We start from the raw sequence: 56810 nt of genomic DNA, 5'->3' as shown, positions 1-56810 counted from the left end.
GACTCCTACAGTTGGGCGCGCCGTGACGGACGCGTCGACTGGCCAGAACCGCTCCCACTGGTGCGCAGGAAGGTAGCGCCAAGTGGCTTTGCTGCACAGGGGAGTTGCCGACCTTTCCGCAAGGGGCTCGGTCGAATCTTTTCGACTCTTCGAGCACCTTGACGGCTCACAGGGTCGTCATCACTATGGGAGCGCTCCCACTGGTTCAAGCCTTGACTTCTCCCCCACGCCGCAAGGAGGAACCAGCACATGGATCCCTGACGCGGGCGCAGAGCCGCCGTACGGCGGTTGTGGACCGTCGTGGCGAAGGCGCTGCTGGACGGCATGTGGGACCACTACCAGGACGGTCTACATGGGTTCGTACGCGGAGCTATTCGAATCGCCACAGCCCCGCGAAGGCTCCGCGTACGGCGACGGGCGGCCCCCATCCGCACAGGGGGGGCCGCCCTGTCCTCGCTCGTCCCCCTCAAGGTGTTGTCGGCCCTCGCCGTTGTCCCGCCGCGGCCTTCCGGAACGCGCGCAGCGCGAACACCGGGTCGGGGCGGGGGCGGTCCTGGTCCGGGAGGCGGGACAGGCGCGCGGCGAACTCCTCGGTGCGCGGCTCGCCCGGTGGCAGCTGGGTGAACCAGCCACGGCGCAGGTCGGCGACGGTGGCGCGGGGGCTGCGGCCCTGGCCGACGCCGGGGAACACGGTCTCGCCGGCCGGCCGGAGCCCGTGCCGGGCGGCGTGCGCGGTGACGGTGGCGGCGGCGTCCCGCGCCGGGCGGCGCGGACGGGCGGCGAGCACGGCGTCGATGTCGCTGCCGACGTCGTGCGCCGCGGCCTTGTCGACGGTGGTGACGTAGATGCCGCCGGGTCGCAGCACCCGGGCGCACTCGGCGACGATCGCGCGGACGTCCTCGGCGTCCTGAAGCAGATGCAGCAGCCAGATGCTGGTGACGGCGTGGAAGGTGCCGGTGCGGAACGGCAGCCGGCGGCTGTCGGCCCGTACGATCGCGCCCGGTAGCCGCGCGCCAGCCCTGCGCACCATGGCGGCGGTGAGGTCGGCGCCCGTCACCCGCAGCGCGGGGCGCCCGGCGGCCAGCCGGCGGGTGACGATACCCGTGCCGCAGGCCACGTCGAGGAGACGGCCCGGCCCCTCGGGGATCAGACCGAGCACCGCCTCCGTGGCCGCCGCGGCGCGGGCCTCGCCGCCGCGGGACGCGTCATAGGCGTCGGCTTCCTTGTCGTAGTCGAGCACGCCCCTCAGTGTGCGTGGTGACCCGGGGAGAGGTCCTCCACCCTGCGGGCGAGCGCGAAGTCGTTCGCGGTGAGTGCGCCGCCCGCGCTGTGTGTGTGGACGCTGAGGGAGACGGTGTTGTAGCCGAGGGTGAGGTCGGAGTGGTGGTCCAGTTCGTCCTGGACGGCGGCGATGTGCATGACCAGCGCCGCCGCCGCGACATGCGAGCCGAGGCGGTAGGAGCGGGTGAGCCGGCCGGCGTCGTCGACCGACCAGCCGGGCAGCTCGGCGAGCCGGTCCTCGATCTCCTTCTGCGACAGCGGTTCGACGGCCATGGCCGGGTCTCCCTTCGAGTCGGCGGGAACACGGGTACGGGTTCAGCCTGCCACGCCGGCCGTGTCCCCACTCCACCGCAAGGCCGACCACACCGGCCGTGTCCGCACCCCACCGCAAGGCCGACCACACCGGCCGTGTCCGCACCCCACCCCGAGGCCGAACACCCCACCCGTACGCCCACTCCACCCCGAGGCCGACCACCCCACCCGTACGCCCACTCCACCCCGAAGCCGACCGCGCCGGCCGTGTCCGCACCCCACCGCGAGGCCGAACAGCCCACCCGTACGCCCACTCCACCCCGAAGCCGAACAGCCCACCCGTACGCCCACTGCATCCCGAGGCCGACCACACCACCCGTACGCCCACTCCACCGCCATGCCCGGCGCCGCGTCAGCCGTGTGCGCACTCCGCCGCGAGGTCGTCGGCGAGCGCGGCGATCCGGTCGCGGCCCTCCACCCGGGCGACCCAGGCATGCGGCAGGCCGGTGTCGCCGTGCAGCGCGCCGAGCAGGTTGCCGCAGATCGAGCCGGTGGAGTCGCTGTCGCCCGAGTGGTTGACGGCCAGCAGCAGGGCCTGCTCGGCGGCGGGCTCGGCGAGCGCGCAGTAGACGCCGATGGCAAGGGCCTCCTCGGCGACCCAGCCCGCGCCGAGGGACTCCACCTTCTCGGCCGCCGGCGTCCCGTCGGCCGCGAGGTCCAGGGCGGCGCGCAGGGCGGCGGCGGTCTCCGTGTGGCCGCGGTGCCGCTCCAGCAGCCGCAGGGTGCGCAGTACGGCGCCCTCCAGGGACTCCCCGGCGACCAGGTGCGCCACGATCGCGGCGAGCGCGCCGGCCGCGTAGTAGCCGGTCGGGTGGCCGTGGGTGATCTGGGCGCCGCGCGCGGCCATGGCGAAGGCCTCCTCGGCGGGGCTCACCAGGCCGAAGGGGGCCGAGCGCATGACCGTGCCGCAGCCCTTGGAGTCGGGGTTGACCTCGCCCGGCGTGCCGTCCAGCGGGAGCGCGGGGTCGGGCGCGTACATCTGGGCCACGCCGGACAGGCAGGCGTTGCCGGGGGCGCGGCGGGCATAGAGCCAGGCCTCGGTGACCAGTCCGCCGGACGGTGCGCCGGGCTGCGGTGCGGACTGTTCGGGGCCGGGCTTCGACTGGGTCTGCAGCCAGCGCTCGTACGCCTGCCGCAGCAGCAGGGGCCAGGCGCCGCCGATGCCCTTCTCGCGCTGCCGTGCGTGCGCCTGGATCAGGGCCTCCACGGTGAACAGGGTCATCTGGGTGTCGTCGCTGATCAGGCCGACCGCGCCGTGGGCGCCGGTTACGAAACCGGTTACGCTGCGTGCTCCGTGGCCGGCGCGGATCCGGTCCAGGGAGGCGAACTCCACCGGGTAACCGAGGGCGTCACCGACCGCGCCGCCGAGGAGACACAGCCGCGGACCCTGGCCCGGTGGACGGCCGCGGCCTGAAGGGACGCCTGGGGGGACGAGGCCCGCCACGGCTTGGACCACGGCTCGTTCATGCGCACCGGAAGCAACTCCTCGGCTGCGGTTCCTCGACTACGGTCGGGCGTATGGCCATTGTCGCTTCCGGTCCCTCCGCGTCCGCCACCGCCTCCACCGCCGACAAGGGCGTCGGCCCGCTGCTGCGCGCCTGGCGGGAGCGGCGCCGGATCTCCCAGCTGGAGCTGGCGCTGCGCGCCGACTCCTCGGCCCGGCACATCAGCTTCATCGAGACCGGGCGGTCCCGGCCGAGCGAGGAGATGGTGCTGCGGCTCGCCGGGCATCTGGACGTGCCGGTGCGCGAGCGCAACGCGCTGCTGCTGGCGGCCGGTTACGCCCCGCACTATCCGGAGACCCCGCTGGACGACCCGGCGCTGGACGCGCTGCGTGACGGCATGGAACGCCTCATCCAGGGCTATGAGCCCTGTCCGGCGCTGGTGGTCGACGCCGGTTACACGGTCGTGGCCGCGAACCGGGGCGTCATGATGCTGCTGGACGGCGTGCCGGAGACACTGCTGTCGCAGCCGAACGCGATGCGGCTGACCCTGCATCCGCAGGGCCTTGCACCCCGCATCCGCAATCTGCGGGCGTGGCGCGGGCATCTGCTGGCGCAGATGGAGCGGCAGATCGCCCTGCAGCGCTCGGACCGGCTCCGGGCCCTGTACGAGGAGGTGGCCGCCTACCCGGTGCCGGAGGAGACTCCGGGTGACGAACCGGCCGAGTCCCCCGCGTACTTCGCGCTGCCGCTGCTCATCGAGCACGACGGCCGGATCCTGTCGTTCGTGTCGTCGATCTCCACCTTCAACACGCCGATGGACGTGACGGTCGCCGAACTCGCCATCGAGACGTTCCTGCCGGCGGACCCGGCGACCGCCAAGTACCTGCACACGCTTGCCGTTTGACCGCTTCCGTCGGCCGGATCCCCTCGGACTCGTGTGCGAGAGAGGATCACATGGCAGACTGCCCGCGTACTTCGGCGCGTAGGGGAGGGCGTGGCGTGAGTGAGCGGCGGGCTGCGCCGACCGTGGGCCAGGTGGTGCTCGGTAAACGGTTGCAGGAACTGCGCGAGGCGTCGGGCCTCGGCCGGGAGGAGGCCGCCAGGGTCCTCAGGGTGGCGTCGGCGACCGTACGCCGGATGGAGATGGCCGAGGTCGCGCTGAAGATCCCCTACGTGCAGGTGCTGCTGGACACCTACGGGGTGCCCGAGGAGGAGGCCGCCGCGTTCGTGCGGCTGGCCGAGGAGGCGAACCAGCCGGGCTGGTGGCAGCGGTTCCACGACGTGCTCCCGGACTGGTTCAGCCTGTACGTCAGCCTGGAGGGCGCCGCCCGGATCATCCGTTCCTACGAGCCGCACTTCATACCCGGTCTGCTGCAGACCGAGGACTACGCGCGGGCGGTGCTGGAGGCCGGGACGATCGGGCAGACCTCGCCCGAGAGCGTGGAACGGCATGTGTCGCTGCGCATGGAACGGCAGCGGCTGCTGGAGCGCGACGACCCGCCCCACCTGTGGGTGATCATGGACGAGACGGTGCTGCGGCGCCCGGTGAGCACGCGCGGCGCCGTCATGCGCGAGCAGCTGGACCGGCTGCTGGAGTACGCCGAGCGGGACCGGGTCACGCTGCAGGTCGCCGAGTTCGCGGCGGGCCCGCATCCGGGGACGTACGCGCCGTTCACGCTGTTCCGGTTCGCCGAGCCGGAGTTGCCGGACATGGTGTTCACCGAGTACCTGACCGGCGCGCTCTACCTGGACTCCCGCCCCGAGGTGGCCGCGCATCTGGAGGTGCTGGACCACATGACGGCCCGCGCCACGTCGGTGCAGCGCACCCGGACCCTGCTGCGGGAGTTCCGCACGACCTTGTGACGCCACGTCCGGACCGAGCCCTGGGGGAACAGCCGTATGACCGCACGCGATGCCACGCCCATGCCGATCGACACCAGCCGTCCGCACCCCGCCCGGGTGTACGACTGGTGGCTGGGCGGCAAGGACAACTACCCGGTGGACGAGGAGTTGGCCCGGAGGATCCTCGCCGTGGACGGCACGGTGGTGCGCGGGGCGCGGGCCAACCGCCGGTTCATGCACCGGGCCGTGCGTACGGCGGCGGAGGCCGGGGTACGGCAGTTCCTCGACATCGGAACCGGTATCCCGACCGAGCCCAATCTGCACCAGGTGGCCCAGGGCGTGGCCCCGGAGTCCAGGGTGGTGTACGCGGACAACGACCCGATCGTGCTCCGGCACGCCGAGGCCTTGCTGCAGAGTTCCGCCGAGGGCGGCACGGACTACATCCACGCCGACGTCCGCGATCCCGGCACCATCCTGCGGCTCGCGGGCGAGTGCCTGGACTTCGGCCGCCCGGTCGCGCTGTCCCTGGTGGCGCTCACCCACTATCTGGGTGACCAGGACGACGATGTGTTCGGACTGGTCGAGCGGTACGTCGACGAGCTCGCCCCCGGCAGTTTCCTGATCCTCTCCCAGGTCACCCAGGATCTCAGCCCCGAGGGGGTGGCCGCGGCGGCCGAGCTGTTCCGTCGCAGCGGTACGCCGTTCCACCCCCGCACGCTCCCCGAGTTCTCCCGCTTCTTCGACGGTCTGGAGCTGCTCGGTCCCGGCGTCATCCCGGTGTACGGCTGGCGCCCGGAACCGGTGGACGTGGCGGCGCAGGCGGAGGGGGTCGTGCCGGTGTACGCGGGGGTGGCGGTCAAACGCTGACCCGTACGGGTCCGGTTCCGGCCGTGTCGTCACCGCGCCCTGAATTCACGGCTGTTCGGCCCGGGGCGGCGGTCGGGAACGGCTGGGGCGGCCGCGTACTCCGGTAGCATCGGTCGCCGCGAGCGAACGGCGCCATCGATGAGCACGGCGGGGGAATGCCGACATGGTGAGACGGTACGTGGTCGCACCGGGAGGGCGACGGGGCACCTACGCGGACATCGCATCCGCGCTGCGGGCGGCCGACGGGCGGCGGGGTCCGGCGCGGGTGGAGATCGAGCCCGGACACTACCCGGAGCGCCTGACCGTGCGGGGCGAGGTCGAGCTGGCCGCGCACGGTGAACCCGGCTCCGTGGTGGTGAACCCGGCCGGGGGCAGCGTGCTGGACGCCGCGGGGTCGGTGGTGGTGCGCGGACTGGAGCTGGTCGGGCGGGACGCGGACGTCGTCGACCTGCACGCGGGCACGCTCGTACTGGACCGGGTGGCGGTCCGGGCGCACGGCGGGGTCTGTCTGCACGCCCGGCGGGGCACGGCGGCCACGCTGACGGACAGTGAGTTCCGTTACGGACGCGTGCTGTTCTCCGGGGCGGCGGGGAGCGTGGAGCGGTGCCGGTTCACCGACGCCGCCGACAACGCCGTCGCGGTGATCGAGGGCGGCCGCATCGCCCTGCGCGACAGCCGGTTCACCGGCAGCCGGATCCACGGGGTGCGGGTCAGCGACGCCCGGGCCGAGCTGACGGGGTGCGAGCTGACCGGTACCGGGCAGGCGGCCGTGTGCGCGGACACGCGGGCGGAGATGACCGTCACGGACTGCGTGATCAGCGCCGTACAGGCCGAGGGGGTGCTGTACACCGGGCAGTCCCGGGGTCTGATGCGGGGCTGCCGGGTGAGCGACGCCGAACACGGGGTCGCGGCGACGACCGGCAGCGATCCCGTCGTCCGTGACTGTGTGTTCGCCGACTGCCGGGACACGGGCATCAACGTCCCGGACGAAGGCCGGGGGACGTTCGAGAACTGCGAGGTGGTCGACGCCCGGACCGTGTCGGTGCTCGTCACGCGGGGCGGGGCGCCCACGGTCGCCGGCTGCCGGATCGTGGGCGGCCACGTCGGTGTCGCGGTCGTCGACAAGGGCCGTGGCCGCTTCAGCCGGATCGACGCCCGGAACCTGAGAAGCGTCGCGCTGCGGGTACGGGAGGACGCCAAGGCGGTGTTCGAGGACGTGCGGGTCGAGCGCTGCGCGGCGGGCCTGGAGACGCTGGGCCCCGCCGACACCACCGCGGAGCTGACCGGTGGGCGGTTCGACGACTGCGAACTGGGGTCGGTGAGTTCGGGCGGCATGTCACGGGTCACGGTCAGGGGGGTCACCGCACGGCGCGGGCTCGTGGGCTTCTCCGCCATCGAGGAGTCCCAGCTGTACCTGGACGACTGCGAGGTCGCCGAGATGAGCATGGGGGTGCTCGCCATCGGCAGCTCGATGCTGGTCGCCCGGAACCTGTCCGTCACCGGGCCGGACGGCCCCGGCCTCGGCTGCACGGGCTCGGCGTTCGTGGACGTGGCCGGGAGCCGGTTCGCCCACTGCGGATACGCGGCCGTGTCGGCGCAGGAGATGAGCACGGGCCGCTTGGTGGACTGTTCAGTGACGGGCGCGCCGGGCAGCATGGCCGTACAGCACAACGGCCGCGTCGAGGTCGTCTCGCTCGACTCCTCGCTGCGGGTCGCCAAGCAGTTCTCCGAGCCGGCCGCTCCCCCGCCGCCGCCCGTCGTCAACACCTACGTCACCTACAACGCCCCGGTCTTCATGAAGGCCGTCACCAACTCCCAGATCGCCTTCGGCAATTCCCACGTCATCCAGCGGATGACCACACAGGACGGAGCCGGCTCATGACCGACCCGCAGCAGCAGGGCGCCCCCGGCGGTCCGGTGTTCCTCGGACCCGTCTCGGGCAACCAGATCGCCTGGGGAAACCAGACCGTCACCCAGTACCAGCGGAACGACACCGCGCCCGCACCCGGTTTCGAGGCGCTCGCGCAGCTCGTGGGCGACCTGCTGCTGCAGCTGCCGCAGGCGGGCCTCGCGGAGCAGGACCAGGTGGACGCCGAGGCCGCGGCCGAGGAGGTGCTCGCGGAGATCACCGGGCCCGAGGCACCCGAGCCGGGCCGGCTGCGGCGGGCGCTGAACGGCCTCAAGGGGGCCCTGGCCCCGGTCGCCACAGGTGCCGCGGCCGGAGTGGAGGCGGGCGCACAGGAGTGGGCACACGAGGCGATCAGAAACCTGACCACACTCATTTGAAGGCTCCCCTCCCTGAAGGGAGGGGATTCGTCACCCTCCAGGGCTGAGCGGGGATTTACGGCTCAGGCCGCCACCGGAGCCAGCGGCTCAGGTGGTCTGACGCCCTCGACACCGTCCGGGTTCCAACCTGCCCGGACCAGCATCACGCGGGCGGAGTTCTTGTCCCTGGGGGACACGGCTCCACACACGGTGCAGGCATACGTTCTCATCGACAGAGGTAGTGCGTGCTTGGTTCTCGCTCCGCACTTGGCACAGTCCATCGTGGTGTGCGCCGGGTGCACGAGACGGACGTCCCGCCCGTGCTTGCGGCCCATCTCGCACAGGGCACGCTTGGTCGCGGCGATGGCGGCATCGGCCGCCTTGCGGGCCATGGTGGTCTTCGCCAGGAACTTCGGCCTAAAGTCCTCCACCGCAACCCCGTCATGGCCGCGCATCACGGACTTGGCCCACTTGCGGCCGGTGTCCTCCCGCTGCCTCGCGATCTTCTTGTGCAGCTTCGCCGCCTGCGCCTGCGCGGCCCGGTAGCCCGCGGATGCGGGCTGTCCCTTCGAAGGCCGGCGCCGGGCCATCATCCGCTGGTACCTCGCCAGCCGCTGCGCGGCCCGCTTGCCGTGCTCGGCATGGGGCAGATCGTAGGCGTCGTCGGTGGTGGTGGCAGTCTCCTTCACACCCCAGTCCACGCCCAGGACGCGGCCGGTCTCAGAGAGCGGCTCAACCTGAGCCGGGACGACGAAGGACCCATACCAGTGGCCCAGGCTGTCCTGGTACACCCGCACACTCGACGGGTCGGCGGGCAGGTCCCGCGACCACACCACCGTCAGCACGATCTGGCCCGCAAGGTGCAGGCGGCCGTCCTTGAGGCGGAAACCGCGCTTCGTGTAGTTGAGGCTGCACCGCGCCTCCCGCTTCTTCTTGAAGCGGGGCATCTGGGCCCGGCGGTGCATCGGCAACCGGTCCTTGATGTCCTTCAGCGCTTTGGCACGGGACTTGGCAAAGTCCCGAATCACCTGCTGCTGCGGCACGCTCGCGCCCTCAGCCAGCCATGGCGTCACCCCGCGTGCCTCGGTCAGCATCTTGTCCAACTGCCCCGGACCACAGGTCACCTTCTCACCCGTCGCCCGGTTCTTCGCGTGCACCTGCTGGGACTTCGCGACGCACTCATTCCAGATCCACCGGCAGCGCGCCCACTCCGCCTCAAGTGCGCGCCGCGCGGCAGCCGACAGGCGCACACGGAAGGTGTACCGGGCATGCCCGGTGTCCTTCGTGGTCGCCTCTGCCGTCATGCATCCGAACCTACCTGAGAGGACTGACAGTTGAGAGTTCTTGATCATTGCGGGCGACATCACCGCCGTGCGGGGTGGACGCCGGATCGCCCTGACGGCGACCCGGCTATCCCTGCCCTGCTCCGCAGGAGTCCGATTCCTCCCCGGCCTGAAGGCCAGGGCATCCTCGGAGGAACCCGGTGAACCCCGCGATGCCCCCCGCGGGCCTACGTCAGCCCCGGGCCCGCGCGGACCGGTACGAGCGCCGGGCGGTCCCTGCCGGGCCGGCCGAGATCCGGACACTCCCTGCCGGGCCGGTCGAGCTCCGGACACTCCCTGCCAGCCGGCGTGAGCCCGAGCGCCCCGCGCGGACCGACGTGAGCTCCGGACACTCCCTGCCAGGCCGACGCGAGCCCCGGGCGTCCCGCGCGGACCGACGCCAGCCCCGGCCGCCCGGCGCGGACCGGCATGAACTCCGGACGGGCACCCCCGCGCGGACCGGCATGGGCCCCGGGCACTTCCTGCCAGGCCGGCGTGAGCCCCGGGCGCCCAGCGAGGACCGGCACGAGCCCCGGCCGCCACGCGCGGACCGGCATGAACTCCGGACACTCCCTGCCAGGCCGACGCGAGCCCCGGGCGCCCCGCGCGGACCGACGCCAGCCCCGGCCGCCCGGCGCGGACCGGCATGAACTCCGGACGGGCACCCCGCGCGGACCGGCATGGGCCCCGGGCACTCCCTGCCAGGCCGGCGTGAGCCCCGGGTGCTGCCTGACGGGCCGGCCGAGCTCCGGTCGGTTCTCGCGCCGGTGTGGGCCCCGGGCGCCTCTGCCCGGTATGAGGCTCGGTTGCCCTCACAGCAGTTGTGAGTCGCACACTCCCCTGTACCCGCCGTGAACCACAGGCTCCCCCGCAGCCGAGGTGAGCCCAGGTGGCCCTGCGCCTGCATGAGCCCGGGCCCCTCTGATCCCGGCATGAGCCCCGGGCACCCCGCGTGGACCGGCATGAGCGCCGGACACTCCCTGCCGGGCCGGCGTGAGCCCCGGGCGGTGTCAGGCGGCTCCGTCCTTGCTGCCTGGTTCGTCGTCGACGATCTCCGCGTCGACCACGCCGTCCGCGTCGGCCGTGCTCTCGCCGCTCGTGCTCTCCTGCGCGGACTGGCCGTCGGCCGAGGCGGACGCGTACATGGCCTGGCCCATCTTCTGGCTGACGGTGGCGAGTTTCTCCACGCCGGTGCGCAGGGCGGTGGTGTCGGCGTTCTGTTCCAGCAGCGTCTTCAGTTCCGCCGCGGCCGTCTCGACCTCGCCACGCGTGTCGGCGGGGACGCGGTCGTGGTTGTCGCGGATGAACTTCTCGGTCTGGTAGACGAGTTGCTCGGCCTGGTTGCGGGTCTCGGCGGCCTCACGGCGCTTGCGGTCCTCCTCGGCGTACTGTTCGGCGTCCCGCATCATGCGGTCGATGTCGTCCTTGGGAAGCGCCGAACCGCCCGTCACCGTCATCTTCTGCTCGCGTCCCGTCGCCAGGTCCTTCGCCGAGACGTGCATGATCCCGTTGGCGTCGATGTCGAAGGCCACCTCGATCTGCGGGACGCCGCGCGGCGCGGGCGGCAGCCCGGTGAGGTCGAAGACGCCGAGCTTCTTGTTGTACGCCGCGATCTCCCGTTCGCCCTGATAGACCTGGATGCCGACCGAGGGCTGGTTGTCGGTGGCGGTGGTGAAGATCTCCGAACGGCGCGTAGGGATCGTGGTGTTGCGTTCGATCAGCTTGGTCATGATGCCGCCCTTGGTCTCGATGCCGAGGGACAGCGGGGTGACGTCCAGGAGGAGGACGTCCTTGACGTCGCCGCGCAGGACACCGGCCTGGAGCGCGGCGCCCACGGCGACCACCTCGTCGGGGTTGACGCCCTTGTGCGGGTCCTTGCCGGTGAGGTCGCGGACCAGGTCGGTGACGGCGGGCATCCGGGTGGAGCCGCCGACGAGGATGACGTGGTCGATCGCGGACAGCTGGATCCCGGCGTCCTGGACGGCCTGGTGGAAGGGCTTCTTGCAGCGGTCGAGCAAGTCGGCGGTCAGCTCCTGGAACTGAGCGCGCGTCAGTTTCTCCTCCAGGTGCAGCGGGCCCTCGGCGGAGGCGGTGATGTAGGGCAGGTTGATCGAGGTCTCCGAGGACGACGACAGCTCGATCTTGGCCTTCTCGGCGGCCTCGCGCAGCCGCTGCACCGCCATCTTGTCGGCGCCGAGGTCGATGCCGTAGCTCCCCTTGAACCGCTTCACCAGGTGCTCGACGATCCGCTGGTCCCAGTCGTCGCCGCCGAGGTGGGTGTCGCCGTTGGTGGCCTTCACCTCGATGACGCCGTCGCCGATCTCCAGCAGGGACACGTCGAAGGTGCCGCCGCCGAGGTCGAACACCAGGACCGTCTGTTCGTCGGCCCGGTCCAGGCCGTAGGCGAGGGCGGCGGCGGTCGGCTCGTTGATGATCCTGAGCACCTTCAGGCCCGCGATCTCGCCGGCCTCCTTGGTGGCCTGCCGCTGGGAGTCGTCGAAGTACGCCGGCACGGTGATCACCGCGTCCGTGACGTCCTCGCCGAGGTAGGCCTCCGCATCCCGCTTCAGTTTCTGCAGCACCCGCGCGGACAGCTCCTGCGCGCGCAGCCGGGTGCCGTCGATGGAACCCTGCTCAGGAAAACGCCAGGAAGCGTCTCCCATGTGCCGTTTCACCGAGCGGGCGGTGCGCTCGACGTTGGTCACGGCCTGCCGTTTGGCGACCTCGCCGACCAGCACCTCCCCGTTCTTCGCGAACGCCACCACGGACGGTGTGGTGCGCGCACCCTCCGCGTTGCTGACGACCGTGGGCTCGCCGCCCTCCAGGACGGCCACCACCGAGTTCGTCGTCCCGAGATCGATCCCGACCGCACGTGCCATGGTCCGTCCCCTTCCGCCCGGGCGCCTGCCGCACTCCCAGCACAGGACGTGCCCGCGACGCTGTCAATGCCCGGGTACCCGGACACGGCGATGCCGCGTCCCCGGAACGGGGGCGCGGCATCGAGGGCCGTACGAGCGTCAGGCCAGCTCGGCCGTCAGGGTGATGGTCGTACCGGCCAGGGCCTGGCTGACCGGGCAGTTCTTCTTGGCGTCCTCGGCGGCCGAGGCGAAGCCCTCCGCGTCCAGACCGGGCACCTCGCCGCGCACGGTGAGGTGGATGCCGGTGATGCCCTCACCCGGCTGGAAGGTCACGTCGGCCTTGGTCTGCAGCCGGGTGGGCGGGGTGCCGGCGCCGGCCAGACCGTGCGAGAGGGCCATGGAGAAGCAGCTGGAGTGGGCGGCGGCGATCAGCTCCTCCGGGCTGGTCTTGCCGTTGGCCTGCTCGGCGCGCGACGCCCACGACACTGGCTGCTCGCCGATGCCGGAGGAGTCGAACGTGACGACGCCGTGCCCCTGGAGCAGGTTGCCTTCCCAGAGCGTGTGCGCGGTGCGCGTGGTGGCCACGATGGTTCCTTTCGCGTCGGGTCCCGTGACGTGAGATCCCGTTACGGGGGTTTTCCGTGCTCCTATCCGATCACATCCGGGCTCATCGCACTCTGAAGACCGGCCCACGCGGCGTGAACGGGAGGTGACTTCCCTGCGGGATCGGACAAGCGTGTTCCCGGCGCACCCGCAGCACGTCGCACCAGCCGTCGGTGATCACCAGCACCGGTGCGGCGGGCGGGAAGTCCTCGGCCCGGTGCGGCAGGTCGATGCCGGGCTGCAGGACCGTACCGCCGCGCCCGTGCACCCGGACCCGGCCCGCGATCTCGGTGACCGGGAGGTAGCCGGCGTCGTGCGGGGCGGCGTCGCAGAACACCACGCGGGCGGCCGGGACGTCACGGGCCTCGGCGTAGGAGGCGATCGCGCCGAGCGCCTTGCCGAGCAGGGTCCGGCTCATCGAGCCGGAGGTGTCGAGGACCGCCCCGAAGGTGCAGCGGGCGATCTCCTCCGGGGGGAACCAGCGGCCCGCACGCGGGATGTCCGGGGTGGAGGCCTGACGGCGGGCGGGGCGGGCGAAGGATCGTACGGGCTCCGGGCGGGGCACGAACTCGTCGAACCAGCGGGCGAGCTGCGCGTCCCAGGGCAGCGGCGGATGGCTGAGCGCGCGGATCTCCTGGACGAGGCCGCCGGGCAGGAAGCCGCGCTCCTGCGCCTGGTGCAGATCCAGGCCGCGGCTGAGGCCGCGCCGGTAGAACCCGTCCAGGTCGACGCCTTGGGGAAGCGGTAATCGTCCACGCGCGGCCCGTAGCGCTCGGCCCACTCGGCCGTGACCAGGCCGGACAGCCACGTTGGAGCCGCGACCGCCAACACCTCCAGGGCCGCTCGCAGCGTCTCACCGACGAACTCCATCCGGTTCAGCGTCCGCACCGCCGCCAGCACATGCGTGGAATCGGTCCGCTGCCGGCCGCCCGCCTTCAGCAATCCCAGCCCCCGCAGGCGTTCCAAGAGCAGCTCCAGCGTCTTCTGCTCCAACCCATGCTCGATCAGGCGGGCCCGGAACAAGCTCAGAACACAGGGATCGAACCCGGGATCATCCAGCTCAAGGCCGAGGAGGAACTTCCAGTCCATGCGGGCCCGCACCTGATCAGCAGCCTGCCGGTCGGTCAGCCCCTCCGCGTACTGCATCACCGACACCAGGGCCAGCGCCCCGGGCGAGACGGCAGGACACCCCAGCCGGGGAAACGCCTCGGCAAACGCCTCATCCTCAAACAACGGCCCCAGCTCCTCCCGGATCCGCACCGCGAGCGTCCCCTTGGGGAACGCTGCGCGTACCACCCGGATCGTCTCCGGCGGGCAGAACACCGACCACCCGTCGCGGATCTGCGGCACGCCGATCAGTTCCTCGGGGGCGAGCTGCGTACCGAGCAGGCTCACGCACTCCAGGCCGAGCGAGTCGGCGAACTCCCGCACCAGGGACGACTTTCCGATGCCGGGGGCGTCCCAGCGGAACACGGGCCGGACGGTGGCGAGGCCGAGGAGGAGTTCGGGGACGCGGACGGGAGTGACGGTGACGGCGGCCTGCAACGCTGGGCCTCCTTGCGGGGGTTCGAGGGACGGTCGGGAACGACTCGAACAGTGTGGGCGTACGGCGGTGCGGGCGCAGCCGGATTTCAGGCGGCCCGCTCGTCCTCGGTGCCGTCCGTGCCGTCGGTACCGGAGTCGCTGGTACCGGAGTCGCCGGTCAGCGGGACCTGGGGCCCGTTCAGCTCGCCCAGCCAGCGGCGCAGCACCTGATGCACCTGCTCGGCGCCGGTCAGTTCCTCCTCGCCGTCGACCGGTGCGGACAACTCCAGCGGCGAGAGCAGGAACGGGTGGGACTGGGCTCCGCCGAGACCGCCGTGGGAGCCGATCTGCTCCTCGAACGCGAGGACCTCGCCGTCGGCGGGGTCGAGGGCGGAGTTCACCATGATGTCGGCGGTGTGCGGGAACGAGTGGGTACGGCGGACCGCGCCGGCGGCGCCGGGACCGAACCGGGCCAGCGGTCCGGGCTGCTCGTCGAGCCTGTCCAGTGGGATTTCGGCGCCGTAGGCACCCAGCACCACACCGCCGTACTCCGCGCTGCGCACCAGCAGGAAGCCGATGCCGGGGTGGTTGGCGAGGGTGGTGAGCAAGGCGGGGTGGCGGGCGTCGATCTCCTCCTTGGTCATGCGATGGCGCACGTCGGGGAAGGAGACCAGGCCGAGGTTGCCGGAGGCCAGCACGATCGGCTCGGAGCCGGGGGTGGGGCGGTGCGGCTTGCTCTTCTCCTCCACGGGCCGGCGCAGCGCCGCGCGTACGGCGGCCCGGGCCTCGGCACCGCTGTGCGTGCGTTCTGCCCGGCGCGGCACATGCAGCCCACAGCCGGCCCGGACCAGATCGCCGAGGGTGAGGCCGTAGCGGGAGCGGAAGGTCTCGCCGGGGCTCTGCCCGTGGTCGGACAGGACGACGATGCGGTACGGACGGGGCGCGTGCTCGGCGACCCGCTGGAGGAGGGCGAGGGAGCGGTCGAGGCGCTGCAGGACCTTCTCGGCGTCCCGGCTGCACGGACCGGAGTGGTGGGCGACCTCGTCGTAGGCGACGAGATCGGCGTAGACGGCGGTGCGCCCGGCGAGCATGTCGCCCATCACCGCCGCGACGACGACGTCCCGTTCGACGACGGTGGCGAAGGCGCGGATGAGCGGGTAGAGACCGCCGCGGCTCACCCGGGGGCGCTGCCCGCGCATGCGCGCGCGGGTGGACTGGCCGATCTCGCGGACCACCTCGGCGACGAAGGACAGGGCGGTACGGACGGCGTTTGCGGGGTCGGAGAAGTAGGCGAAGTAACCGGCGCGGGAACGGTTCTCCCGGCCTCGGCGGCGGGCCGCGATGGACAGCACGAGGGCCTGTTCACCGGCGCCGCCGCTGAAGAGGTTGCCGCGGCTGGCACCGTCCACGGTGAGCAGTCCACCGTCGCCTGTATGCAGTATGGCGCGGCGCTGCAGCTCGGCGGCACTCGTCGGTCGATTGCACACCATCACCTCCCCGCGGTCCTTCTCGTACCAGCGGAAGGCCGGCACGTCGAAGGTGCTGCCGTGGAGGATGCCGAGCTGACTGGCACCGGTCTGGCTGGACCAGTCGGTGCGCCAAGGGGTGAGGCGGTGGGTCGGGCGGGCCGGACAGTTCGGCTGCGGCGCGTCGACGGTCGCCTGTATACCGTCCGCCTGCCGCACGTCGACGGTCGCTTGCATACCGTCCGTCTGCTGCGTGTCGACGGTCGACTGCATACCGTCGCCGCTGCGCCGTAGGCCGTCGCAACACGGCCGCATACCGTCGCCGGTCGACCGCATATCGCCGCCGGCTCGCCGCAGACCGTCGCCAGCGGACCGCACGCCGTCGCCGTCCGCGGTCGATCGCATACCGTCGCCCGTCCCCAGCCAGCCCGCGACCGTCGGCATCAGCCCGTTGCGGACCGCGTCGTCGAGGACGTCGTGGCCGACGCCGTCGAGCTGGACGAAGACCAGGCCGGGGGTGGTGGGGCAGGGCGGGTCGGATCTGCGGCGGCGGGCGGCGAGGCGGTGCAGGCGGCGCCGGTAGGTCTCGTCGTCGCGTACGGCGAGGGCCGCGCCGGTGGCCGAGGCGACGGCGGACATCACCGCGGCCACGATCACGGCGGTCTCGGGGGCCGCCTCACCCCGGCCGGAGGGGTTGATGCGCAGGGCGAGCAGCAGCAGGGACCCGTTGAGGAAGAAGACCAGCAGGCCGAGCACGAGGGCCGGTACGAGCAGCAGGAGCCGGACCAGGAGCGGCCACACCACGGCCGACAGCACACCGAAGGCGCCGGCGCCGCAGGCGGCGGTCACTGCGATACGGGTGGCGCTGTCGCCGTCGGCGGACTGGAGCTGGAAGTCGGGCAGGAGTGCGGCGAGGACCAGCATGGTGAGGGTGGACACCGCCCATACGGCGACGCTCCGACCGATCTGACTGGCGACCCGCCGCCACCGCACGCCTCGCACTCCTCGCCCCCCCACGTCCCGCCCCGCTCGACGCCCGGGCCTCGCTCCACCTTGTCACACGGGTCCACCGCACGTGGCCCGCCCCAGAGCCGAGCTGATCGCGTTGTCAGTCCCCTCTGTCATCCTCCCGGCATGCTCTACGAAGCCTTGGTGGCGGAGTCCCGGAGGAACGACCCGCTCGACGACGTGAGGTCCGCCGCACTCGGCCGTGTCCGCTGGCTCGTCGGCCTGCTGGAGCGTCAGCGGGCCGAGTTTCGGCTGGCCATGGGGCACGAGCACCGGCGGTCGAGAGGGGCGAGCACGGCGGTCCAGGCGGAGATCGACGGCCGGCTCGCGGCCTGCGAGGACGAGGAGGGCAGGGCCGCGGTCCTGTGCCTGATGCTGGCCACCCGGTTCGACGGGACCGGCTTCTGGTCGTACGACACCGAGATCGAGGCCCTGATCTCGCGGGTGCGCGGCTGGACACCGGACGAGGTAGGCGTGCTGCTGCTCCGCGCCGCCGAGTACGACAGGGGCTACCGGTTCGCCGACGCGCTGGACACGGCACTGACCGCCGCCGGGCAACTCGACGCTGACGGCTGCCGTGCGCTCGCCCCGTGGCTGCGGCACGCCCACGCGGAACTCCAGGACTCCCGCGTCGAGGCGCGCCTGCGCGGACCGCTCGCCAGGCGGCTGCGGGAACTGCTCGCGAGCGCGGACGAGGCGCACGTCCCCGAGGGGCTGATTCCCGCCTACGCCCCCTGGGCCGCCGCCCTGCGCGAGCGCGCGAGCACCGCGCCGCCCCGCGAACTCGCCGACTTCGTACGGCACTTGGCGAGCCTGTCCGGACCGCGTCCGACCCAGCGCTGGCGACGCACCTGCCTCACCCTCGTGGACGCGGTGTCCGGGCGGGACATGGTGCAACAGGTCCTGCGCGCGCTTGCCGAGGGCGATCCGGTGTGCAGCAGGGGAAGCGGCCCCCACGCCGGCTGGCTATCCGGCGGCTACCACTACCACTACGTCGTCCACCAGAACGACGGGGACCTGGCACGCGGCCTCGTCTGGGCGGCCGCGCTGGCCGCCGGCCCGGCATCGGTGCCGTACCTCCACGCGCTCGCCCTGCGCACCGGCGGCCCGGCAAGGGACGTGACCGAGGACCCCAAGCTCGCGGGCGCCACGATCAACGCCCTGGCCGAGGTCGATGATCCGGCCGCCCTGGAGGCACTGTGGCGGCTGCGCTCCCGGATCCGGCACCGGGCCCTGCGCAAGCAGCTGGACACCGCCCTGGCGACCGCCGCCGCGCGGCAGGGCATCACCGCGGGGCAGCTCGTCGAGCGCAGCGTGCCCGCCCATGGCCTGGCCCCGGACGGCTTGCTGGAACGGGAGCTGGGCGGATACCGGGCGCGGGTGGCGATCGAGGACGCGCAGACGGTACGGCTGACCTTCACAGGACCCGAGGGACGCACGTCCCGTACCGCCCCGGCGCCGGTGAAGGCCGGATTCCCCGACGAACTCGCGGAGTTGAAGGCCCTGGCCAAGGCGGTGCGGGGCACGTTGTCGGGTGAGCGGGCGCGCGTGGAGGCGCTGATGTCGGCGGGGCGCACGTGGCCGTACGACGAATGGTGCCGCCACTACCGCGACCACCCGGTGACCGGCGTCGTCGTCCGGGGGTTGATCTGGGAGTTCCAGGGAGCGGACGGCGCGTGGCGCGCGGCGGCGCCGGCGGCCGGACCCTCCGGTGCGCCCCGGCGCGTCCGGCTGTGGCATCCGGTGCGGGCGTCGGTGGACGAGGTCGGTACGTGGCGGGCCCGGATCCTCGCGGAGAGCCTGCGGCAGCCGTTCAAACAGGCTTTCCGCGAGATATACCGGCTCACCGCGGCGGAGGAGCGGACCGGCGTCTACTCCAACCGGTTCGCCGCCCACATCGTCCACTACCCGCGCCTGTACGCCCTGTTCAAGCAGCGCGGCTGGCAGGCCAACTTCCTCGGACGCTATGACGGCGGCTACGACGGTCTGGCCCGGGCCGAGTTCGGCGACGGCGAGTGGCGGGCCTGCTTCCATCACGAACCCGCCGAGGAGGACGACCGCGACTACGCGCCGCTGTACGCCGCGACCGACCAGGTCCGCTTCGAGCGGCGGGACGGGCGGCGCTGGCGGGAGGTCCGGCTGGAGGAGGTGCCGCCGCTGGTGTTCAGCGAGGCCATGCGGGACGTGGACCTGTTCGTCGGGGTGACCTCGATCGCCGCCGACCCCGACTGGACGGACCGGGGCGAGGACCGCCATGCCGCGTACTGGCGGACGACCACCTTCGGCGAGCTCACCGCGAGCGCACAGGTCCGCCGCGACGCCCTGGCACGGATCCTGCCGCGGCTGAGGATCGCCGACCGCTGCACGCTCGACGGCCGCTTCCTGGTCGTCCGCGGCGATCTGCGCACCTACCGGATCCACCTGGGCTCGGCCAACATCCTGATGGAACCGGACGACAGCTACCTGTGCGTCGTCCCGGCACGCAGCCAGGGCAGCGGCACGGTGTTCCTGCCGTTCGAGGACGACCGGCTCTCGCTGATCCTGAGCAAGGCCTTCCTGCTCGCCGCCGACACGAAGATCACCGACGAGACCATCCTCATGCAGATCAAGAGGGGTGCCTGATGGCCACCGTGACGTTCCGGGACGAGACGGCGACGGGCAGGCCGGTCGCCGTGTGGGAGGTCACCGGGCTGCCGGAGCGGATGACCGTACGGGAGCTGATCAGACTCCGGGTCCGGGAGGAGGTCGCCCGGCACAACGCCCGGCCCGGAGACCGGTTCAACGGCCTGGTACGCCCCGCCGACGCCGAGACGGAGCGGGGCGGCCGCCGGCTGCGCGAGCCCCGCCGCATCGACGCGGAGCGTCAGGCCGAGATCGCCGAGCGCGCCTTCCTGGCCAACGGGTTCTTCGTGCTGGCCGGCGACCGCCAGGTCGAGGATCTGGACGACGTCGTGGATCTCACCGCCGATCCCGACCTGGTGTTCATCAAGCTCGTCGCCCTCGTCGGCGGCTGAAGGAAGCTACGCAGGGCGCAGCACACAGGGTGCAGGGCCTATCGGCCGTCGTAGCCGGCCGTCGGCATGGACAGCCGGCGGTGGACGCGGGCCTTCATCTGGGCGTCGTACGACGGCTCGGCCCGTCCGACGGTTTCCACGCGCACGCCCCGGCGCGCGCACTCGGCGGTGAACGCCTCGACCGAGGAGAGAGCGCGCCGGAGCACGCGCAGGCTGGGCGCGACGAAGACGTCCACTCCCGGCCGGACGCCGTCCCACAGCGCACCGTGGTCGAAGCGGAGTCCGCCGACGAGGAGTTCCCGGGCGATGACGTACCCGCGTTCGGCGGCCCAGCGGGCGCACATGGCGTGCTGGCTGCGGGAGTCGACGAGGAAGGGGTCCGCGTCCAGTTCCTCCAGCGGGGTCAGGCTGGCGATCGCGATGACCCGCACCGGCGCGGGCGCGGGCGTGTCGGAGGTACCCCGCAGCTGTCCCATGGCGTCCCCCTCACCTCCGGGTTTCGCCGCCGACCCTACTCCTGCCCGTAGGCTTCGGGGAGTCGCGTGAAGGAGGCGAAGAGGGTGCCGGTGGAGATCACCTGGTGGGGTCACGCCACCTGCACGGTGCGGGACGCGAACATACGGGTGCTCACCGATCCCCTGTTCGCCCGCCGGCTGGCGCATCTGCGGCGGCGCCGGGGTGCCGTGCCGCCGGCCGCGGCCCGTCACGCGGACGTGGTGCTCGTCTCCCATCTGCACGCCGACCATCTGCATCTGCCCTCGCTGGCGGAGCTCGCCCCGGGCACGCGCCTGCTCGTGCCTCGGGGCGCACCCCGGGCGGTGCCCGGTCTGCGCCGGCTGCACCGACTGCGGGTGACGGAGGTGATGCCCGGGGACGAGGTGCGGATCGACGATCTGCTGGTGCGGGTGGTGCCGGCCCGGCACGACGGGCGGCGGCTGCCGGTGGGCCCGCACCGCTCGCCCGCGCTCGGCTATGTCGTGGAGGGCGCGGCACGGACGTACTTCGCCGGGGACACCGGGCTGTTCGACGCCATGGCCGAGCAGGTAGGGCCGGTGGACGTGGCGCTGCTGCCGGTGGGCGGCTGGGGGCCGTATCTCGGTGAGGGGCATCTGGACCCGGGGCGGGCGGCGCGGGCGCTGGCGCGGCTGGCACCCCGGGCGGCCGTGCCGGTGCACTACGGCACGTACTGGCCGATCGGGATGGACGCCGTGCGCCCGCACGAATTCCACGCGCCGGGGGACGAGTTCGTGCGGCTGGCGGCCGTGGCGGCGCCGGAGGTGGCGGTGCACAAGCTGGGGCACGGCGAGACTGTGCGGCTGGAGGTCGCGCGGTGACGTGGCTCGCCGATGCGTCGAGAGCCGTGACGACCGAGTCGACGCAGCAGGCGGTGGGCTATCCGTCGTTGTTCCTGCTGGTGCTGATCGGGGCGCTGCTGCCGGTGGTGCCGACGGGCGCGCTGGTGAGTTCGGCGGCGGTGGTGGCCTTTCACCAGACGGCGCCGTTCGCGCTGGCGTTGGTGTTCCTGACGGCGTCGCCGGCCGCGTTCCTGGGGGACGCGGCGCTGTACTGGCTGGGGCGGCGCGGGATGCGGTCGCGGAACGGGTCGCGGTGGCTGGAGGCGATACGGAGCCGGGCGCCGGAGGAACGACTCGCGCAGGCGCGGGGGAAGCTGTCCGAACATGGAGTTGCCGTACTGGTGTTGTCTCGGCTGGTGCCTGCCGGTCGTATTCCGGTGATGTTGGCTTGTCTGATGGCGGAGTGGCCGCTCAGGCGGTTCGCTCGGGGGAATCTGCCCGCGTGTCTGGCCTGGGCGGCCACCTATCAAGCCGTCGGCGTTCTGGGGGGTTCGTTGTTCCGGGAGCCGTGGGAGGGGGTTGTGGTGGCGGTGGGGCTGACCGTGGTTATCAGTGCTGTGCCGAGTGTGGTGCGGCGGTTCCGGTAGCGCCGCCGGGGTTTCGGCGCACTTCGGGCGCAGTTCCCCGCGCCCCTGAAGGGGCGCCTCAGTCGAGCACCTTCGAAGCGCCGATCGGGAGATCCCACAGGTCCTCTCGCTCCAACCCCGCCTTCTCCCAAGCGACTCGCACCCTCGTGAGCGGTTCCAGGACCGGCTCTGCCGAGAGGATGAAGGTGCCCCAGTGCATGGGGGCCATGCGGCGCGCGCCCAGATCCAGGGTGGCCTGTACGGCCTCCTCGGGATCGCAGTGGACGTCGCGGAGCCACCAACGGGGGTCGTAGGCGCCGATGGGCATGAGGGCGAGGTCGATGCCCGGGTAGCGGCGGCCGATGCGGGAGAACCAGTGGCCGTAGCCGGTGTCGCCGGCGAAGTAGAGGCGCTGTCCGTCAGCGTCGGTGAGCACCCAGCCGCCCCAGAGGCTGTGACAGGTGTCGGTGAGGGTGCGCTTGGACCAGTGGTGAGCGGGGACGAAGTCGAAGCGGACGCCGCCGAATTCCGCGCCCTCCCACCAGTCCAGCTCGGTGACGCAGGTGAAGCGGCGCCGGCGGAACCAGCGGCCGAGGCCGGCCGGAGCGAACACGGGAGTGTCCCGCGGGAGTTGGTGCAGGGTGGGGGCGTCGAGGTGGTCGTAGTGGTTGTGGCTGATGACGACGGCGTCGACGCGAGGCAGGGTGTCCCAGGGGACGCCGACGGGGGTGATACGGGCCGGGGTGCCGAGGATGCGGCGGGACCAGACGGGGTCGGTGAGCACGGTCAGGCCGCCGATCCGCACGATCCAGCTGGCGTGTCCGGCCCAGGTGACGGCGAGGGTGCGGGTGCCGACGCGGGGCAGCGGGGCGGGGGCGCAGGGGAGCCGGGGGACGTCCGCGAGACCGTCGGCTCCGGGCCGTACGGCGCCTTCGCGGGCAAAGCGGGCGAGGGCCTTGAGGCCGGGCAGGGGGGCGGTGAGCCGGTCGTGGAAGGTGCGGGGCCACACACGGTGTTCACCGAGGGGGCGCGGCTCGGCCAGCGGGGGAAACGGGGGTGCCAGGGGGGTCGGGGTGCCGGTGGAGCGGGTCGGTGCCGTGGGTGCGGTCGGTGCGGTCGGTCCCGCCGTCATGGCCGTCGTGGTCGTCGCGGGCTTCGTGGCCGTCGCGGTCGTCGCCGTCGTCGTGGTCGATCCGGGCTCGTGGGTCTCGGGCTCATGCGTCTGCTGCGTCATCGAGGAGGCTCCCATCGCTGAGCGTCGTCGCGGAGATCGTCGAGGACCGACGTCAAGAGGATCAACGCGCGTTGCACATGTGGCAGTTCCAACGGCGCGGGTGAGGTGAGGCATTCCGCGCGTTCCTCGTCGGTGCCGCCCAGCAGGGAGCCGGTGTCGAGTCGTACACGCAGCGCCCCGAGGTCGTCGCCGAAGCGGTGACCGCCGGGTGCGGGCATGCCGAGGCGGGCGGTGAGGAGGTCCTCCAACTCCTGGGCGTCGCCGACGCCCTGTTCGGCGAGGGGTTCGCGCAGCGGGCCGAGGTCGGCGTACAGGTGACGGCCGGCCTGCGGGGGGCGGGCGAAACCGCCGGCGGCGACGACGGCGGCGTGCGCAGCCGCGGCTACGCGCGCATGCAGTCGTACGGCGGCCTCGCGGCGCTCGGTGACGGGCGGGGGCTCGTCGAGGGCGTAGCCGGCCGCGGCGGCGACGGGTGCGGCGATGCGGGCGCCGAGCCCGGTGAGGATGTCCAGCACGCGCGCGTGCAGCTGCCGGCCGGGGCCGGTGTCCGGGAAGCGGGCAACAGCAGCAGGCCAGCCGGCCGGCAGCAGGGATCCGGCGAGATCGGTGACGACGGTGACCCGGTCGGGCCGCATCTCGGCGGGGCTGAGCAGCACGGTGTCGTGGGGCTGGTGCAGGGTGTCGCGCCAGGTCTCGTCGCTGACCAGGTGCAGTCCTTCGGCGGTCGCGGCCTCGACGGTCTCGTGCAGCAGTTCCGGCGGGGCGACGGTGGCGGTGGGGTCGTCGGCCACGGACAGCACGAGCAGCCGCGGGTCGCCGCCCTCGGTGCGCACCCGGCGGACGGTCTCCAGCAGGGCGTAGGGGTCGGGGACGCCACCGCCCTCGGCGGGAGTGGGCACGTGAAAGGCGGGCCTGCCGAGCACCCGGGCGTACGGCGCCCACCAGGCGGCACAGGGGCGCGGGACCAGGACATCGGCGCCGTCGCCGGCGAGTGCGGCGGTGAGGGCGAGCAGCAGCGCTGGGGCGCCGGGGCCGGCGGCCACCTGGTCGGGGACGGTGGGCAGTCCGCGCCGGGTCCAGTAGCCGCAGGCCGCTTCGAGGAGGGCGGGGGTGCCGCCGACGGGATGGGCGTCGGCGCGGCTCGCCGCCGCGGCGAGTACGGCGGTGAGTTCGGGGAGCACGGGAAGGCCGTCGCCGGGCAGGGGCGGGCCGTATCGGACGGGCCCGTGGCCCTCGGGGTCCGTCCGCCGCATGTCCGCCTCCGCGCGGTCCTGGTGCCGTGTGCCGCCGGTCCGGGCCGGCCGGGCGGCCGGGACGGGCGGACTGTCTCGTCGTGGGCTGGTGTGGATGGTGGGTTGCGGGTGCGTGGTGTGGAAGGAGGTTGTTGCGGCTTGTCGTGGCGGTCGGTCTCGTCCGTCGCCCGTGCTGTCCGTCGGTGCGAGGGCGGCTTCCGGGTGTTCTCGGGAGGGCGTGTACCCGTCGGGCGGCGGTCCATGGGGGGTGACGGGGCATCGCCCGGTCACACGTCCGTGGACCGGCCTCCCGCGGCGCGCCGGAGGCCGTAGAGCCGGTAGCCGGCTCCGCCGCAGGCCGCGGCGATGAGGGCGGCGCCTGAGGCGAGGGCCGGGACCGAGTCGGTGAAGCTGCCTCCCGCGCCGGCCTCGACGCCGTTCTGCACGGTGGGCGGGGCGCAGCCGTCGGTGTCGTGGGACTGCCGGTCGTCGGGGGCGCCGCAGGCGTGACCGGCGAGGCACGGCTCGTCGTGGGCCTGTGTGCACCGGTGGCCGTCGTCGGTGCAGGGCCCTGCGCCGGGGCAGTCGCGGCCGCCACCGGAGCACTGTCCGACCTCGCGGCACGGCGTCGTCCGGTCGGGGCACGCCTCCCCCGGCTTGCACCCGGCACCCGCCCCACTCGGACACACCTCCCCCGGCTTGCACCCGGCACCCGCCCCACTCGGACACGCCTCCCCCGGCTTGCACCCCGCACCCGCCCCACTCGGACACGCCTCCCCCGGCTTGCACCCCGCACCCGCCGCACTCGGGCACGCCTCCCCCGGCTTGCACCCCGCACCGCCCGAGCCCGGGCAGGACTCCGGGCTGTGGCAGCCGGTGGCGTCCTGGCAGGGCTCACCGGGTCGGCACGCGGCTGTGGGAGCGATGGGGGCTGTGGGAGCGATGGGGGCGGTGGGAGCGACAGGAGCGACGGGGGCGGTGGGGGCGACGGGAGCAAGGGGGGCGGTGGGAGCGACGGGGGCGGCGTAGGAGTCGCCGCACTGCTGCGGTGCGGCGCACGGGTCGGGGACGACCGTCACAGCGGCGGTGCGGGTCGGGAACGGGATGCCGGGATCCGGATCGGCGGCGGAGGCCGCGGGCCCGGCCAGGGCGAGCGCGGCACCGGCGAGAAAGGCGACGGACAGGGCACGGGCGGTGCGGCGCATGGGACGGGCTCCTCGGCGGGCACGGCGGATCGGTCGGCGGTCGTGGTGCGCCGGACGCCGGTACGGCAGGACGTCGGCCCCGGTACGGCGGTGGTGCGGGAGCGCTGTCCCTACGGCGTCACGGCTACGGGGCACGCGGCGTGCCCTCGCTGCCATGACAGCCCGCAAGGCGCCGCGGCGCGCGCGGCCGGACCCCATTCGCGGGACAGCCACGCCCGGCCGGGTGACAAACAGCGGTGCCGGTTACGGCACACCACGCCCCACCACCCGCGCCGCGCCCCACACCGCCACCCGCCTGACCACCCGTTCCCCCACCCCACCCCCACGCCACCCACCCAAGGCTCACGCCTCCCCGCTTCAGGGAGGTTTTCCGTCCTCGGTGCAGGTGACTCGGTATGTGCTGACCGGATCGTCCGCTCCGTACCCCACCGGGGAGGTCCCTTCATGAGCACCAAGGTCTCCGACCACATCCTCGAGCGCCTGCGGGCCTGGGGTGTGGACCAGGTCTTCGGTTATCCGGGCGACGGCATCAACGGCCTGCTCGCCGCGTGGGGCCGGGCCGAGGACCAGCCGCGGTTCATCCAGTCCCGGCACGAGGAGATGTCCGCGTTCGAGGCGGTCGGATACGCGAAGTTCAGCGGCCGCATCGGGGTGTGCGCGGCGACGTCGGGACCGGGCGCCATCCATCTGCTCAACGGCCTGTACGACGCCAAGCTCGACCATGTGCCGGTGCTGGCGATCGTCGGCCAGACCAACCGGACCGCGATGGGCGGTTCCTACCAGCAGGAAGTCGATCTGCACACGCTGTACAAGGACGTCGCCTCGGACTTCGTGGAGACGGTGACGGTGCCCGAGCAGCTGCCGAACGTGCTGGACCGCGCGGTCCGCACCGCGTACGCCCGGCGCACCTGCACCGCTCTGATCATCCCCGCCGATGTTCAGGAACTGGACTACTCGCCGCCGACGCACGAGTTCAAGATGGTGCCCTCCAGCCTCGGCATGAGCGACGTCACCATGACCCCCACGGACGATGCCCTGCGCCGGGCGGCGGACGTGCTGAACGAGGGCGACAAGGTGGCGATCCTGGTGGGCCAGGGCGCGGCCGGTGCGGTCGCGGAGGTGCAGGAGATCGCCGAGCTGCTCGGCGCGGGCGTGGCGAAGGCGCTGCTCGGCAAGGACGTCCTCAGTGACGAACTGCCCTACGTCACCGGACCGATCGGGCTGCTGGGAAGCCGGCCGTCGTACGAGCTGATGCGGGACTGCGACACGCTGCTGACGATCGGGTCGTCGTTCCCGTACACCCAGTTCATGCCGGACTTCGGCAAGGCGCGGGGCGTGCAGATCGACATCGACCCGCACATGATCGGGATGCGCTTCCCCTACGAGGTGAACCTCGTCGGCGACGCGAAGGCGACGCTGCGCCGGCTGATCCCGCTGCTGGCCGGCGACCGGGGCGGGCGCGAATGGCACGACACGGTGTGCGCGAACGTACGGCGCTGGCACGAGACGATGGAGCGGCGGGCCGGTCTGTCGGCCGATCCGATCAATCCCGAGTACGTGGCCCGGGCGCTGGATCCGCTGCTGCCGGAGAACGCGATCCTGACCTCCGACTCCGGTTCGGTCGCCAACTGGTACGCGCGGCACATCACGATGCGTCCGGGCATGCGCGGTTCGCTGTCCGGGACGCTGGCGACGATGGGTCCGGGTGTGCCGTACGCGATCGGCGCGAAGTTCGCGCACCCGGACCGGCCGGTGTTCGCGCTGGTCGGCGATGGTGCGATGCAGATGAACGGCCTGGCGGAGATGATCACTGCGGCGAAGTACCGGGACCGCTGGTCGGATCCGCGGCTGGTGGTGGGCGTGTGGAACAACCAGGACCTGAACCAGGTGACCTGGGAGATGCGCGCCATGGAAGGTGCGCCGTCCTTCCTCCCGTCCCAGCAGATCCCTGACGTGCAGTACGCGGCGTTCGCCCGCTCGCTGGGGCTGACCGGCGTCCGGGTGGAGAAGCCGGAGGACGTGGAGGCGGGGTGGCGGGCGGCGCTGGAGGCCGACGGACCGTGCGTGATCGAGTTCCTCACCGATCCCGCCGTACCGCCGATCCCGCCGCACGCGACCTGGGAGCAGATGGAGTCGACAGCGGCGTCGATCCTGAAGGGTGATGCCGACCGAGGGTCGGTGCTCAAGCAGGGCTTCAAGGCGAAGGTGCAGGAGTTCCTGCCCGGCAGGGACAAGGGCTAGCCCCCTGTGGAGGTTGACATGCAGCGAGGCAGTGACCGGCTGAACGTCCACCGGGACGACGAGATGAAACACGAGCTGAAGGGTCTGCTGCGGTCCGGCCACCCGACTCGGGTGGAGGAGTGGCACGATCCGGAGCCGGCCGCGGACGACGACCCGGAGGTGTGGAGCGGGCCCGTGGGCGGCCTCGGCTCCCCGGCGTCGCTGGAGCGGGTGCGGTCGGAGCTGACCCGCACCCTGAACCGCGGCTCCTTCCCGGCGACCGCCCGTGACCTGGCCCGGATGCTGCGCCGGCAGAACGCGCCGGCCGCAGTGGTCGACGCGGTGGCCGGGCTTCCCCACTCGGCGCGCTACGAGAACGTGCAGCAGCTGGCCGAGGCGCTGGCGGGCGGCGCATGAGGCGGGGCCCGGCGACCGATGTGGTGCGGGGTGCCGGCGAGGAGAACACGGAAGGAGAGTGAGGCGTCATGCGCATCGCGTTTCTCGCGGCGCCCCAGGGTGTGGAGCAGGTCGAGCTGACCGAGCCGTGGAAGGCGGCCTCCGACGCCGGGCACCAGCCGGTGCTGGTGTCCACGAAGCCGGGGAAGATCCAGGCGTTCGACCATCTGGACAAGGCGGACACGTTCGACGTGGACGAGGTGGTGGGCGAGTCGTCGGCGGGGTCGTTCGGGGGTCTCGTACTGCCCGGTGGGGTGGCCAATCCGGACTTTCTGCGGATGGACGACAAGGCCGTGGCGTTCGTGAAGGACTTCTTCGACCAGGGCCGCCCGGTCGCCGCGATCTGCCACGCGCCGTGGACGCTGGTGGAGGCGGACGTCGTACGGGGCCGGGTGCTGACGTCCTGGCCGAGTCTGCGGACGGACATCCGCAACGCGGGCGGTACCTGGGTGGACGAGCAGGTCAAGATCTGTGACCACGGCTCCAACCAGCTGGTGACCAGCCGCAAGCCGGACGATCTGAAGGCGTTCTGCGACGCGTTCCTGCACGTGTTCGCAGGCGAGGTCGGCTGAGCCGGCGCCCGACCGTGAGGCGCCCGACCGTGAGGGCCGGCCCCGTACGGGTCGGCCCTTCCGTGTGCCGGCCCCTGGGTCGGCACACGGCCGCTCAGGTGCCGGACGCCTCCGGAGTCGCCGCCTCGCCGCACGTGCGTTCCCGGGCGCCCTCACGGGTGCGGCCCGCACTGACCAGACGGCGCGGGTTGCGGCGCAGATACTCGCCCTCCAGCTGCGCCATGCGCTCGTTGTGGGTCCGCAGCGCGTCGTTCGAGCCGTACAGGAGGGTGTCGTGGCGCGTGCGGTGGATCGTCTCCAGCTCCTTCATGAGCTGCTGGTCGTCCAGTCGGCTGGGGTCGACTCCGGTCATGTGGTGCCCCGCTCGTCGTGTCCGTGTCCTTCGGTCCCGGTCCGGGTACCCGCCCGGCAGGCACTGCCCCGAGGAGTTTCGGGGAGGAATCCATGCCGCTCGCGTTCCTGAATCCACTGTACGAACATCCGGGATCCTGGGCCTCCGCATACATCGACACCTCCTTGCACACGGAGGACCAGCAGCAGCGGCGTCATCCGAGCGCGGAAGCGATCACCCGGGAACTGGCCCGGCAGGGGGCGGACGAGCCCACCTGCCGGGCAGTGCACGACGCCCTGGAGGCGCTGCGGCACGCGCCCGAGCCCTACGGCCGGGCCGTGTTCGCCCAGGACGGCGAGGTGGTCCTGGAGGTGCCGCTGACGCGGGGCCCCAGGACGGCGAGGCGTACTGGGGTGCGCTGCCGCATGTGACGCCGCTGCTGGACCTCGCCGGTGAGGACCCGCTGTCGCTGGTGGCCCACATCGACCGGACCGGAGCCCGCATCGAACGCCTCCGACTGGTCCGAGCGGCACTTCCAGCCGAAGGTGGAGGATCACCTGGGAGCACAATGCGCGTGAGGTCGCCCGAGCGCCGGCCGCGTGCCAGGAGGAGACCGGCGCCGACCTGCTGATCCTGTGCGGGGGACGACCGCGAGCGCAGGTCGGTGCGCGAGCAGCTGCCCAAGGCCCTGCAGGACCGCGCTGTGGAGACGTCCCGCGGCAAGGACAGCGAGCTGCTGCCGCGGGAAGTGGAGGAGATACGCGCCGAGCACGTACGGCAGCGGATCCTGGCGGAGGTGGACCGGTTCTGCTCGGCACGGACGCCGGACGAGGAGAAGCGGGCGGCGGCCGTCGAGGGGTGCCGCAGCTGATCGAGGCGGCGCGCGAGCACCGGCTGGCCGAGCTGCTGATCCGCCCCGGCGCGCCCGGCACACACCGCGAGGTGTGGATCGGCGAGGACCCGGACCAGCTGGCGGCCCGCCGTACGGAGCTGAAGAACATCGGCGAACGGCAGGCGTGGCCCTCCGGGGCCGACGACGCGCTGGTACGGGCGGCCGTGGTGACGAACGCACCGGTGGTGTCCCTGACCCCGGTCCTCCAGGACACCGGCGAGGAGATCGCGTCGGGCGGCCTGGGGGCACTGCTGCGCTGGAGGTGACCCGGAAGGGACGCGGGCTGTGTCGATATGCGGCTCCGCCGCGTGGGCGCGACCAGCCACGACGAACCAGCACACGCAGGACGACCCGCCCCCCGACGGCGAGACGCGATCATCCGCCTCCCTAGCGGACGCGCTCCACACGGCGCTCGTCCCACACCGGTTCCGGTGTCTCCCGGACGCGTCCGTCGGCGCCGAAGACCAGGTAGCGGTCGAAGGAGCGGGCGAACCAGCGGTCGTGGGTGACCGCGAGGACCGTGCCCTCGAAGGCCTCCAGGCCCTCCTGCAGGGCCTCGGCCGACTCCAGGTCGAGGTTGTCGGTCGGCTCGTCCAGCAGCAGCGCGGTCGCGCCCGCCAGCTCCAGCAGCAGGATCTGGAAGCGGGCCTGCTGGCCGCCGGAGAGCCGGTCGAAGGCCTGCTCGGCCTGCTGGGTCAGCTCGTAGCGGCGCAGCCGAGACATGGCGGCGCCGCGGTCCTGGGAGTGCTCCTTCCACAGGATGTCGAGGAGGGTACGGCCTTCCAGTTCGGGGTGCGCGTGGGTCTGCGCGAAGTGGCCGGGGACGACGCGTGCGCCGAGCTTCCACGCCCCGGTGTGGGCGACGTCCTCGCCGGCGAGCAGGCGCAGGAAGTGCGACTTGCCCGAGCCGTTGGAGCCGAGGACGGCGACCCGTTCGCCGTAGAAGACCTCCAGGTCGAACGGCCGCATGAGGCCGGTGAGTTCAAGTCCCTTGCAGGTGACGGCCCGCACGCCGGTGCGGCCGCCCTTCAGGCGCATGGTGATGTCCTGCTCGCGCGGCGGCTCCGGCGGCGGGCCGGCCTCCTCGAACTTGCGCAGGCGGGTCTGGGCGGCCGCGTACCGGGAGGCCATCTCGTGGCTGACGGCGGCGGCCTGACGGAGGTTCAGCACCAGCTTCTTCAACTGGGCGTGCTTCTCGTCCCAGCGGCGGCGCAACTCCTCGAAACGGGCGAAGCGTTCGCGGCGGGCCTGGTGGTAGGTGGCGAAGCCGCCGCCGTGCACCCAGGCGTCGGCGCCGGCCGGGCCCGGCTCCACGGAGACGATCTTCTCGGCGGCGCGGGCGAGGAGTTCGCGGTCGTGGGAGACGAACAGGACCGTCTTGCGGGTCTCCCGCAGCTGTTCCTCCAGCCAGCGCTTGCCGGGTACGTCGAGGTAGTTGTCCGGCTCGTCCAGCAGCAGCACCTCGTCGGTGCCGCGCAGCAGCGCCTCCAGCACGAGGCGTTTCTGCTCGCCGCCGGAGAGGGTGCGCAGCCGGCGCCACTGGGCACGCTCGTAGGGCATGCCGAGGGCAGCGGTGGTGCACATGTCCCACAGGGTCTCGGCCTCGTAGCCGCGCGCCTCGGCCCAGTCGGCGAGGGCCTGCGCGTAGGCCAGCTGGGCGGCCTCGTCGTCGACGGTCATGATGGTGTGCTCGGCCTCGTCGACCGCCTTGGCCGCTTCGCGGATGCGGGGCGGGGCGACGGACACGAGCAGGTCGCGTACGGTCGTCTCGTCCCGTACGGAGCCCACGAACTGGCGCATCACGCCGAGGCCGCCGCTGACGGTGACGGTGCCGCCGTGCGGCTTCAGCTCGCCGGAGACCAGCCGGAGCAGGGTCGTCTTGCCGGCGCCGTTCGGGCCGACCAGGGCGACGGCGGCGCCTTCCCCGACCCGGAAGGACACGTCCCCGAGCAGGGTCCTCCCGTCGGGGAGGTGGTACTCGAGGTGCGCGGCTTCCAGATGTCCCATGGGGAGGCATTCTGCGGGGCGTCCGGCGACGACGGCAAACGCTTATCGGACGAGGCCACTGAGCCGGCCGGCCGGGAACACCGCGAGCTTGCCGGACGGAGCGAGTGCGCGCCGGCGGGACGGGCACACCGTGTGCTTGCCGGACAGGGAGACCGCGCGCCGGCGGGACGGGGCCGTGCGGCTGGCGAACGGGCGTACCGCGCGCCTGCCGGACGGGCACACCGTGTGGCCATCGGAGGGGGACGCCGCGCGGCCGGGGCGCCACGCCCATGTCCCGCGCCGCGGGACTCCGCCACGTGCGCCGCTCCCGGGCGCGCGCGGCTGCCCGCATCCACCCTTTCCGGACGGCTCCTCACCGCCCCCTACCCCGCCATGTCCGAACCGCTCCCCCACTGGCCGGCCAGGACCAGCCGGCCAGGCCCGAACGGCCCGCGCTCCGCCCCACCACGCAGCCACGTCCGAGCGGCACCCGCTCCCGCCCCACTACCCAGCCATGACCGACCGGCCCGTCCTCCACCGCCCCTCTGGCCAGCCACATCCGAACGGCTCCCTCGGCTCCACCACCCAGCCACACCCGAACGGCTCCCCCACCGTCCCACTCCCCGCTACCCCGCCGTATCCACCGGCTCCCCCGCCGGTCCCGCCTCTCCTGCCGGCTCCACCGTGGCGCCCTCCCAGGACAGGGCCTTCCAGCCGTCGGACGGGGAGCCCTCCAGGGTGACGACGCCGGTGTTGCTCAGTGGGCGGGCGGCGGCGAAGGGGACGTCGACGTTGTGGGCGCGGGCGGCGGCCCACATGCGGATCGCGGCGCCGTGGCTGACCATGGCGACCGTGCCTGCACCGCTCGCGGCGGCCTCGGCCACCACGGCGTCGTACCGGGCCAGGACCTCCTCGCCGCTCTCCCCGCCGGGGACGCGCAGCGCGGTGTCGCCGGCTGCCCAGGCGAAGATCGTGCGCATGTACTCCCGGCCCTCGGTGGACTCGCCGGGCAGCATCTCCAGATCGCCGGCGGACACCTCGCGGATGCCGTCGCGGACGATCGGCCAAAGGCCCCGGGCGGCGGCCAGAGGGGCGGCCGTGAGCTGGGTGCGCAGCAGTGTGGAGACGTAGACGGCCTCGATGTCCTCGCCGGCGAGCGCCTCGGGCAGTGCGGCGGCCTGCGCCTCGCCCAGCGGGGTCAGCGCGGGGCCCGGTACCTCGGTGTCCAGCAGGTGGTGCAGGTTGGACGGGGTCTCGCCGTGGCGGACGAGAAGGAGGCGCATCCGGGAGTCTCCTCACGCGCCGGCGAGCGCACGGCGCAGACGGGCACAAGAAACGGGCACTCCAGGGTAACCGGACCCCATGAACCCAGACCTGGATCTGACCGACCTGGACTTGACCGCCCGCTCGGCCGGCCGGAGCGCGCTGTGCCGGCTGCTGGATCTGGACGGCCGGCTGTTCGAGGCGGCCGCCGGCCGGCACTGGCCCGGCGCCGAGCGGGTGCTGCCCCGCCTCAGCCACAGCGCGAACCACGGGGTGCTGTGGTTCACGACGGCCGCCGCGATGGCCGCGAGCCGCACCCCGAGGGCCCGTCGGGCGGCCGCCCGGGGCCTGGCCTCCCTCAGCGTGGCCTCGCTGGCCATCAACACGATCGGCAAGCGTTCGGTGCGCCGGGCCCGGCCGGTGCTGGACCCGGTGCCGCTGGTGCGGCAGCTCAAGCGGCAGCCGATCACCACGTCGTTCCCGTCCGGGCACTCCGCGTCGGCTGCCGCGTTCGCGACCGGAGTGGCGCTGGAGTCCCCGGCGTGGGGCGCGGCGCTGGCGCCGGTGGCGTTCTCGGTGGCGGCCTCCCGGGTGTACACGGGTGTGCACTTCCCGAGCGACGTGCTCGCCGGCGCGGCCCTCGGCGCGGGCGCGGCCTTCCTGGTGCGCCGGCTGATGCCGACCCGCGCCCAGGTGCGGCGGCGGGCCCGGACGCGCGCCGAGGCACCTGCGCTGCCGGAGGGCGAGGGTCTGGTCGTGGTGACCAATCACGCCTCGGGGACGGCCGACCGGGTGCGTGCGCTGCAGGGCGCGCTGCCGCGGACGGAGGTCGTCGAGTGTGCGCCGGAGCAGGTCGGCGACGAACTGGCGAAGGCGGCGGCCCGGGCCCGGGTGCTGGGTGTGTGCGGCGGCGACGGCACGGTGAACGCGGCCGCGAGGGTCGCACTCCAGCACGGGCTGCCGCTCGCGGTGCTGCCGGGCGGGACTCTCAACCACTTCGCCCTCGACCTGGGCGTGGAGGACGAACGCGATCTGGCCCGTGCGGTCCGGCGCGGCGAGGCGGTGCGGGTGGACGCGGTCCGCTATGTCACCGGCGAGAGCGAGGGCCTGTTCCTGAACACGCTGAGCCTGGGCGTCTACCCCGAGCTGGTGCGGGTGCGGGAACGCTGGTCGCACCGGATCGGCGGGTGGCCGGCCGGGCTGCTGGGCGCGCTGCGGGTGCTGCGCGCGGACCGGCATCCGCTGGAGGTCGAGCTGCGCGGTGTACGGCGGCCGCTGTGGCTGCTGTTCGTCGGCAACGGCGTCTACCACCGCATGGGGCTCGCGCCCGGCCGCCGTACCGATCTCTCGGACGGGCTGCTGGACGTGCGGGTGGTGCACGGCAGCCGCCGACCCGCGCTGCGGCTGCTGGCGGCGGCGGCCGCGGGCCCGCTGACCCGGTCCCCCGCGCACTCGGCGGTGCAGGTCGGCCGGCTCCGGCTGACCGGCGTCACGCCGGGCACCCCGATGGCGTACGACGGCGAGGTGACGACCGTGTCGGGCGAGGTGACCCTGGAGAAGCTGCCGGAGGCCCTGACGGTCTACCGGCCGCTGAACACCGCTTCTTGACGGCTGGTCAGGATCCTGCGGCGGTCCAATATATGGGACACCGGTCTCATTATTCGGCCTGTGCGCGTACCGTGAGGCATACCAGCGGCGACGAGGGTGAAGGGGAAACAGCCATGCCGAAAGCGCAGGAGACCGCCGTCTACACGCACGGGCACCACGAGTCGGTGCTGCGGTCGCACACCTGGCGGACCGCCGAGAACTCCGCGGCCTATCTGCTCGGATCCCTGAAGCCCCACATGAAGATCCTGGACATCGGCTGCGGGCCCGGCACCATCACGGCCGACCTGGCCGAGCGGGTCCCGGACGGCCACGTCACCGGCGTCGACCACGCGCCGGGCATCCTGGAGCAGGCCCGGGCCACCGCCGCCGGGCGCGGCCTGACCAACGTGGACTTCGCGGTCGCCGACGTGCACGCCCTGGACTACCCGGACGACACCTTCTGCGTGGTCCACGCCCACCAGGTGCTGCAGCACGTGGGCGACCCGGTGCAGGCGTTGCGCGAGATGCACCGGGTGACGAGGCCGGGCGGGTTCATCGCCGTACGGGACGGGGACTACGGGGCGATGACCTGGTACCCGGCGATGCCGGGCCTGGAGAACTGGCTGGACCTGTACGAGCGGGTGGCCCGGGCCAACGGCGGCGAGCCCGATGCCGGGCGCCGGTTGAAGGCGTGGGCGCTGGCGGCCGGGCTGACCGACATCACCGCCACCTCCAGCACCTGGACCTTCACCACGCCCGAGGAGCGGGCCTGGTGGAGCGGACTGTGGGCGGACCGCACCCTGGCCTCCTCGTATGCGGAACGGGCCACGCGGGGCGGTCACGCGACCGAGGAGGACCTGCGGGCCGTGTCCGCGGCGTGGCGGGAGTGGGGCCGGCGGGAGGACGGCTGGTTCGCGGTCCTGCACGGGGAGATTCTGTGTCGTAAGGAAGCCTGATCCGCGTATTCCGGGCAACCCGGATTGCAGGAGGTTCACACTATGGTTCCCATCCTGCTGGTACTGCTTCTGGCGCTCCTTCTTTTCGGCGTCGGATTCGCGGTCAAGATTCTCTGGTGGATTGCCCTGGCAGTGTTGGTCATCTGGCTGCTGGGTTTCCTGGTTCGCAGCACGACCGTCGGGGGCGGTAGGGGCCGCTGGTACCGGTGGTGACATGAGAGGGTGCGATCTCGCGCCGTTCCACGACGGTCACGGTGCCGTCTCCGCGACGAACGAATAGGCGGCCCAGGGTCCGGTGAGTTCCACCCGGATTCCGGGCGCCTCGTCCTTCGTACGGTCCACCATTTCCACGAATTCCTCACACTGGGCACGGGGCACCAGATAAGCCGCGTTGAGCACGTTCGGGCCGGGCTCGGCGGAAAGCGCCGAATTCTGCGGCACGTGCAGCCGGGAATCCTCGGCGTACCCGGAAAGCCGCTCGTGCAGCGACCGGGCGAACGCCTCGGCCCGCAGCCACCGCTCCTCGTGCGCGTGCGTGCTCGCGCGGCGCCGGCGCAGATAGTCCCGGCCGCTCGCGGGCCCTGCCGCCACGGCGGGCTCGGCGGGCTCGGGCTCCAGGTAGAGCTTCACACCCCACTCCACCCGGCCCTCCAACCGGTCGAGAGTGCGCCGGAAGTCGTCCTCGCGGGCCTCGATCATGGTGCGCACCGCGCTGTCGTCCCGGAAGACGGTCGCGAGCCGGAGGGGCAGCGGGGTGGTGACCGTGGTGAGCGCGTCGATCACCCCTTGGTGCGCGCGGGCGGTCACGGCCAGCCAGTCCAGGTCCTCCAGGTGCGCCTTCAGGGCCTCCTCGCAGAAGTCGGCCGCCGGGACCTGGCTGACGACCGCGATCAGGTCGTGGTGGTGCAACGCCGCCGGCGGGGCGCCCGCGACACCCGTGAGCTGGGACTGCAGAGGTTTCTCGAAGGGGCGGCAGACGGCGTAGACGTAGCGCAGTCCGGTCATGGTGCCTCCTTCGGTACCCGGCCCGGCTCCGGTTCCGCCGGCCGGGCCGCTCTCCCACCAGTCGATGCCCGTCTCCCTTGTCGAGCACCCGCTCCAGGATGTCGGCGAGGGCGACGCCGCCGGCGGGACCGTACGGCTCGGGGAACCGGCCGGGCGCCGTCATCCGGGGTTCCTCAGGTCCAGCCTGGCCCCCCGGCCCCGGGCGCGCCACAGGTCGCCGGTCCTCTCCGGGGTGTGGAAGGTCATGCCACCCTCCGTCGACCACTCGTCACCCTTCGGCTTCGTCGTCCTGTCCCCTCGCCGGTGATGTCGCCGGAGCTCCGGCCGGTCTCCAGCCGGTCGAGCAACTCGTCCTCGCACCGGTCGAACTCCTCCTCGGGCCCCGGCGAGTGGCCGGTCATCCCCGGCGCACTCCTTCAGGAGCCGATGTCCGCAAGGCACCGCCGGGCCGGGCCCAGGGCGCGGCCCCGGCCCGGCAGTGCGGACCAGGGGTCGGTGCCGGCCTGGTCGACGGCGTCCGCGATCGTCCAGCGGCGGGCGTGCAGCCCTGGGTCGTCGAGCTGCTCCCAGGCGAGGGGGACGGCGACGGGGGCGCCGGGGCGGGCGCGGACGGTGTAGGGGGCGACGGCGGTCTGCGCGTAGGCGTTGCGCTGCACGTCGAGGTAGAGACGGTCGCCGCGGTCCTCCTTGCGGGCGGCGGTGGTGAGCCGGTCCGGATGCCGGGAGGCCAGCAACTCGGCGACATCATGGGCGAATGCGCGGACCTCGTCGAAGTCGCTGCGGCCGTCGAGACGGACGACGAGATGGACTCCGCGCGAGCCGGTGGTCATGGGGGCGGCGGGCAGGCCGAGTTCCTCCAGGAGCTCCCGCACCCGGCCGGCCGCCTCGCGCACCCGGGCGAAGTCGTCGTCGGGGGGATCGAGGTCGAAGACGAGCTGGTCGGGATGATTCGGGCCGCCCGCCCGGTCGGTGCGGGAAAGCCAGCGGTGCAAGGTGAGACAGGCCTGGTCGGTGAGGTAGAGGAGAGTGGCGGTGTCGTCGCAGACGGCATGGGTGACCGTGCCGCCCTCCTTGGGCACCTCGGCGCGGGTGATCCAGTCCGGATAGTGCTCCGGGACGTTCTTCTGCATGAAGCGCTGCCCGTCGACACCGTCCGGATACCGCTCCAGCATCAGCGGCCGGCCCCGCAGGTGCGGGAGCATGTACGGCGCGACGGACCGGTAGTAGTCGGCGAGATCGCCCTTGGTGTACTCCTCGGCGCCGGCGCCGCCCGGGAAGAGCACCTTCCCGGGCCGCTTGATCTCCAGCGTGCGGCGGCCCGCCCGTACGGTCCGGGCGTCCGCGTCGTTCATCGCACGACCGCCTCCTCCACCAGCAGCTTGGCCGCCGCGGCGATGCCCACGGCGTCGATGCCGGCCGCGTTCAGCTGCTCGTCGGGCGCGGCCGAACCCGGCATGGTGCGCACCGCGAGCCGGACGAGGCGGGGCACGGGCCGGCCGTCGCCGAAGGCCTCCGCGACCGCGTCGCCGAGGCCGCCCTCGGCGCGGTGGTCCTCCACGCTGAGCAGACAGCCGGTCTCCTCGGCGGCCCGGTGCAACGTGTCGACGTCGACCGGCTTGACGGAGTACAGGTCGATCACCCGCACCCGGATGCCGTCCTCGGCGAGCCGGTCGGCCGCGGCGAGCGCCTCGGGCACGGTGACCCCGGCCGCGACGACCGTCAGCCGGTCCTCCTCGCTGGAGACGAGCGTCTTGCTGCCGCCCACCGGGAACTCCTCGCCGGGGCCGTAGATCACCGGTGTCTTGCCGCGCGAGGTGCGCAGATAGCGGATCCCGTCGAGGCCGGCCATGGCCGCGACCAGCCGGGCGGTCTGGTTGGCGTCACACGGGTACAGCACGGTCGAGCCGTACAGGGCGCGGAACATCGCCAGGTCCTCCAGGCCCATCTGCGAGGGCCCGTCCTGGCCGATCGCGACACCGGAGTGCGAGCCGACCAGGTTGATGCCGGAACCGCTGATGGACGCCATCCGCACGAAGTCGTGGGCGCGGGTGAGGAACGCCGCGAAGGTCGAGGCGTACGGCAGCCAACCCCGCGCGGCCATGCCGACGGCCGCGGCGATCATCTGCTGCTCGGCGATGTAGCACTCGAAGAACCGGTCGGGGTGCGCCTTGGCGAACTCCTCGCTGCGGGTGGAGTCGCCGACCTCGCCGTCCAGGGCGACGACATCGCCCCGCGCGCTGCCGAGCGCGGCGAGGGCCGCGCCGAAGGCGTCCCGGGTCGCCACCTGGTCGCCCTCGTCGTAGCGCGGGAGCTGGAGGACCTCGGTCGTCAGGTCGCGCAGCGCGGCCGCGGCCGGCGGTTCGTTGACGCGCACGTGCAGCTCGCGCGGCCCGCCGAGTTCGGCGACGGCCTCCTCGGCGTCCGGCAGCGGCTTGCCGTGATGGCCCTCGAGGTCCTCGACGGCCGCGACGCCCTTGCCCTTGAGGGTGCGGGCCAGGATCGCCACCGGCTGCCCGACCGTGGACAGCGCCTCGCCGTAGGCCCGGTCGATCTTGTCGACGTCATGGCCGTCGATCTCGACGGTGTGCCAGCCGAAGGCCTGGAAGCGGCGGGCGTAGGCGTCCAGGTCGTGGCCGTGCCGGGTGGGGCCGCGCTGGCCGAGCCGGTTGACGTCCACGATCGCGATCAGGTTGTCCAGGTGCTCGTGCCCGGCGTGTTCGGCGGCCTCCCACACCGAGCCCTCCGCCAGCTCGCTGTCGCCGCACAGCACCCACACCCGGTGGCCGGTGCGCTCCAGCCGCTTGCCGACGAGGGCGATGCCGACCCCGACCGGCAGCCCCTGGCCGAGGGAGCCGGTGGCCGTCTCCACCCAGGGCAGCCGTCGGGGCGTCGGATGCCCCTCGAGCCGGCTGCCGAGCTTGCGGAAGGTGAGCAGCTCGCCGTCCTCGATGGCACCGGCCGCCTTGTACGCGGCGTACAGCAGGGGTGAGGCATGGCCCTTGGACAGCACGAAGCGGTCGTTGGCGGGGTGCTCGGGGCGTTCGAAGTCGTAGCGCAGGTGGTGGGCGAGCAGCACGGCCATCAGATCGGCGGCGGACATCGAGGACGTGGGGTGTCCGGATCCCGCCGCGGCGGACGCCCGCACGCTGTCCACGCGCAACTGCTGTCCCAGTTCGGCGAGTTCGTCGGTGTTCATGAGTCTCCTTGCGGTGAGTCGAGGGGGGATACGGCCCCGGGGTGCCGAGCAGGGGACTGCGGCCCGCGGGATCATCCGGGGGCCGAGTCCCGGGGGTCGGGGGGATCGGTGCGCTTGACGGGGCCGGGGGCGGGGTGGTCCCCGAGCTCGCGCCCGGCGGCGGGCGGCTCGCTCGCACGCTCCGGTACATCGGCCTGCTCGGGCTCTTCCGTCTGCTTCGGTTCTTCCGCCTGCTTCGGTTCTTGCGCCTGCTTCGGTTCTTGCGCCTGCTTCGGTTCTTGCGCCTGCTTCGGATCTTCCGCCTGCATGGGTTCTTCCGTCCGTTTCGGTTCTTCCGCCCGCTCCGGTCCGTCCGGCTCTTTCGGTCCGTCCGTCCGTTCCGGTCCGCCCGCCCCCTCTGGGACGCCCGGTACGCGGGCCAGCTCCGGAGAGGCCGTGTCCAGGGGGACCGACCAGGACCGTACGAGGCCCAACTGGACGCCCTGGCGCGGCAGTACGGCGTCCAGCAGCCAGTCGGCGGCCACGCGGACGCGGTTGCCGGGCAGCGCGGCCAGGTGGTAACCGCGGGTGACCGCACCGGCCGCCGGGCCGGACAGCGGGAGGCCGAACGGGTTGGCGGCGGCCCGGGTCCCGCCGAGGTCGACGGCGAAACCCAGGTCGCGGTGGCGGTAGGGCCGCCGGCGCCGGCCGAGGCCGAGCGAGGCGGCCACGTTCTCCCCGGCCACCCGGCCCTGCCGCCACGCGTGCTGGGCCGTCATCGGCGTGCTGCGCCTTTCCGGGGCCGAATCCCCAGACCCGCCGTTCCCCGCCTGCTCCAGGTCCGGTACGGCGGCCGCGTCCCCGCAGCCGAACACCTCCGGCCGGCCCGGCACCTGCAGATACGGGTCGACGATCAGCCGGCCCCGCTCCAGCGGCTGCCCGATCGCCTCCACCAGCGGATCGGGCCGTACCCCGACACACCACACCAGCGTCCGGGACGCGACGAACTCACCGTCGGTGAGCAGCACCCCGTCATGGGTGGCCTCCTTCACCGACGTCCCCATCCGCACGTCGACGCCCCGAGCGCGCAGCACCTGGTCGGCCGTGCGGGACAGCCGCTCGTCCAGCTCCGGCAGCACGCGCGGTGCCACGTCCAGCAGGATCCAGCGCGGCCGGAACCCGGCGGTGAGCGGCTGCCTGCGGGCCAGCCGGTCGGTCAGCAGCTGCATCTGGGCGGCCACCTCGGTGCCGGTGTAGCCGGCGCCGACCACGACGAAGGTGCAGCGGGCCGCGCAGGCCTTCGGGTCGTCCACCGCGCCGGCCAGCTCCACCTGGCGGGTCACGTGGTCGCGCAGGTACAGCGCCTCGGGCAGCCCGCGGAAGCCGTGCGCGTGCTCGGCGACCCCGGGGATGGGGAGCAGCTTGTTGACGCTGCCGACACTGAGCACCAGCCGGTCGTAACCGAGGGTGCCGATGCCGCCCTCGGGGTCGGAGTAGTGGACCGTACGGCCGTCGAGGTCGACGTGCTCGGCCTCGCCGAGCACCATCCGCACCCCGTGCAGGGTGCCCGGCAGCGACACGGTGACCCTGCGGGCCTCCAGGATGCCGGCGGCGACCTGGGGCAGCAGCGGCAGGTACAGGAAGTAGTCGGTCGGGTTCAGCAAGGTGACGTCGGCCCGGTCCCGGGTCAGCCGGGCCAGCGTACGGGCAGCCCGGTACCCGGCGAAACCGGCGCCGACGATCACGACATGAGGTCGGCTCACGGTGCGCCTCCGGCGGTGTGGCTCGTCCGAGGTCTTCCGCGTAACCGGGGGCGGGGCACCCAAACGCCGGACGGGTCACCCGTACGCCGGTCGGAGCACCCGAACGCCGCGCCACGCCCCCGGCGTTTCGCCCGCCGGGCCCCGGTTACCCGGTCCGGGCCCGGACCACAGCGGATCACCGTCGCCCGCGCGGAGGTTCTCCCATGCCCGAGTACGGCTATTTCCTGGCGAGCGAGGAGCACAGCCCCGCCGCCCTCGTCGAGCAGGCCCGGATGGCCGAGCAGGCCGGCTTCCGGGCGCTGTGGATCTCCGACCACTTCCACCCGTGGAGCGGCGCGCAGGGGCAGAGCCCGTTCGTGTGGTCGGTGATCGGCGCGCTGTCGGAGGCGGTGTCGCTGCCGATCGAGACGGCGGTGACCTGTCCGACCGTGCGGATGCATCCGGCGGTGACGGCGCAGGCGGCGGCGACGAGCGCGGTGATGACCGACGGCCGTTTCCGGCTGGGCGTGGGCACCGGCGAGGCGCTGAACGAGCACATCCTGGGCGACCGCTGGCCGCCGGTGCACGTGCGGCTGGAGATGCTGGAGGAGGCCGTGCAGGTGATGCACCGGCTGTTCACCGGCGAGGAGGTCAACCACCAGGGCGCGCACTACACCGTGGAGAACGCCCGCCTCTACACCGTCCCCGAGGAACCCGTGTCCATCGACATCTCCGGGTTCGGTCCGAAGGCGACGTCGCTCGCCGCCCGGGTGGGCGACGGGTACATCACCATGACGCCCGAGGAGGAGATGGTCACGCAGTTCCGCAAGGGCGGGGGCGGGACGAAGCCGGTGAGCGGCGGGACGAAGGTCTGTTACGGCACCGATCGCGCGGAGTGCGCGCGTACCGTGCGCCGGCTCTGGTTCAACGAACTGCTGCCCGGGGAGATGGGGCAGGTGCTGCCGTCGCCGCGGCACTTCGAGCAGTTGCAGGAGCTGGTCACCGAGGACGTGGTGCGCGAGAAGGTCGTGTGCGGGGACGACGTCGAGCAGCATGTGTCCACGCTGACGGCGTTCGCCGACGCCGGGTTCGACCGCGTGTACGTGAACCAGATCGGCGGCGATCAGAAGGGGTTCTTCGACTTCTACCGGACGAAGGTGCTGCCGCGGCTCGGCGGGGGAGGTGGGGGGTAGTCACGGTGGGGCGCCCGGGGATGTGCCGCCGATGACGTGAGGCGGCACCCTGCACGCCCGGAGCCGCCCCAACTAGGCTCGGGCGCATGGAGATTCTGGGCGCCTCGCTGCGCATCTGCGTCGACGACCTCGAGACCGCGATCCCCTTCTACGAGCGTCTGGCGGGCGGCAGAGCCCTGCGGTTCGAGCGCGGCGGGGTCCAGGTCGCCGCGATCGGCTCCTTTCTGCTGATGAGCGGTCCCGAGGAGGAACTGGAGATCCTGCGCAGGGTGACGGCGACCATCGCCGTCAAGGACGTGGACGAGGCGCACCGGCTGCTGACCGACCTGGGCGCCCGGATCATCGCGGGGCCGGTGCCGACGCCGGTGGGCCGGAACCTGCTCGCGATGCATCCGGACGGGTCGGTGTTCGAGTACGTCGACCAGCGGGGCGGCTGAGACCGTCAGACGGTGTCGGGCCGCATCCGGAAGTCGTACCGGGCGGGCAGCGGCTCGTCGGTGAGCCGGGCCCAGAGGCGGCCCAGTACCTCCTCGCCCTCGCGCAGGTCGGCGACCTCGAACCCCGCGTCGAAGACCGCTCGCGCCTCGGCGGGCCGTCCCTCGGCGAGGAGCAGCTCGGCTTCCAGCAGCCGGAACCGGCCGCGCCGGCGTACGGCGGGCAGCAACCGGTCCCGGACCGCCCGGGCGTCCGCCGTCCGCCGCACCGTCAGCAGTGCCTGCAGGGTCTCCCGGCCGAGCGCGGCCATGGCGGCCGTCCACGCCGCACCGTCGTCCCGCCGTTCGCGGCACAGGTCGTCGAAGGCGTCCGCGTAGCGTTCGGCGGCCCGTTCGTGGTGGCCGGACTCCTGGTCGGCGACGGCGAGGCAGCGCAGCAACGGCCAGAGCGAGGGAGCGAGTTCGAGGGCGCGTTCCCAGCTGCGGACGGCCTGGGCGCGGTCGTCGGCGTGCCACTGGGCGACGCCGAGGTGGTACTCGGTGTGCGGGGTGGCGGGCGCGGTCTCCAGCATGTCCCGCCAGTGCGGGGCGACGAGGGTCTCGCCGGGCGGCCGTACCCGGCGCGGCTCCGGCAGGGAGCCGGTGCGCAGCAGTTCCCGCCAGGGTGCCTGTGCCTCGCCGAGGGTGGACTCGGGGAACGGGGTGCCGGGCAGCTTCCAGTCGGCGCGCAGCACTTCGAGCGCGCCCCAGCCGGATCCGGCGGCCAGGATCTCGCCGGGTTCGGTGTCGGCGGACGGCAGCCAGGCCGCGTACGCCTCGTCGACACGGGCCCGGGGCAGGGCGGACTCCAGCCGTTCCTCGGCGCCCTGGACGGCCTGCGGCCACTCCCCCTCGGGCGGCGCGTCGAGCGGGCCGTACGCCTCCAGCCAGGACACCTCGCTCTCGGCCTCCAGCCGGACGTGTTCGAGCTGGGTGCGGGCGAGTCCGGCCTGGATCTCGCAGTAGCCGCCGGTGCCGGGCTCGGTCAGCCACTCCTGCCAGCGCCGGCCGCCGGGGAGGTGGCCCCAGACGAAGAGCTTGCGGCCGCGCAGGACGTCGGTGGAGGTCTGTACCAGCCCGTGGCCGTCGGCGTCCAGCGCGGCGATCCAGCGGCGGCGGCCGTCCGGCACCTCGTAGAAGTAGTCGGCGGCGTAGGGGCTGTTGAGGGGGTGGGTGCGGTCGATGCCGTCGTACGACGGGACGGGCACCCGGCGCAGCCGGTGCTCGTAGCCGAAGTGCCAGGCCTCCTCGGCGGGGGCCAGCACCCGGCACTCCTCCGGCACCGCGATGTTGGACCACCAGTAGGTCGGCACCGGCCGCTCGTGCGGGTTGCGGACGCGGACGCCGACGTAGAGGAAGTCGGAGCCGTCGGGCAGCCACAGGTCGACCTGGAAGGGCAGGTCGCGCAGCCGCTCCCACTCCCACAGGCGCAGCATCTCCCCGCCGTCGGGGGCGGGGACGCGCGCGGCGTGCAGGGGCGCGCAGGAGAGGGTGGTGTGGCCGGTGGCGCCGATGTTCCATTCGATGCCGCCGGAGTACCAGGCGCCGCTGAGGGCGAAGTTGGCCGGCTGGAACACCGGGTTGCGGTAGAGGAGTTCGCGTCCGGTGGGCAGGTGGAGCAGGGAGGCGATGCGGCCGCCGAGGCCGGGCAGGACGGTGGCGCGCAGCCGGTCGTTCTCGATCACCAGGGCGTCGAGAGCGCGGCGCTCGCGGGCTCTGTCGTAGCCGTCGCGGACGGGGACCGGGAGCAGGCTGCGCAACGGCTCGTACCCGAGCTGGCGGGCCATGTCCCTGGGCATGCCGTCCCGGTCGCGGTCGTCGATGCGGTGGACCTCGTCGAGCGGGCGCAGCGGGGGCAGGGGGTTGTCCGGCCCCACCTGCGCGGCGGGCAGCGTCAGTACCTCACGTCGGATCCTCGTCACGATCACCATGGAACCCGGCGTGGGTCACATCGGCCAGGGGATGCGCCGGTCAGGATTGCGCAAAGGGTGTGTTCAGGCGGTGGGTTCGCGCATCTCGGCGGTGAGCGCCCAGCGTTCGTGGTCGCGCCAGGCGCCGTCGATGAAGAGCATGGCCGGGGAGAACCCCTCCAGCCGGAAGCCGGCGCCGCGCGCCATCGCGACGGAGGCGGTGTTCTCGGGCTGCACGTTGATCTCCAGCCGGTGCAGCCCGAGCGGCCCGAAGGCGTACCCGATGACCAGGTCGAGGCCCTCGCGCATCAGGCCGCGCCCGGCGGCGTGCGCGAAGGCCCCGTAGCCGAGGGCGCCGCACTGGAAGCCGCCGCGCACGATGTTGTTGATGTTGATGTACCCGGCCATGTCCCCGCTGTCCTTCTCGCACACCAGGAACCCGGCCTTGGTCGGGTCCTCGATCAGCGGGCGCGCGTAGGCGGCGTACGCCTCGTCGTTGTCCGGCGGGAACAGCCAGGGCCGGTGCAGGTCCTTGCTCTCCCGGACCCGGGCAGTGAACTCGGGGCCGTCCTCGAGCGTGAAGTGACGGATGGCCACGCGGGGGCCCTCGGCGAGCCAGTGGGGTGCGGTGTGCGGCATCGGGCCAGCGTACGGCGTCCCGCCCGCTCCGGCTGCGAAAATCCTGGGCGCACGCCTCGGCGGTTCAGCGCAGCGCGGGCTCGTCCAGTGTCAGCGTGCCCGCGTCCGCGTCGAGTTCGGCCGTGACGCCGAAGGGGATCGTCAGCGCCCCCGCGCAGTGCCCGAACCCGAACTCCTCCACCACCGGTACGCCGAGCGCGCCGAGCCGGTCGGCCAGCAGCGGCCGCACCTCGGCGTAGTCCGGGCAGCGCTCCCAGGAGCCGAGCAGCACCCCGCGCACCTCCTCCAGCCAGCCCGCGCGCAGGAGCTGGGTGAGGTACCGGTCCAGCCGGTAGGTCTCCTCGCCCACGTCCTCCAGGCACAGCAGCCCGCCGGCCGCCGAGGGGCGCGCGTGCGGGGTGCCGAGTTCCGCGGCGAGCAGGGACAGGCAGCCGCCGAGGGTGACCCCGCGGGCCCGGCCGGGCACCAGGGCCCGGCCGCCGGAGGCGATGGCGCGGACCGTCTCCGGGGCGAACAGCGTGGCCCGCAGGTGTTGCTGTGCCGAGGCGTTCTTGATGAAGTCGACGCCGGCCGCCATCGGCCCGTGCAGCGTGGCGAGCCCGAGACGGCCGGCGAAGGCTTCGTGCAGGACGGTGATGTCGCTGAAGCCGACGAAGACCTTCGGCCCGGCCGCCCGCATGGCGTCCCAGTCCAGCAGGTCGATCATGCGCTGCGCCCCGTACCCGCCGCGGGCGCACAGCACGGCGTCGACGGACGGGTCGCACCAGGCGTTCTGCAGGTCGGCGGCGCGGTCGGCGTCCCGGCCGGCCAGGTAGCCGAACTCGCCGTGCCGGTCGAGCACATGGGGTGCCACGACCGGGTCGAGGTCCCAGCCGCGCAGCACGTCGAGCCCTGCCTGGAGCCGTTCCTCGGGCACCGGCCCGCTGGGGGCGACGACGGCCACCCGGGCGCCCGGGGCCAGCCGCTCGGGGCGCGTCAGTTCCGTCACGTGTGCAGCTCCAGCCTCGGGACATCGGGCACGTCCAGCTTGAACACCTGGGCGTACAGGGAGAGTTCGGCCTCCAGGGCGCGCACCATGGTCTCCGCCCGCCGGAAGCCGTGCCCCTCTCCCTCGAAGGTGAGGTAGGCGTGCGGCACATCGCGGCCGGCGATCCGGGCGAGGAAGCGTTCGCACTGGGCGGGCGGGCAGATCACGTCGTCCAGGCCCTGGAGGAGGAGGAACGGCGCGGTGAGCCGGTCGGCGTGTGTGCTCGGCGAGCGCTCGGTGTACCGGGCGGGCACCTCGGCGAGCGGGCCGATCAGCGACTCCAGGTAACGGGACTCGAAGTCGTGGGTGTCCCCGGGGCCCCAGGAGTCCAGGTCCAGCACCGGGTAGATGATGGTGCCGCAGGCGTAGACGTCGGTCGTGGTCAGGGAGGCGGCGGTGGTCCAGCCGCCCGCGCTGCCGCCCCGGATCGCGAGCCGGGCGGGATCGGCGGTGCCCTCGTCGGCGAGGGCGCGGGCGACGGCCGCGCAGTCCTCGACGTCGACCACGCCCCACTGCTCGCGCAGCCGCTCCCGGTAGTCACGGCCGTATCCGGTGGAGCCGCCGTAGTTCACCTCCGCGACGCCGATGCCGCGCGAGGTGAAGTAGGCGATCTCCAGGTCCAGCACGAGCGGCACCCGGCTGGTGGGGCCGCCGTGCGCCCAGATGACATAGGGCGGCAACTCCCCGTCCGGAGCGGCGTGTTCGGGGTGGTGCGGCGGATAGACATGGGCGTGCACCTCGCGGCCGTCCGGGCCGGTGAAGACGCGGATCCGCGGCTCCGGGTAGTACGCGGGGTCGACGGCGTCCCGGTGCCGGGCCCCGATCGCGCGGGCCCGGCCGGTGACGGTGTCCAGCTCGACCACCTCGTAGGCGGTGCGCGGGCCGGCGCCGACCGCGACCACCCGGGTGCCGTGGGCCGCGAGATGGGCCGGGAACTCGGTCCACGGGCCGACGGCGTCGGCGATCTCACCGGATTCCGGGTCCAGGACGCCGAGCACGGTCGCCCCCTTGCCGTGCACGACCGCGATCAGCCCGTCGTCCAGCGGCGCGAACCAGCGCAGGCCCAGCTGCCACAGGGGGCCGCCGAACTCCTCGTCGCGCGGGCACAGCGGGGTGCCGTCGCGGTAGAGGTTCCACCAGCCACTGCGGTCGCTGCTGAAGAGCAGACTGCCGTCGGCGGCCCACTCCACCTGTGCGACGGCCTCGCCCGGTCCGCCGGCGACGGTGCGCGCGTCCCGCAGCGTGCCGTCGTCGCCGACGTCGGCCACGAGCAGTTCCGTGCCGTCCCACGGCATGCGCGGATGGTCCCAGGCGAGCCAGGCCGCGCGGCGGCCGTCGGGGGCGAGGCGCGCCCCGGTGACGAACCGGTGCCGGTCGTCGGTGAGTTCCCGGACGGCGCCGCGGTCCTCGGCGGCCGAGCCGTCCAGCGGTACGGCGGCCAGGACGCGCCGCACGTCACCGGGGCCGTCCCCGGTGAACTCCTCCAGCACGCACCACACGTCGCCGCGTTCCAGGTCAACGCGTGGTTCGGCCCAGCGCAGCCCGCCGCCCACGGGCGACACCGGGGTCAGCGGGCGCGGCTCGGCGCCGGGCTCGTACCGGTAGAGCCGCTGGTCGGCGAAGTGCACGAAGACGACGAGGGGCTGCCCGTCGCGCACCACCCCGGCCCAGGGCCGGCCGCCGTACTCGATGACCCGGCTGCGCACGTTCCACGGCGCGGGCAGCACCGACTCCTCGGTGCCGTCGGCGCGGCGCCGCACCAGGGCCCGGCGGCCGCCCTCGGTCGGCCGGGGTTCCGTCCACCAGGTCTCGTCCCCGACGAAGCCCGTCCACTCCGGCCGGCCGTCGTGCGCGGCGGCCAGGGCCGCGTCGACGGGCGACGGCCAGGATCCGTACGGCGTCTTGAGCATCCCGTCCCCCATCGTTCAGGCCGTCCGCAGGAAGCGGTCGAGCACCCGGACGCCGAAGTGCAGCGCCTCGATCGGCACGCGCTCGTCCACGCCGTGGAACAGCGCCTGGTAGTCGAGGTCCTCGGGCAGCTTCAACGGGGCGAAACCATATCCGGTGATACCGAGCCGGGAGAACTGCTTGGCGTCCGTGCCGCCGGACATGCAGTACGGCACCACGTGCCCCTCTGGCGCGAACTCCTCGACGGCGGCCCGCATCTTCGCGTACGTCGGCGAGTCCACCGGCGCCTGGAGGGCCACCTCGCGGTGGGCGAACTCCCAGCTCACGTCCGGGCCCGTCAGATGGTCGAGGGTGGCGGTGAACTCCTCCTCGCCGCCCGGCAGACAGCGTCCGTCGACGTAGGCGACTGCCTCGCCGGGGATGACGTTCAGCTTGTAACCGGCGTTCAGCATGGTCGGGTTGGCGCTGTTGCGCAGGGTCGCCTCGACCAGCTTGGCCGCCGGACCGAGCTTCTCCAGCAGCTGGTCCAGGTCCGTGAAGTCGGGCTCGATGCCGTACACGGCGGCGAGTTCGGTCAGCGCGGCCCGTACGGTCGGGGTGAGCCTGGGGCGCCACTCGTGCTCGCCGATGCGGGTGACGGCGGCGGCGAGGCGGGTCACCGCGTTCTCCTTGTTCACCTTGGAGCCGTGCCCGGCACGGCCGCGCGCGGTGAGCTTCAGCCAGCCGGTGCCCCGCTCCCCCGCCGCGATCGGGTAGAGCTGCCGGCCGGCGCCGTCGTGGAAGGTGAAGGCACCGGACTCGCTGATGCCCTCGGTGCAGCCCTCGAACAGCTCGGGGTGCCGGTCGGCGAGGAATCCGGAGCCGTCCTCGGCGCTGGCCTCCTCGTCGGCGGTGAACGCGATGACGAGGTCGCGGCGCGGCCGTACGCCCTGCCGGGCCCAGGACCGGACGACCGCGAGGATCATCGCGTCCATGTTCTTCATGTCGACGGCGCCCCGCCCCCACACCACGCCGTCGCGGATCTCGCCGGAGAACGGGTGCACGCTCCAGTCGGCGGCCTCCGCGGGCACGACGTCGAGGTGACCGTGCACCAGCAGCGCGTCGGCGGAGGGGTCCGTGCCCTCGATCCGCGCCACCACGTTCGTACGCCCCGGCGTCCGCTCCAGCAGCACCGGTTCCGGTCCCGCCCCGGCCAGCCGCTCCGCCGCGTACTCGGCGGCGGGCCGCTCCCGGCAGTCCCCGCCGCCCCGGTTGGTGGTGTCGATGCGGATCAGTCCGGAGGTGAACTCCACGACCTCGGCCAGGGCCAGTTCATCGGCCTGCTGGTCAGCCATACTGCTCCTCCACGGCGGCGGAGACGATCGTGGTGACCGCCTTGAACGTCCGGATCCCCTCGTACATCGTGGCGCTGGTGTACGCCACCTTCCGCTCCCCGATCCGCGCGACCCCGGGCACGACGGTCGCGGCCATCGCCAGGTGCTCGGCGTCGAACTCCACAGCGACCGTGAACGGCCCCGCCTCGACGGGCTGGTGGCGCACCGCGAGCCGGGCGGCCTCCTTGGCGGCGGCACGGATGTCGGCGGCGGTGCGCGCAGGGGTCCGGCACACCGCCGCGTACCGGGACACATGGTCCTTCACCGCGACCTTCAGCGCTTCGGGCGCGTACCCGAGCGCGTCCTCGCAGGCCACGTCGTCGCCGGTGACGAGGACGACGGGGACGCCGTACTCGGCGACGACGTGCGCGTTCAGCAGCCCCTCGCTGGCGCGGACGTCGTTCAGCCACACCCCGGTGATCTGGTTGGCCAGGTAGGTGTGGGCGAGGACGCCCTCCATGCCGGCGCCCGCGTGGTAGCCGACGAACGCGATGCCGTCGACGTCGCCGTGCTGGACGCCCTCCACCATGGACAGCGTCTTGTGCCGCCCGGTGAGCATCTCCACGCGGTCGTCGAGCCGTTCCAGCAGCAGGTTGCGCATGGACCAGTGGGCCTCGTTGACGAGGACCTGCTCCGCCCCGCCGTCGAGGAAGCCCTGCGCGGCGGCGTTCACGTCCGAGGTGAACATCGACCGGCACCGCTCCCACTGCGGCGTCCCCGGCAGCACGTCGGCCGGCCAGGTGACACCGGTGGCACCCTCCATGTCGGCACTGATGAGGATCTTCATGGTGCTTCACGTTACGCGTCGGCGGGGGAACTTCCTACGAGGCGGAAGGAGGCCGAGCCCGCTCCCGGCCCTGACACCGCGTAAGCCACGGCACGCAGCGGCCTGCCCTCGGGCCACTACGTGTTCGCGCGCACCGCGGCTTGCGTGAGGGTGGTCGCCGTCCGCACGGCGCTGGCGACGGCGTCTTCGGGGCTGAGCCCGCACAGGTCGGTGAGGGTGAAGAGTGCCTCGGCGCCGACGACCACGGCGAGGTCCCGCTTGAGCTGGGCGAGCGCTTCCGGATCCGTCGCCCCGAGGGTGCCGTCGAGGGGCGCGAGCGCGTGGTCGATCAGCCCGAAACGGATTCCGGGGCGGGTGGTCACCGTGTCGGGCCGGGTGATGGTGGCCGAGATCATCGCGCGCACCGACCCCTGGCGGGCGAGTATGCCGCGGAGCAGGAACTCACAGGCGAAGGCGACACGTTCGACGGGATCCGCGCAGTCCGCGACCGGCGCGAGCGCCTCGGCGGGCGGCGGCCACACCCCGGCCAGGGCCTCACTGATCAGCGAGGGAAGGTCGGGGAAGTACCGGTAGGCGGTGGCCTCGGAGACCAGGGCCGCCCGGGCGATCGCGGGCATGGTCACCTCGCCGCCCGTGCCGATGAGTTCGCGGGCGGCCGCCACGATCGCCGTACGCGTGCGCTTCTTCTGATTGGTGCGGCCGGTACCCACCTGCTCCGTCATCCCGGACCCTCCTGTTCGTTCACCATCATCCTAGCATCGACCTCTCTTCATGAGAGTGCACTTGCATAAACGCTGGAGGACTGTCTAATCTCGTGAGAGTCGGCTCTCACGAACGGCCACAGAAGAGCCAGAACAGACAGGGGACAGCAATGAGCGAGGTTTCCGTGGTCGGCCCGGACGGCGGCGAGACGATCCAGCTGGGCCGTACGCAGATGCGCATCCTCGAGGACGGCAGCACCACCGGTCACCGCCTCGGGATCGGTGAGATCACCATCGCCCCGCACACCCAGGGACCGCCGCAGCACCGTCACGCCCAGCACGACGAGGGCTTCTACGTCGTCTCCGGCACCGTGCACTTCACCGTCGGCCGGACGACCCACGTCGCCCCGGCGGGCACCCTCGCGATGATCCCGCCCGGCGCCCCGCACACCTTCGCCAATCTCGGCGACGAGCCGGCGGTGATGCTCAACACCTTCACGCCCGACCTGTACGTGCAGTACTTCCGGGACCTGCGGAACATGATCGCCGGCGGTCGGGAACTGACCCCGGAGTCGACCGTCGAGGTCATGAGCCGGTACGCCACGACTCCCGCCACCGACTTCGCATAGGTCCGGCCGACTGGCCGCGTTCACCGTTCACCCGAGGAGAGCAACCATGACCAGCACCACCCACACCCTCACCCTCGACCAGGGCGACCTCGACGTCACCGTCGACCTCCAGGGCCGCCAGGGACACCCCTTCCTGCTCCTGCACGGCGGGGGCGGCCCCGAGACCGTCACGCCGTTCGCCGCCCTCCTCGCCGAGCAGCGGCCGGCCAGGGTGTTCACCCCCTTCCACCCGGGCTTCGGCGGCACCACCCGCCCCGACTGGCTGACCGACGTCACGACCCTCGCCCGGATCTACGTACGGCTGCTCGAAGAACTCGGCCTGGAGGACGTCGCCGTCGTCGGCAACTCCATCGGCGGCTGGATCAGCGCCGAAATGGCCGCACTCGGCAGCGAGCGGATCACCAGCTTCACCCTCGTCAACGCCGTCGGCATCGAGGTCCCCGGCCACCCCGTCGCCGACACCTTCCCCCTGACGCCCGTCGAACTGTCCCGTCTCTCCTTCCACGACCCCTCGAAGTTCCGCTTCGACCCCAGCGCGCTCACCGATGCGCAGCGCGCGGTCATGGCCGCCAACCGCGCGGCGCTGGAGGTCTACTCGGGCCCGGATGCGATGGCCGACCCCACCCTCCGCGAGCGCCTGGCCAAGGTCACGCAGCCGGTCCTCGTCGCGTGGGGCGAGAGCGACCAGGTCGTCGACGCCGACTACGGCCGGGCGTTCGCGGCGGCCATTCCGGATGCCCGGTTCGAGCTGCTGCCCGTCACCGGCCACATGCCCCAGGTCGAGACCCCGGAGCAACTCCTCCCGCTGGTCTGGGACTTCGCCGACGCCCACGCCACCGACCGACCGCAGCACTGACCCCAACAGGAGCGTCCCATGTCCGAACCCGGCGGCAGGCGCCGGTCATTGGTTCTGGCCATCTGCTGTCTGAGCGTGCTGCTGGTCAGCCTCGACGCCACCATCCTCAACGTCGCGCTGCCCGCGATGCAGGACGACCTGCGCTCCTCCGTGTCCGGCCTCCAGTGGACGCTCAACGCCTACACCATCGTGCTGGCCTCGCTGCTGATGCCGGCCGGCTCCACGGCCGACCGGGTCGGCCGGCGGCGGATCTTCCAGCTCGGGCTGGCACTGTTCACCGGCGGGTCGGCGCTGTGCAGCCTGGCGCCGACCCTGGGGTGGCTGGTGATCTTCCGCATGGTGCAGGCGACGGGCGGCAGCATGCTCACCCCGGTCGCCATGGCCATCCTGGCCAACACCTTCTCCCAGCCCCGGGAGCGGGCACGGGCGATCGGCGTCTGGGGCGGGGTGGTCGGCATCAGCATGGCGGCCGGGCCGATCCTCGGCGGCGTACTGGTCGACGCGGCCGGATGGCGGTCGGTGTTCTGGCTGAACGTGCCGATCGGCCTGGCCGCGCTGATCCTTGCCGCGATGTTCGTCCCCGAGTCCCGCGCGCCACGGGCCCGCCGGGTGGACCCGGTCGGGCAGTTGCTGGTGATCGTCCTGCTCGGCACGCTCACCTACGCCCTCATCGAGGCGCCGGACCAGGGCTGGACCTCGCCGCCGATCGTGGCCTGCCTGATCGCCGCGACGGGCACGTTGATGGGGTTCGTACCGTACGAGAACCGGCGCGCCGAACCACTCGTCGAGCCGCGACTCTTCCGCAGCGCGTCCTTCAGCGGGGCCGTCGCGACGGCCGTCTGCTCCTTCGCCGCACTCGGCGGCTTCCTGTTCGTCAACTCTCTCTATCTGCAACGGGTGCTGAGGCTGAGCGCTCTGGACACCGGGCTCCACCTGCTGCCGATGGCCGTGCTGTCGCTGCTGTGCCCGCCGCTGTCCGGGCGGATCGTGGGCACCCGCGGCCCGCGCATCCCCTTGCTGCTCGCGGGGGCCGGCATCACCTCCAGCGGTGTGCTGGCCGTGGCCGTCACCCGCTCCACCCACCCCTCGGCCGCCCTGCTCCACGTCACATACGCGTTGTTCGGACTGGGCTTCGGCTTCGTCAACGCGCCGGTCACCACCACCGCGGTCGCCGGGTTGCCGCCCGCCCGGGCCGGGGTGGCCGCGGCAATCGCCGCGACCAGCCGACAGGTCGGCTCCGCGCTCGGCATCGCGGTGATCGGCGCCGCGGTCGCCGCCGGGGCACGACCGGCAGCCTGCTGGATCATCGCCGGCTGCGGACTGACCGTCCTCGTCCTGGGTGTCCTGACCTCCGGCCACCGGGTCACCGCCGCCGAACCGAGCGAGCCGACGGTCCAGGCCCGACAGATGACCGAACAGACTCCGGCGCTCCCCCGCCAGGACCACCCCGCGAGATGGAGGCTGTGACCCTCACACAACGACGCGTCGAGACCGGACGACCTGCCAGGCCGGAGGAAGGATGTGCACGCGCCGCAACACGGCTTCGCCAGACTCGGACCATCACGTTCCGGGCATCGGACGGACCGCTTCCGGACGCCGGACGGTCCGCCTCCGGACGCCGGACGGTCCGCCTCCGGACAGCGGACCGGGGTGCGCGGGACGGCGGTCCCACGCACCCCGGAAAGCCGCAAAGGCGCTTTCCCCGCGCCAGCAAGGCCTTACCGCGCGCCGGCCAGCACGAACCAGCGGGCCGGCAGGTCGATGCGGGTGCCGTCGGCCAGGTACTCGGTCTGCGGCAGGGTCGTCTCGCCCTCGGCGAGGATCTTCAGACCGGCCTCGCCGAGCAGCCGCGGGATCTCCGTGTCGTCGGCGTCGGCGGGCTTGAGCCCGTGGTGGAAGACGCGCTGCAGCTTGGGCCCCGGGCCGCCCTCCTGGGTCGCGGCGCGCCTCAGCACGTCCCGGGACCCGGAGGTGAGTTCGACGACGAACGCGCGGCCCTCGGTGCCGACGAGTGCGGCGACGGCGGCGGCGACCGCCGGCCGCGCCGCGGGCTCGCTCTGGTGGATGACGGCCCGCATGTAGACGTTGACGTCGCCGAGCCGCTCGTGCAGGGCGCGTACGGCAGCGGAGTCGGTGAGGTCGAGCTGCTGGAACTCCACGGCGTCGTCCGGCGTGGCGCGGCGGGCGTGCTCGACGGCGGCGTGCGAGAGGTCGACGCCGACCGCGCGCGCGAACCGGCCGGCGAGGTAGCGGGTCTGGGTGCCGTTGCCGCAGCCGAGGTCGACGATGGTGCGCTCCGGGTCCGCGTGTGGCAGCAGCAGGGCGCTGTGCGGTACGGCGGACAGGGCGGGATCGCAGTCCCAGATCGCGTCGCCCGCCTCGTCGGAGGTCTCCCTCCAGTAACTCTCCCAGTTGCTGCGGTACTTGTCCGAGACGTTCATGCGCTCTCCCCACGGTTCGGTTCCGTGATCGGGATATCGCGAAGGCCCGGAGCTGGCAAGGGGCGGGAGGTCACCTTCACCGGAAGTACGGACCCCGGACAACCTGCGGGGCGCGCGCCGTCAGGACGCACGCCCTCCCGTCATCCCCTTCGGGCGAGGGCCTGTTCGAACCAGACGGTCTTGCGGTGCCCGCTGCCGCTGGCGCCCCACTCCCGGGCCAGTCGGCTGACCACGCGCAGACCGCGGCCCGACTCGTCGTAGGGTTGGGCGCCGAGCATCTCGGGCAGGCCGGGCTCGTCGTCGGTGACCTCGAACAGCAGGGCGTCGGTGCGGACCACGCGCAGCCCGACCGGCTCGCTCACGGCGTGCCGTACGGCGTTGGTGACGACCTCGCTGACCAGCAGCTCGGCGGTCTCCACGGCCTGGGGCAGACCCCATGCGAGGAGCCGTTCGCGGACCAGGCGGCGGGCCCGCGCGACCTCGCGCGGGTCGGCGTCGAGCTGCCATTCGGCGACGTGGTCGTCCGGGATGCCGTTGAGGCGGGCCATGAGCAGGGCGACGTCGTCCTTGCGGCCGCCGCGCGTGTTCAGGGCCCGGATGATGGTGTCGCAGGCGTCGTCCATGGAGGCGGCGGGGTGTGCGGCGGACTCGCAGAGCGCGGCCAGGCCCTCGCCGATGTCGGAGCCGCGCACCTCGACCAGGCCGTCGGTGCACAGCACCAGCCGGTCGCCGGGCGAGACCTTGACCCGGGTCGCCTCGAAGGGAACGCCGCCGACGCCTATGGGGGCGCCGGTGGGCAGGTCGAGGAGTTCGCTGCTGCCGTCCTCGGCGCGCACCAGCACGGGCGGGATGTGTCCGGCGTTGGCGAGGTGCAGTTCGCCGCGGATCGGGTCGTAGACGGCGTACAGACAGGTGGCGAGGTAGGTGTCGCCGAGCCGGCGGGCCAGGTCGTCGAGGTTGCGCAGAAGCTGGGCCGGCGGGGTCTCCATGGTGGCCATGGTCTGTACGGCGGTGCGCAACTGGCCCATCATCGCGGCCGAGTTGAGGCCGTGGCCCATGACGTCGCCGACCACGAGGGCGGTGCGCGAGCCGGGCAGTTTGATGGTGTCGAACCAGTCGCCGCCGATCCGGCCGAGCCGGGTGCCCGGCAGATAGCGGGTGGCGATGTCACAGCCGGCCATCCGCGGATCGACCTGCGGGAGCATGCTGTCCTGCAGGGTGTCGGCGACGTTCTCCTGGTAGGTGTACATGCGGGCGTTGTCGAGCACGAGGCCCGCGCGGGCGGCGAG

General features: G+C 72.9%; 47 protein-coding genes and 4 pseudogenes (1 of these 51 cut by a window edge). 22 read left to right on the top strand and 29 right to left on the bottom strand.

All coding sequences use genetic code 11. The features are described 5' to 3' along the window. Positions 1-466: 466 nt before the first annotated feature. The 3 genes and pseudogenes from SRB17_RS38860 to SRB17_RS38850 form a co-directional block, all read right to left on the bottom strand. Entirely contained in the window at positions 467-1240 is a 774-nt protein-coding gene (locus SRB17_RS38860) for a class I SAM-dependent methyltransferase (RefSeq protein WP_323377262.1), read from the bottom strand. Positions 1241-1245: 5 nt separating this feature from the next. Continuing rightward, positions 1246-1554 carry a 4a-hydroxytetrahydrobiopterin dehydratase gene (locus SRB17_RS38855; protein ID WP_153545939.1) on the bottom strand — a complete coding sequence of 103 codons (309 nt, stop codon included), beginning with the start codon at positions 1552-1554 and terminating at the stop codon, positions 1246-1248. A gap of 391 nt (positions 1555-1945) precedes the next feature. Further along, positions 1946-3060, bottom strand: a pseudogene (locus SRB17_RS38850) (ADP-ribosylglycohydrolase family protein). A gap of 51 nt (positions 3061-3111) precedes the next feature. On the opposite strand from SRB17_RS38850, the gene SRB17_RS38845 reads away from it, so the two are divergent. From SRB17_RS38845 to SRB17_RS38825, 5 genes are all read left to right on the top strand, one after another. Beyond that, positions 3112-3942, top strand: a complete 831-nt coding sequence (locus SRB17_RS38845; protein ID WP_153545937.1) for a helix-turn-helix domain-containing protein — start codon at positions 3112-3114, stop codon at positions 3940-3942. Between the two features lie 95 nt (positions 3943-4037). Continuing rightward, complete coding sequence (locus tag SRB17_RS38840) at positions 4038-4901, top strand: helix-turn-helix transcriptional regulator (RefSeq protein ID WP_323377260.1); 864 nt, start codon at positions 4038-4040, stop codon at positions 4899-4901. A gap of 36 nt (positions 4902-4937) precedes the next feature. Next, a complete protein-coding gene (locus SRB17_RS38835; RefSeq protein WP_153545933.1) occupies positions 4938-5747 on the top strand; it encodes an SAM-dependent methyltransferase in 810 nt (269 codons plus the stop codon). A gap of 163 nt (positions 5748-5910) precedes the next feature. Next, positions 5911-7629: a right-handed parallel beta-helix repeat-containing protein gene (locus tag SRB17_RS38830; protein ID WP_153545931.1), complete on the top strand. Its 1719-nt coding sequence runs from the start codon at positions 5911-5913 to the stop codon at positions 7627-7629. After that, on the top strand, positions 7626-8033 hold the full coding sequence (locus SRB17_RS38825; RefSeq protein WP_153545929.1) for a hypothetical protein: 408 nt from the start codon (positions 7626-7628) through the stop codon (positions 8031-8033). The genes SRB17_RS38830 and SRB17_RS38825 overlap by 4 nt, the downstream gene beginning before the upstream one ends. A 62-nt stretch (positions 8034-8095) precedes the next feature. Here the strand turns inward: SRB17_RS38825 and SRB17_RS38820 are convergent, their stop codons facing one another. The 6 genes and pseudogenes from SRB17_RS38820 to SRB17_RS38795 form a co-directional block, all read right to left on the bottom strand. Further along, on the bottom strand, positions 8096-9316 hold the full coding sequence (locus SRB17_RS38820) for an RNA-guided endonuclease InsQ/TnpB family protein (protein ID WP_153545927.1): 1221 nt from the start codon (positions 9314-9316) through the stop codon (positions 8096-8098). A 1028-nt stretch (positions 9317-10344) separates the two neighbouring features. Then, positions 10345-12213, bottom strand: coding sequence for a molecular chaperone DnaK (gene dnaK, locus SRB17_RS38815; protein WP_153545925.1), 1869 nt, complete (start codon positions 12211-12213; stop codon positions 10345-10347). Between the two features lie 138 nt (positions 12214-12351). Further along, positions 12352-12777, bottom strand: a complete 426-nt coding sequence (locus tag SRB17_RS38810) for an OsmC family protein (protein ID WP_323377258.1) — start codon at positions 12775-12777, stop codon at positions 12352-12354. An 82-nt stretch (positions 12778-12859) separates the two neighbouring features. Further along, a pseudogene (locus tag SRB17_RS38805) lies at positions 12860-13525 on the bottom strand (DUF2201 family putative metallopeptidase); the annotation flags it as partial. A gap of 269 nt (positions 13526-13794) precedes the next feature. Then, a pseudogene (locus tag SRB17_RS48265) lies at positions 13795-14340 on the bottom strand (transposase); the annotation flags it as partial. Between the two features lie 86 nt (positions 14341-14426). Continuing rightward, entirely contained in the window at positions 14427-16787 is a 2361-nt protein-coding gene (locus SRB17_RS38795; protein ID WP_323377257.1) for a phage holin family protein, read from the bottom strand. A gap of 132 nt (positions 16788-16919) precedes the next feature. On the opposite strand from SRB17_RS38795, the gene SRB17_RS38785 reads away from it, so the two are divergent. After that, on the top strand, positions 16920-19415 hold the full coding sequence (locus SRB17_RS38785) for a DUF4132 domain-containing protein (protein WP_153545923.1): 2496 nt from the start codon (positions 16920-16922) through the stop codon (positions 19413-19415). Beyond that, entirely contained in the window at positions 19415-19807 is a 393-nt protein-coding gene (locus tag SRB17_RS38780) for a hypothetical protein (protein WP_153545921.1), read from the top strand. Before SRB17_RS38785 ends, SRB17_RS38780 begins: the two co-directional genes overlap by 1 nt. Before the next feature lie 38 nt (positions 19808-19845). On the opposite strand, the gene SRB17_RS38775 is transcribed toward SRB17_RS38780, so the two are convergent. Further along, positions 19846-20283 carry a hypothetical protein gene (locus SRB17_RS38775; protein WP_153545919.1) on the bottom strand — a complete coding sequence of 146 codons (438 nt, stop codon included), beginning with the start codon at positions 20281-20283 and terminating at the stop codon, positions 19846-19848. An 84-nt stretch (positions 20284-20367) separates the two neighbouring features. Between SRB17_RS38775 and SRB17_RS38770 the strand changes: the two genes are divergently transcribed. Both SRB17_RS38770 and SRB17_RS38765 read left to right on the top strand, forming a co-directional pair. Continuing rightward, positions 20368-21141 (top strand): MBL fold metallo-hydrolase, encoded by a 774-nt coding sequence (locus SRB17_RS38770; protein ID WP_323377298.1) that lies wholly within the window; start codon positions 20368-20370, stop codon positions 21139-21141. Further along, on the top strand, positions 21138-21749 hold the full coding sequence (locus SRB17_RS38765) for a DedA family protein (protein ID WP_323377254.1): 612 nt from the start codon (positions 21138-21140) through the stop codon (positions 21747-21749). The genes SRB17_RS38770 and SRB17_RS38765 overlap by 4 nt, the downstream gene beginning before the upstream one ends. Before the next feature lie 58 nt (positions 21750-21807). Here the strand turns inward: SRB17_RS38765 and SRB17_RS38760 are convergent, their stop codons facing one another. The 3 genes from SRB17_RS38760 to SRB17_RS45650 form a co-directional block, all read right to left on the bottom strand. After that, on the bottom strand, positions 21808-22962 hold the full coding sequence (locus SRB17_RS38760; protein WP_194294268.1) for an MBL fold metallo-hydrolase: 1155 nt from the start codon (positions 22960-22962) through the stop codon (positions 21808-21810). Further along, positions 22959-24215, bottom strand: a complete 1257-nt coding sequence (locus SRB17_RS38755; protein ID WP_153545915.1) for an aminotransferase class I/II-fold pyridoxal phosphate-dependent enzyme — start codon at positions 24213-24215, stop codon at positions 22959-22961. The genes SRB17_RS38760 and SRB17_RS38755 overlap by 4 nt, the downstream gene beginning before the upstream one ends. Positions 24216-24481: 266 nt before the next feature. After that, positions 24482-25399: a hypothetical protein gene (locus tag SRB17_RS45650; RefSeq protein WP_194294267.1), complete on the bottom strand. Its 918-nt coding sequence runs from the start codon at positions 25397-25399 to the stop codon at positions 24482-24484. Positions 25400-25843: 444 nt separating this feature from the next. Here SRB17_RS45650 and SRB17_RS38740 point away from each other — a divergent pair, with 444 nt between their 5' ends. The 3 genes from SRB17_RS38740 (at position 25844) to SRB17_RS38730 (ending at position 28647) form a co-directional block, all read left to right on the top strand. Beyond that, positions 25844-27640, top strand: coding sequence for a thiamine pyrophosphate-requiring protein (locus tag SRB17_RS38740; protein WP_153546099.1), 1797 nt, complete (start codon positions 25844-25846; stop codon positions 27638-27640). Positions 27641-27658: 18 nt separating this feature from the next. Continuing rightward, a complete protein-coding gene (locus SRB17_RS38735; protein WP_153545911.1) occupies positions 27659-28036 on the top strand; it encodes a DUF2795 domain-containing protein in 378 nt (125 codons plus the stop codon). A gap of 68 nt (positions 28037-28104) precedes the next feature. Next, positions 28105-28647, top strand: a complete 543-nt coding sequence (locus tag SRB17_RS38730; RefSeq protein WP_153545909.1) for a type 1 glutamine amidotransferase domain-containing protein — start codon at positions 28105-28107, stop codon at positions 28645-28647. A gap of 94 nt (positions 28648-28741) precedes the next feature. On the opposite strand, the gene SRB17_RS38725 is transcribed toward SRB17_RS38730, so the two are convergent. Further along, positions 28742-28999, bottom strand: a complete 258-nt coding sequence (locus SRB17_RS38725; RefSeq protein WP_153545907.1) for a DUF6158 family protein — start codon at positions 28997-28999, stop codon at positions 28742-28744. 92 nt (positions 29000-29091) lie between these two features. On the opposite strand from SRB17_RS38725, the pseudogene SRB17_RS38720 reads away from it, so the two are divergent. Then, positions 29092-30136, top strand: a pseudogene (locus SRB17_RS38720) (Vms1/Ankzf1 family peptidyl-tRNA hydrolase). Between the two features lie 121 nt (positions 30137-30257). Here the strand turns inward: SRB17_RS38720 and SRB17_RS38715 are convergent. Together SRB17_RS38715 and SRB17_RS38710 are read right to left on the bottom strand one after the other, a co-directional pair. Continuing rightward, positions 30258-31877, bottom strand: coding sequence for an ABC-F family ATP-binding cassette domain-containing protein (locus SRB17_RS38715; protein WP_153545905.1), 1620 nt, complete (start codon positions 31875-31877; stop codon positions 30258-30260). Between the two features lie 605 nt (positions 31878-32482). Continuing rightward, the gene (locus SRB17_RS38710; protein WP_153545903.1) at positions 32483-33139 is read right to left on the bottom strand and encodes a histidine phosphatase family protein; all 657 of its coding nucleotides are present in this window, start codon (positions 33137-33139) and stop codon (positions 32483-32485) included. A 79-nt stretch (positions 33140-33218) separates the two neighbouring features. Here SRB17_RS38710 and SRB17_RS38705 point away from each other — a divergent pair, with 79 nt between their 5' ends. From SRB17_RS38705 to SRB17_RS38695, 3 genes are all read left to right on the top strand, one after another. Continuing rightward, positions 33219-34727, top strand: coding sequence for a bifunctional phosphatase PAP2/diacylglycerol kinase family protein (locus tag SRB17_RS38705; protein WP_153545902.1), 1509 nt, complete (start codon positions 33219-33221; stop codon positions 34725-34727). Between the two features lie 113 nt (positions 34728-34840). Next, on the top strand, positions 34841-35662 hold the full coding sequence (locus tag SRB17_RS38700) for a class I SAM-dependent methyltransferase (RefSeq protein ID WP_153545900.1): 822 nt from the start codon (positions 34841-34843) through the stop codon (positions 35660-35662). A 42-nt stretch (positions 35663-35704) separates the two neighbouring features. Continuing rightward, a complete protein-coding gene (locus SRB17_RS38695; RefSeq protein ID WP_153545898.1) occupies positions 35705-35875 on the top strand; it encodes a hydrophobic protein in 171 nt (56 codons plus the stop codon). A gap of 36 nt (positions 35876-35911) precedes the next feature. Here the strand turns inward: SRB17_RS38695 and SRB17_RS38690 are convergent, their stop codons facing one another. Then, positions 35912-36667 carry a GvpL/GvpF family gas vesicle protein gene (locus SRB17_RS38690; RefSeq protein ID WP_153545896.1) on the bottom strand — a complete coding sequence of 252 codons (756 nt, stop codon included), beginning with the start codon at positions 36665-36667 and terminating at the stop codon, positions 35912-35914. Positions 36668-36731: 64 nt separating this feature from the next. Here SRB17_RS38690 and SRB17_RS45645 point away from each other — a divergent pair, with 64 nt between their 5' ends. Beyond that, a complete protein-coding gene (locus SRB17_RS45645; protein WP_194294266.1) occupies positions 36732-36974 on the top strand; it encodes a hypothetical protein in 243 nt (80 codons plus the stop codon). 109 nt (positions 36975-37083) lie between these two features. Here the strand turns inward: SRB17_RS45645 and ligD are convergent, their stop codons facing one another. The 3 genes from ligD to SRB17_RS38670 form a co-directional block, all read right to left on the bottom strand. Beyond that, a complete protein-coding gene (ligD, locus tag SRB17_RS38680) occupies positions 37084-38019 on the bottom strand; it encodes a non-homologous end-joining DNA ligase (RefSeq protein WP_153545892.1) in 936 nt (311 codons plus the stop codon). Beyond that, entirely contained in the window at positions 38016-39863 is a 1848-nt protein-coding gene (locus SRB17_RS38675; protein ID WP_153545890.1) for a transketolase, read from the bottom strand. Before SRB17_RS38675 ends, ligD begins: the two co-directional genes overlap by 4 nt. Before the next feature lie 71 nt (positions 39864-39934). Then, entirely contained in the window at positions 39935-41605 is a 1671-nt protein-coding gene (locus tag SRB17_RS38670) for an FAD-dependent oxidoreductase (protein WP_323377248.1), read from the bottom strand. A 203-nt stretch (positions 41606-41808) separates the two neighbouring features. Here SRB17_RS38670 and SRB17_RS38665 point away from each other — a divergent pair, with 203 nt between their 5' ends. Together SRB17_RS38665 and SRB17_RS38660 are read left to right on the top strand one after the other, a co-directional pair. Next, a complete protein-coding gene (locus tag SRB17_RS38665) occupies positions 41809-42777 on the top strand; it encodes an LLM class F420-dependent oxidoreductase (protein WP_153545886.1) in 969 nt (322 codons plus the stop codon). 86 nt (positions 42778-42863) lie between these two features. Further along, positions 42864-43214 (top strand): VOC family protein, encoded by a 351-nt coding sequence (locus tag SRB17_RS38660; RefSeq protein ID WP_153545884.1) that lies wholly within the window; start codon positions 42864-42866, stop codon positions 43212-43214. A gap of 5 nt (positions 43215-43219) precedes the next feature. Here SRB17_RS38660 and SRB17_RS38655 read toward each other — a convergent pair whose 3' ends face one another. The 7 genes from SRB17_RS38655 to SRB17_RS38625 form a co-directional block, all read right to left on the bottom strand. Next, complete coding sequence (locus SRB17_RS38655) at positions 43220-45181, bottom strand: DUF5107 domain-containing protein (protein WP_153545882.1); 1962 nt, start codon at positions 45179-45181, stop codon at positions 43220-43222. 63 nt (positions 45182-45244) lie between these two features. After that, the gene (locus SRB17_RS38650; protein WP_153545880.1) at positions 45245-45799 is read right to left on the bottom strand and encodes a GNAT family N-acetyltransferase; all 555 of its coding nucleotides are present in this window, start codon (positions 45797-45799) and stop codon (positions 45245-45247) included. Between the two features lie 64 nt (positions 45800-45863). Continuing rightward, a complete protein-coding gene (locus tag SRB17_RS38645) occupies positions 45864-46787 on the bottom strand; it encodes an LD-carboxypeptidase (RefSeq protein ID WP_323377245.1) in 924 nt (307 codons plus the stop codon). Further along, positions 46784-48736, bottom strand: coding sequence for a prolyl oligopeptidase family serine peptidase (locus SRB17_RS38640; RefSeq protein WP_416237122.1), 1953 nt, complete (start codon positions 48734-48736; stop codon positions 46784-46786). The genes SRB17_RS38645 and SRB17_RS38640 overlap by 4 nt, the downstream gene beginning before the upstream one ends. A gap of 15 nt (positions 48737-48751) precedes the next feature. Continuing rightward, positions 48752-50068 (bottom strand): M20/M25/M40 family metallo-hydrolase, encoded by a 1317-nt coding sequence (locus SRB17_RS38635; RefSeq protein ID WP_153545876.1) that lies wholly within the window; start codon positions 50066-50068, stop codon positions 48752-48754. Further along, entirely contained in the window at positions 50061-50894 is an 834-nt protein-coding gene (locus tag SRB17_RS38630; RefSeq protein ID WP_153545874.1) for a M55 family metallopeptidase, read from the bottom strand. Before SRB17_RS38630 ends, SRB17_RS38635 begins: the two co-directional genes overlap by 8 nt. 116 nt (positions 50895-51010) lie before the next feature. Next, on the bottom strand, positions 51011-51616 hold the full coding sequence (locus tag SRB17_RS38625) for a TetR/AcrR family transcriptional regulator (protein WP_153545872.1): 606 nt from the start codon (positions 51614-51616) through the stop codon (positions 51011-51013). A gap of 149 nt (positions 51617-51765) precedes the next feature. Between SRB17_RS38625 and SRB17_RS38620 the strand changes: the two genes are divergently transcribed. Genes SRB17_RS38620 through SRB17_RS38610 form a run of 3 tightly spaced genes read left to right on the top strand, consistent with a single transcriptional unit; the run spans position 51766 to position 54547 of the window. Beyond that, positions 51766-52224 carry a cupin domain-containing protein gene (locus SRB17_RS38620; protein ID WP_153545870.1) on the top strand — a complete coding sequence of 153 codons (459 nt, stop codon included), beginning with the start codon at positions 51766-51768 and terminating at the stop codon, positions 52222-52224. A gap of 46 nt (positions 52225-52270) precedes the next feature. After that, entirely contained in the window at positions 52271-53080 is an 810-nt protein-coding gene (locus SRB17_RS38615) for an alpha/beta fold hydrolase (RefSeq protein WP_153545868.1), read from the top strand. A gap of 18 nt (positions 53081-53098) precedes the next feature. After that, positions 53099-54547 (top strand): DHA2 family efflux MFS transporter permease subunit, encoded by a 1449-nt coding sequence (locus tag SRB17_RS38610; protein WP_153545866.1) that lies wholly within the window; start codon positions 53099-53101, stop codon positions 54545-54547. Positions 54548-54798: 251 nt separating this feature from the next. Here SRB17_RS38610 and SRB17_RS38605 read toward each other — a convergent pair whose 3' ends face one another. Together SRB17_RS38605 and SRB17_RS38600 are read right to left on the bottom strand one after the other, a co-directional pair. Next, positions 54799-55521, bottom strand: a complete 723-nt coding sequence (locus SRB17_RS38605; protein WP_153545864.1) for a class I SAM-dependent methyltransferase — start codon at positions 55519-55521, stop codon at positions 54799-54801. Between the two features lie 140 nt (positions 55522-55661). Continuing rightward, positions 55662-56810, bottom strand: partial view of an ATP-binding SpoIIE family protein phosphatase gene (locus SRB17_RS38600; protein WP_153545862.1) — the final stretch only. It continues 1308 nt past the right edge of the window; the window shows 1149 of its 2457 coding nt (coding positions 1309-2457); the start codon falls outside the window, past its right edge; the stop codon is at positions 55662-55664.

Source organism: Streptomyces sp. RB17, assembly GCF_009604455.1.
GTDB lineage: Bacteria > Actinomycetota > Actinomycetes > Streptomycetales > Streptomycetaceae > Streptomyces.
This window is presented reverse-complemented; position numbering and strand designations above follow the sequence as displayed.

Coding starts and splice junctions, on each gene's coding strand:
- SRB17_RS38855 (WP_153545939.1), bottom strand. CDS start 1,554: ATGGCCGTCGAACCGCTGTCGCAGAAGGAGATCGAGGACCGGCTCGCC.
- SRB17_RS38845 (WP_153545937.1), top strand. CDS start 3,112: ATGGCCATTGTCGCTTCCGGTCCCTCCGCGTCCGCCACCGCCTCCACC.
- SRB17_RS38835 (WP_153545933.1), top strand. CDS start 4,938: ATGACCGCACGCGATGCCACGCCCATGCCGATCGACACCAGCCGTCCG.
- SRB17_RS38830 (WP_153545931.1), top strand. CDS start 5,911: ATGGTGAGACGGTACGTGGTCGCACCGGGAGGGCGACGGGGCACCTAC.
- SRB17_RS38825 (WP_153545929.1), top strand. CDS start 7,626: ATGACCGACCCGCAGCAGCAGGGCGCCCCCGGCGGTCCGGTGTTCCTC.
- SRB17_RS38820 (WP_153545927.1), bottom strand. CDS start 9,316: ATGACGGCAGAGGCGACCACGAAGGACACCGGGCATGCCCGGTACACC.
- dnaK (WP_153545925.1), bottom strand. CDS start 12,213: ATGGCACGTGCGGTCGGGATCGATCTCGGGACGACGAACTCGGTGGTG.
- SRB17_RS38785 (WP_153545923.1), top strand. CDS start 16,920: ATGCTCTACGAAGCCTTGGTGGCGGAGTCCCGGAGGAACGACCCGCTC.
- SRB17_RS38780 (WP_153545921.1), top strand. CDS start 19,415: ATGGCCACCGTGACGTTCCGGGACGAGACGGCGACGGGCAGGCCGGTC.
- SRB17_RS38775 (WP_153545919.1), bottom strand. CDS start 20,283: ATGGGACAGCTGCGGGGTACCTCCGACACGCCCGCGCCCGCGCCGGTG.
- SRB17_RS38760 (WP_194294268.1), bottom strand. CDS start 22,962: ATGACGCAGCAGACGCATGAGCCCGAGACCCACGAGCCCGGATCGACC.
- SRB17_RS38755 (WP_153545915.1), bottom strand. CDS start 24,215: ATGCGGCGGACGGACCCCGAGGGCCACGGGCCCGTCCGATACGGCCCG.
- SRB17_RS45650 (WP_194294267.1), bottom strand. CDS start 25,399: ATGCGCCGCACCGCCCGTGCCCTGTCCGTCGCCTTTCTCGCCGGTGCC.
- SRB17_RS38740 (WP_153546099.1), top strand. CDS start 25,844: ATGAGCACCAAGGTCTCCGACCACATCCTCGAGCGCCTGCGGGCCTGG.
- SRB17_RS38735 (WP_153545911.1), top strand. CDS start 27,659: ATGCAGCGAGGCAGTGACCGGCTGAACGTCCACCGGGACGACGAGATG.
- SRB17_RS38730 (WP_153545909.1), top strand. CDS start 28,105: ATGCGCATCGCGTTTCTCGCGGCGCCCCAGGGTGTGGAGCAGGTCGAG.
- SRB17_RS38725 (WP_153545907.1), bottom strand. CDS start 28,999: ATGACCGGAGTCGACCCCAGCCGACTGGACGACCAGCAGCTCATGAAG.
- SRB17_RS38715 (WP_153545905.1), bottom strand. CDS start 31,877: ATGGGACATCTGGAAGCCGCGCACCTCGAGTACCACCTCCCCGACGGG.
- SRB17_RS38710 (WP_153545903.1), bottom strand. CDS start 33,139: ATGCGCCTCCTTCTCGTCCGCCACGGCGAGACCCCGTCCAACCTGCAC.
- SRB17_RS38705 (WP_153545902.1), top strand. CDS start 33,219: ATGAACCCAGACCTGGATCTGACCGACCTGGACTTGACCGCCCGCTCG.
- SRB17_RS38700 (WP_153545900.1), top strand. CDS start 34,841: ATGCCGAAAGCGCAGGAGACCGCCGTCTACACGCACGGGCACCACGAG.
- SRB17_RS38695 (WP_153545898.1), top strand. CDS start 35,705: ATGGTTCCCATCCTGCTGGTACTGCTTCTGGCGCTCCTTCTTTTCGGC.
- SRB17_RS38690 (WP_153545896.1), bottom strand. CDS start 36,667: ATGACCGGACTGCGCTACGTCTACGCCGTCTGCCGCCCCTTCGAGAAA.
- SRB17_RS45645 (WP_194294266.1), top strand. CDS start 36,732: ATGCCCGTCTCCCTTGTCGAGCACCCGCTCCAGGATGTCGGCGAGGGC.
- ligD (WP_153545892.1), bottom strand. CDS start 38,019: ATGAACGACGCGGACGCCCGGACCGTACGGGCGGGCCGCCGCACGCTG.
- SRB17_RS38675 (WP_153545890.1), bottom strand. CDS start 39,863: ATGAACACCGACGAACTCGCCGAACTGGGACAGCAGTTGCGCGTGGAC.
- SRB17_RS38665 (WP_153545886.1), top strand. CDS start 41,809: ATGCCCGAGTACGGCTATTTCCTGGCGAGCGAGGAGCACAGCCCCGCC.
- SRB17_RS38660 (WP_153545884.1), top strand. CDS start 42,864: ATGGAGATTCTGGGCGCCTCGCTGCGCATCTGCGTCGACGACCTCGAG.
- SRB17_RS38655 (WP_153545882.1), bottom strand. CDS start 45,181: ATGGTGATCGTGACGAGGATCCGACGTGAGGTACTGACGCTGCCCGCC.
- SRB17_RS38650 (WP_153545880.1), bottom strand. CDS start 45,799: ATGCCGCACACCGCACCCCACTGGCTCGCCGAGGGCCCCCGCGTGGCC.
- SRB17_RS38640 (WP_416237122.1), bottom strand. CDS start 48,736: ATGCTCAAGACGCCGTACGGATCCTGGCCGTCGCCCGTCGACGCGGCC.
- SRB17_RS38635 (WP_153545876.1), bottom strand. CDS start 50,068: ATGGCTGACCAGCAGGCCGATGAACTGGCCCTGGCCGAGGTCGTGGAG.
- SRB17_RS38630 (WP_153545874.1), bottom strand. CDS start 50,894: ATGAAGATCCTCATCAGTGCCGACATGGAGGGTGCCACCGGTGTCACC.
- SRB17_RS38625 (WP_153545872.1), bottom strand. CDS start 51,616: ATGACGGAGCAGGTGGGTACCGGCCGCACCAATCAGAAGAAGCGCACG.
- SRB17_RS38620 (WP_153545870.1), top strand. CDS start 51,766: ATGAGCGAGGTTTCCGTGGTCGGCCCGGACGGCGGCGAGACGATCCAG.
- SRB17_RS38615 (WP_153545868.1), top strand. CDS start 52,271: ATGACCAGCACCACCCACACCCTCACCCTCGACCAGGGCGACCTCGAC.
- SRB17_RS38610 (WP_153545866.1), top strand. CDS start 53,099: ATGTCCGAACCCGGCGGCAGGCGCCGGTCATTGGTTCTGGCCATCTGC.
- SRB17_RS38605 (WP_153545864.1), bottom strand. CDS start 55,521: ATGAACGTCTCGGACAAGTACCGCAGCAACTGGGAGAGTTACTGGAGG.